Origin of the sequence: Alistipes sp. i18-0019-D1 (genome assembly GCF_042852885.1) — a bacterium.
In the GTDB taxonomy this organism is placed as follows: Bacteria; Bacteroidota; Bacteroidia; order Bacteroidales; family Rikenellaceae; genus Alistipes.
In genome coordinates, this window is the sequence record NZ_AP031424.1 from 1268773 (window position 1) to 1326443 (window position 57671).

At 48.5% G+C, this 57671-nt stretch carries 50 protein-coding genes and 1 pseudogene (1 of these 51 running past the window's edge); 42 read left to right on the forward strand and 9 right to left on the reverse strand.

The window, feature by feature from the left end; translation table 11 throughout:
- From ACGHP5_RS05155 to ACGHP5_RS05185, 7 genes and pseudogenes are all read right to left on the reverse strand, one after another.
- Nucleotides 1-1041, reverse strand: the 5' end (the start) of a protein-coding gene (locus tag ACGHP5_RS05155; protein WP_337755958.1) for an RHS repeat domain-containing protein. The gene continues 2340 nt to the left of window position 1, outside the view; 1041 of the gene's 3381 nt are visible here — the first part of the coding sequence; the start codon lies at nt 1039-1041; its stop codon lies off the left edge, out of view.
- Between the two features lie 114 nt (nt 1042-1155).
- Nucleotides 1156-2943 (reverse strand): DUF6443 domain-containing protein, encoded by a 1788-nt coding sequence (locus tag ACGHP5_RS05160; protein ID WP_390568179.1) that lies wholly within the window; start codon nt 2941-2943, stop codon nt 1156-1158.
- A gap of 5 nt (nt 2944-2948) precedes the next feature.
- Nucleotides 2949-5942: an RHS repeat domain-containing protein gene (locus ACGHP5_RS05165; protein ID WP_390568180.1), complete on the reverse strand. Its 2994-nt coding sequence runs from the start codon at nt 5940-5942 to the stop codon at nt 2949-2951.
- A gap of 1216 nt (nt 5943-7158) precedes the next feature.
- The gene (locus ACGHP5_RS05170; protein WP_337755962.1) at nt 7159-7617 is read right to left on the reverse strand and encodes a hypothetical protein; all 459 of its coding nucleotides are present in this window, start codon (nt 7615-7617) and stop codon (nt 7159-7161) included.
- 7 nt (nt 7618-7624) lie between these two features.
- Complete coding sequence (locus ACGHP5_RS05175; protein ID WP_390568181.1) at nt 7625-11989, reverse strand: RHS repeat-associated core domain-containing protein; 4365 nt, start codon at nt 11987-11989, stop codon at nt 7625-7627.
- A gap of 11 nt (nt 11990-12000) precedes the next feature.
- Nucleotides 12001-15042 (reverse strand): hypothetical protein, encoded by a 3042-nt coding sequence (locus ACGHP5_RS05180; RefSeq protein WP_390568182.1) that lies wholly within the window; start codon nt 15040-15042, stop codon nt 12001-12003.
- Between the two features lie 24 nt (nt 15043-15066).
- Nucleotides 15067-15204, reverse strand: a pseudogene (locus ACGHP5_RS05185) (type II secretion system F family protein); the annotation flags it as partial.
- Nucleotides 15205-16042: 838 nt separating this feature from the next.
- Between ACGHP5_RS05185 and ACGHP5_RS05190 the strand changes: the two are divergent.
- The 15 genes from ACGHP5_RS05190 (at nt 16043) to ACGHP5_RS05260 (ending at nt 29147) form a co-directional block, all read left to right on the forward strand.
- The gene (locus ACGHP5_RS05190) at nt 16043-16696 is read left to right on the forward strand and encodes a hypothetical protein (protein WP_337755965.1); all 654 of its coding nucleotides are present in this window, start codon (nt 16043-16045) and stop codon (nt 16694-16696) included.
- A gap of 141 nt (nt 16697-16837) precedes the next feature.
- Complete coding sequence (locus ACGHP5_RS05195) at nt 16838-17257, forward strand: type IV pilin protein (RefSeq protein WP_337755966.1); 420 nt, start codon at nt 16838-16840, stop codon at nt 17255-17257.
- A 98-nt stretch (nt 17258-17355) separates the two neighbouring features.
- On the forward strand, nt 17356-17730 hold the full coding sequence (locus ACGHP5_RS05200; protein ID WP_390568184.1) for a hypothetical protein: 375 nt from the start codon (nt 17356-17358) through the stop codon (nt 17728-17730).
- Entirely contained in the window at nt 17721-19139 is a 1419-nt protein-coding gene (locus ACGHP5_RS05205) for a GspE/PulE family protein (RefSeq protein ID WP_337755968.1), read from the forward strand. Before ACGHP5_RS05200 ends, ACGHP5_RS05205 begins: the two co-directional genes overlap by 10 nt.
- Before the next feature lie 3 nt (nt 19140-19142).
- Nucleotides 19143-21008 carry a type II secretion system protein GspD gene (locus tag ACGHP5_RS05210; protein WP_337755969.1) on the forward strand — a complete coding sequence of 622 codons (1866 nt, stop codon included), beginning with the start codon at nt 19143-19145 and terminating at the stop codon, nt 21006-21008.
- Nucleotides 21005-21955 (forward strand): hypothetical protein, encoded by a 951-nt coding sequence (locus ACGHP5_RS05215; protein WP_321590099.1) that lies wholly within the window; start codon nt 21005-21007, stop codon nt 21953-21955. The genes ACGHP5_RS05210 and ACGHP5_RS05215 overlap by 4 nt, the downstream gene beginning before the upstream one ends.
- Nucleotides 21952-22446, forward strand: a complete 495-nt coding sequence (locus tag ACGHP5_RS05220) for a hypothetical protein (protein WP_337755970.1) — start codon at nt 21952-21954, stop codon at nt 22444-22446. The genes ACGHP5_RS05215 and ACGHP5_RS05220 overlap by 4 nt, the downstream gene beginning before the upstream one ends.
- Nucleotides 22447-22450: 4 nt before the next feature.
- The gene (locus tag ACGHP5_RS05225) at nt 22451-22843 is read left to right on the forward strand and encodes a hypothetical protein (RefSeq protein WP_337755971.1); all 393 of its coding nucleotides are present in this window, start codon (nt 22451-22453) and stop codon (nt 22841-22843) included.
- Nucleotides 22843-23307 carry a hypothetical protein gene (locus ACGHP5_RS05230; RefSeq protein ID WP_337755972.1) on the forward strand — a complete coding sequence of 155 codons (465 nt, stop codon included), beginning with the start codon at nt 22843-22845 and terminating at the stop codon, nt 23305-23307. The genes ACGHP5_RS05225 and ACGHP5_RS05230 overlap by 1 nt, the downstream gene beginning before the upstream one ends.
- The gene (locus tag ACGHP5_RS05235; protein ID WP_321590100.1) at nt 23304-24512 is read left to right on the forward strand and encodes a hypothetical protein; all 1209 of its coding nucleotides are present in this window, start codon (nt 23304-23306) and stop codon (nt 24510-24512) included. Before ACGHP5_RS05230 ends, ACGHP5_RS05235 begins: the two co-directional genes overlap by 4 nt.
- On the forward strand, nt 24500-24847 hold the full coding sequence (locus ACGHP5_RS05240) for a hypothetical protein (RefSeq protein WP_337755973.1): 348 nt from the start codon (nt 24500-24502) through the stop codon (nt 24845-24847). The genes ACGHP5_RS05235 and ACGHP5_RS05240 overlap by 13 nt, the downstream gene beginning before the upstream one ends.
- Complete coding sequence (locus tag ACGHP5_RS05245) at nt 24835-25320, forward strand: hypothetical protein (protein WP_337755974.1); 486 nt, start codon at nt 24835-24837, stop codon at nt 25318-25320. Before ACGHP5_RS05240 ends, ACGHP5_RS05245 begins: the two co-directional genes overlap by 13 nt.
- On the forward strand, nt 25304-26353 hold the full coding sequence (locus ACGHP5_RS05250) for a type II secretion system F family protein (protein ID WP_337755975.1): 1050 nt from the start codon (nt 25304-25306) through the stop codon (nt 26351-26353). The genes ACGHP5_RS05245 and ACGHP5_RS05250 overlap by 17 nt, the downstream gene beginning before the upstream one ends.
- A 1302-nt stretch (nt 26354-27655) precedes the next feature.
- Nucleotides 27656-28345, forward strand: a complete 690-nt coding sequence (locus tag ACGHP5_RS05255) for a sialate O-acetylesterase (RefSeq protein WP_337755976.1) — start codon at nt 27656-27658, stop codon at nt 28343-28345.
- A gap of 235 nt (nt 28346-28580) precedes the next feature.
- Nucleotides 28581-29147, forward strand: a complete 567-nt coding sequence (locus tag ACGHP5_RS05260; protein ID WP_337755977.1) for a hypothetical protein — start codon at nt 28581-28583, stop codon at nt 29145-29147.
- A 425-nt stretch (nt 29148-29572) separates the two neighbouring features.
- Here ACGHP5_RS05260 and proS read toward each other — a convergent pair whose 3' ends face one another.
- On the reverse strand, nt 29573-31057 hold the full coding sequence (gene proS / locus ACGHP5_RS05265) for a proline--tRNA ligase (RefSeq protein ID WP_295904400.1): 1485 nt from the start codon (nt 31055-31057) through the stop codon (nt 29573-29575).
- 283 nt (nt 31058-31340) lie between these two features.
- Between proS and ACGHP5_RS05270 the strand changes: the two genes are divergently transcribed.
- The 3 genes from ACGHP5_RS05270 to ACGHP5_RS05280 all read left to right on the forward strand — a co-directional run bounded on the left by ACGHP5_RS05270 (nt 31341) and on the right by ACGHP5_RS05280 (nt 33506).
- On the forward strand, nt 31341-32618 hold the full coding sequence (locus tag ACGHP5_RS05270; protein ID WP_004293508.1) for a phage integrase SAM-like domain-containing protein: 1278 nt from the start codon (nt 31341-31343) through the stop codon (nt 32616-32618).
- A gap of 178 nt (nt 32619-32796) precedes the next feature.
- A complete protein-coding gene (locus ACGHP5_RS05275) occupies nt 32797-32973 on the forward strand; it encodes a histone H1 (protein WP_009316604.1) in 177 nt (58 codons plus the stop codon).
- 296 nt (nt 32974-33269) lie between these two features.
- The gene (locus tag ACGHP5_RS05280) at nt 33270-33506 is read left to right on the forward strand and encodes a hypothetical protein (protein WP_009316603.1); all 237 of its coding nucleotides are present in this window, start codon (nt 33270-33272) and stop codon (nt 33504-33506) included.
- A 23-nt stretch (nt 33507-33529) separates the two neighbouring features.
- Here the strand turns inward: ACGHP5_RS05280 and ACGHP5_RS05285 are convergent, their stop codons facing one another.
- The gene (locus tag ACGHP5_RS05285; RefSeq protein ID WP_008142902.1) at nt 33530-33811 is read right to left on the reverse strand and encodes an HU family DNA-binding protein; all 282 of its coding nucleotides are present in this window, start codon (nt 33809-33811) and stop codon (nt 33530-33532) included.
- Nucleotides 33812-33947: 136 nt separating this feature from the next.
- Between ACGHP5_RS05285 and ACGHP5_RS05290 the strand changes: the two genes are divergently transcribed.
- The 24 genes from ACGHP5_RS05290 to ltrA all read left to right on the forward strand — a co-directional run bounded on the left by ACGHP5_RS05290 (nt 33948) and on the right by ltrA (nt 57393).
- On the forward strand, nt 33948-34382 hold the full coding sequence (locus ACGHP5_RS05290) for a DUF5675 family protein (protein ID WP_009316602.1): 435 nt from the start codon (nt 33948-33950) through the stop codon (nt 34380-34382).
- A gap of 5 nt (nt 34383-34387) precedes the next feature.
- Complete coding sequence (locus ACGHP5_RS05295) at nt 34388-35977, forward strand: phage terminase large subunit (protein ID WP_004303996.1); 1590 nt, start codon at nt 34388-34390, stop codon at nt 35975-35977.
- A 15-nt stretch (nt 35978-35992) separates the two neighbouring features.
- Nucleotides 35993-37012: a hypothetical protein gene (locus ACGHP5_RS05300; protein ID WP_009316601.1), complete on the forward strand. Its 1020-nt coding sequence runs from the start codon at nt 35993-35995 to the stop codon at nt 37010-37012.
- A 399-nt stretch (nt 37013-37411) separates the two neighbouring features.
- The gene (locus ACGHP5_RS05305) at nt 37412-38326 is read left to right on the forward strand and encodes a transposase (RefSeq protein WP_390568185.1); all 915 of its coding nucleotides are present in this window, start codon (nt 37412-37414) and stop codon (nt 38324-38326) included.
- A gap of 811 nt (nt 38327-39137) precedes the next feature.
- On the forward strand, nt 39138-39587 hold the full coding sequence (locus ACGHP5_RS05310) for a hypothetical protein (protein WP_009316599.1): 450 nt from the start codon (nt 39138-39140) through the stop codon (nt 39585-39587).
- Nucleotides 39584-41143: an ankyrin repeat domain-containing protein gene (locus ACGHP5_RS05315; RefSeq protein WP_009316598.1), complete on the forward strand. Its 1560-nt coding sequence runs from the start codon at nt 39584-39586 to the stop codon at nt 41141-41143. The genes ACGHP5_RS05310 and ACGHP5_RS05315 overlap by 4 nt, the downstream gene beginning before the upstream one ends.
- A gap of 10 nt (nt 41144-41153) precedes the next feature.
- Nucleotides 41154-42125, forward strand: a complete 972-nt coding sequence (locus tag ACGHP5_RS05320) for an ankyrin repeat domain-containing protein (protein ID WP_009316597.1) — start codon at nt 41154-41156, stop codon at nt 42123-42125.
- 41 nt (nt 42126-42166) lie between these two features.
- Nucleotides 42167-43195 carry a DUF1266 domain-containing protein gene (locus ACGHP5_RS05325; RefSeq protein ID WP_009316596.1) on the forward strand — a complete coding sequence of 343 codons (1029 nt, stop codon included), beginning with the start codon at nt 42167-42169 and terminating at the stop codon, nt 43193-43195.
- A 46-nt stretch (nt 43196-43241) separates the two neighbouring features.
- Complete coding sequence (locus ACGHP5_RS05330) at nt 43242-43949, forward strand: hypothetical protein (protein ID WP_018665638.1); 708 nt, start codon at nt 43242-43244, stop codon at nt 43947-43949.
- Between the two features lie 14 nt (nt 43950-43963).
- Nucleotides 43964-44524 (forward strand): LemA family protein, encoded by a 561-nt coding sequence (locus ACGHP5_RS05335; protein ID WP_009316594.1) that lies wholly within the window; start codon nt 43964-43966, stop codon nt 44522-44524.
- Between the two features lie 3 nt (nt 44525-44527).
- Nucleotides 44528-45556 (forward strand): DUF3137 domain-containing protein, encoded by a 1029-nt coding sequence (locus ACGHP5_RS05340; protein WP_004328545.1) that lies wholly within the window; start codon nt 44528-44530, stop codon nt 45554-45556.
- Nucleotides 45557-45593: 37 nt separating this feature from the next.
- Nucleotides 45594-46247 carry a hypothetical protein gene (locus tag ACGHP5_RS05345; protein ID WP_004328544.1) on the forward strand — a complete coding sequence of 218 codons (654 nt, stop codon included), beginning with the start codon at nt 45594-45596 and terminating at the stop codon, nt 46245-46247.
- 35 nt (nt 46248-46282) lie between these two features.
- The gene (locus ACGHP5_RS05350) at nt 46283-46741 is read left to right on the forward strand and encodes a hypothetical protein (RefSeq protein WP_009316593.1); all 459 of its coding nucleotides are present in this window, start codon (nt 46283-46285) and stop codon (nt 46739-46741) included.
- Between the two features lie 11 nt (nt 46742-46752).
- Nucleotides 46753-47019 carry an immunity 17 family protein gene (locus ACGHP5_RS05355; RefSeq protein WP_004328542.1) on the forward strand — a complete coding sequence of 89 codons (267 nt, stop codon included), beginning with the start codon at nt 46753-46755 and terminating at the stop codon, nt 47017-47019.
- A gap of 50 nt (nt 47020-47069) precedes the next feature.
- Nucleotides 47070-47528 (forward strand): hypothetical protein, encoded by a 459-nt coding sequence (locus ACGHP5_RS05360; protein WP_244076158.1) that lies wholly within the window; start codon nt 47070-47072, stop codon nt 47526-47528.
- Between the two features lie 132 nt (nt 47529-47660).
- A complete protein-coding gene (locus tag ACGHP5_RS05365) occupies nt 47661-47993 on the forward strand; it encodes a hypothetical protein (protein WP_270652456.1) in 333 nt (110 codons plus the stop codon).
- Between the two features lie 145 nt (nt 47994-48138).
- Nucleotides 48139-48894: a DUF4261 domain-containing protein gene (locus ACGHP5_RS05370; protein ID WP_009316592.1), complete on the forward strand. Its 756-nt coding sequence runs from the start codon at nt 48139-48141 to the stop codon at nt 48892-48894.
- Nucleotides 48891-49715, forward strand: a complete 825-nt coding sequence (locus ACGHP5_RS05375) for a toxin-antitoxin system YwqK family antitoxin (protein WP_009316591.1) — start codon at nt 48891-48893, stop codon at nt 49713-49715. The genes ACGHP5_RS05370 and ACGHP5_RS05375 overlap by 4 nt, the downstream gene beginning before the upstream one ends.
- Nucleotides 49716-49727: 12 nt before the next feature.
- A complete protein-coding gene (locus ACGHP5_RS05380) occupies nt 49728-50846 on the forward strand; it encodes a site-specific integrase (RefSeq protein WP_009316590.1) in 1119 nt (372 codons plus the stop codon).
- Between the two features lie 116 nt (nt 50847-50962).
- Nucleotides 50963-52183 (forward strand): IS91 family transposase, encoded by a 1221-nt coding sequence (locus tag ACGHP5_RS05385; RefSeq protein WP_008620106.1) that lies wholly within the window; start codon nt 50963-50965, stop codon nt 52181-52183.
- Nucleotides 52184-52461: 278 nt separating this feature from the next.
- On the forward strand, nt 52462-53472 hold the full coding sequence (locus tag ACGHP5_RS05390) for a hypothetical protein (protein ID WP_009316587.1): 1011 nt from the start codon (nt 52462-52464) through the stop codon (nt 53470-53472).
- Between the two features lie 144 nt (nt 53473-53616).
- The gene (locus tag ACGHP5_RS05395) at nt 53617-54165 is read left to right on the forward strand and encodes a hypothetical protein (RefSeq protein ID WP_009316586.1); all 549 of its coding nucleotides are present in this window, start codon (nt 53617-53619) and stop codon (nt 54163-54165) included.
- Nucleotides 54166-54235: 70 nt separating this feature from the next.
- A complete protein-coding gene (locus tag ACGHP5_RS05400; RefSeq protein WP_009316585.1) occupies nt 54236-54826 on the forward strand; it encodes a DUF4948 family protein in 591 nt (196 codons plus the stop codon).
- 1076 nt (nt 54827-55902) lie between these two features.
- Nucleotides 55903-57393 (forward strand): group II intron reverse transcriptase/maturase, encoded by a 1491-nt coding sequence (gene ltrA, locus ACGHP5_RS05405; protein ID WP_115649163.1) that lies wholly within the window; start codon nt 55903-55905, stop codon nt 57391-57393.
- Nucleotides 57394-57671 lie beyond the last annotated feature (278 nt).

Consider the following 57671-nt stretch of genomic DNA (forward strand, 5'->3'; position numbering starts at 1 on the left):
TTCGTATGTTTTAAGGCTTCGCGTGCGATTGTCTCGGTCCTCTTCGGAGACCACATTCGCAACCGGCTTAAATGAGAGGTATTCCACGATCGGCGCTTTCATCAATATCATGGCCGTATTCGAATATACGGTTTTAGTCCCGGATGTGGCTTTGCGTCGATACAATGTCGTAGCAGTCAATACCGGCGGTTGATAAGTTGCCGATGTCGCACCTATAATATCGACCCAGCTCGAATCGTCCGATTTCGACTGCCATTGATAGGTGATCGGGCCTGAACCTCCCGATGCCGGAACCGAACTTGTAATAGTTGCCGGGATGTACCCGGAAATAACCGTCTGGTTACCCGAAATCCTGCCGGGGACGAAAAGCGGGCTCACATTAACAATAACCGGGGCGGTGTATGCTCGAGCACTATATGTAGCCGCACATACCCGGAACTCGGTCGTTTGCGACAACGAGCCCGGATAATACGAATATTGCGTCGCTCCGGGAATATCGGTCCAACTTCCGAAACCCACTTTTCGCTGCCATTGGACCGTGCGAATAGACGAGATATCGTTCGACGAATAAGTCAACCTCTGGGACGCCTGTTCGAAAAGTATATTTTGCGTAGAAGGAGAAACGCTGCCTACACTCAGTCCCGGCTGTTCCGTCCAAAAACTCGCTTCATAACGTTCATCGTACTCCAACTCAAAATAAAGCCGAAAATGGCAATTCAGTTTGTCCCCAAAATCACAGGCCGGTGCAATTTCAAGTTGCAGGTTATAGATATATCCGTTTGAATCACGACCTGAGAAAGAGCAACTCGTAGCGTTTATTTCTATGTAATCACCCTCCAAAACGGTTATGCGGGGAGGATTAATTTCCGGAGGAGAGAAGTGGTCAGAGCCGGTAAGTAAAAACGACGCTTTGAAATTTTGGCCGTCCTTTTTGACATATTCGGGGATCTCCATCATCTGTATCCCTTGCGCCCCCGCATCGAGGGTCGATAAAACGATGGTTGTAAACAAAGCAATGAACGTTAATATTATTTTTTTCATGATTGCGGATTTTAAATGTCACTCATATGGGATTGTATTTATTATAAAAGGTTACGAACTGCGTGGTATCTTTCAGGCCCCCCAACCGCGATGTGCAAGAAAAGCTGCCGCCTGTCAATGGGCCGAAGCCGGTTTCACAGCGATTATTTGATCAAAGCCCCAAATGGTTTCGTTGCTTATGGGCAGATTATTTCCCGTTACAATGTAGTCCTGGTCGTCTTTAAGGGTAAACGTATGCCCCTCTCTTATACTCCAACCACCATCATATAGTCCCCATAAGATCTCTTCCGTTGCGTTCATACAGTAATCAAACTCTATAATAACATTATCGCCGCTATCGTGAATAAGGCTTATCCACTTGTCCCCGTTAAGGTATATACTACGGACAGCACCAACTGGCCAAAAAATAGACGAATCCGTTTGAGTCACTCTAAATGTCCACCCGCGAATATTGGTTCCAACGGGGATTTGGTCCAGCGTGATAATCTCGGTTTCATCCTCGGAGATATATGCGTCGTATACGGTTTTCGTCAACACTATATCTTCCGAGAATCCGGAATCCAGCGGGTTGTACGCCTTAGTCACAGGAGCGGTATCGAACCGGCTTTGGAGTATCGATGGAGTTATAGTTCCCGGACTTACGAGTATGCTCTGACAGACAGGACGACCGAGAACATCATACTCGGTATAGGCCCACTGGTTCCGGTCCCGCATATTCCCATCCTGACTCATTACCAGTCGATCGCCCTTATCGTAGACCATATATACCGGATCGGCGCCGGGCAGCCGTTTTTCAAAGCAACGGTTGTGGCCATCATATCTGTAAACATAAGCCAATTCGTCGATTTCCGTGTCCGATACGGGACCGGATGCTGCGGCTTCACTTAGTTTGGGCGGCAGAACATAGCAAAGATTGCCGATATTGTCATATACATAATAAGTATCGTACATCGTGCTGTTATCTGTGCATTCAACAACCCGTTCGAGAATGACACGATCCTGAAAGTCGTTGTATGTGACGGCCGAACTACCGTCTTCATTTGTTACGGTATTCTTGAATAATGTATTGGCATTGTAAAATCCTTCCGTTTCCAGCACCTGCGAGTTGACTTTGAACCGCATCACTTCGGTTTCTGCATTCGTTTCATAGTCGAACGTGGATTTTTTCTCATCCGAACGAAAAACGTTTCCGACATTATAGGAAGCCTTTACTCGATTCAGCGGAGAAGCTTCGTACACATTTTCGGTATATGAATGGCCACCTGCATTATTGCCATAGTTGTCATTGTAATACTTGACCTGGTTCGATAAGGCAGCCGGGCGATATATACCGTAACCGTCGGTCACCGCATAGGGTAGATATTGCCGGTTTTCGCGTCTCATGGCATCGTAGTAGACCGGGGATACGATACTTTTCATCTCCGGAGACGCTCCGATGTGTACGCTTTGCGATGGATACCCCAGGCCATCATAGTAATTAATATCTGCAACACACAGCGAATCGTTCTCAGCCGTATAGGTCTGAGTCAGGATGTAATTGACATTGTTCGTAACATAAATTACGGATATCGTAACCGTATTCGAATAAGCAGTCTGAGTTCCCGCCGTGGCTTTGCGGCGAAAGAATGTATTTTTAGTCAACGAACGGGGATTGTAGGAAGCCGAGGATGCCCCTGATATAGGTATCCATTTCGAATTATCGATACTCGATTCCCATGCGTATGCGATCGGCGCCGAGCCGCCCGATGCCGCAACGGAACTCGTCAGCGTGGCTGGGGTCTCACCCAAGATGATGGTTTGATGCTGGGAGATAGAGCCGCCTTTAAGCGGGATTGTTTGTGCGAACAGCGAGGTACACACTCCCGGACATATTGTGAGCAATGTTATTATTATCTTTTTCATGACCGTCAATTATTACTTGTCATCTTATATTCGAACTTTTGCATCAGATTGCCATTTTTCCCTTTGTCATCTCTTATCTCGGACAGTCTGTTGAACGAATCATATCCGTACCGTGTTGTCCGACCGGAAGGATCGGCGATGCCGGTTCCTCCCACCAAGGACTTGTAGGTATAGACCGAAATGAGAGCATTGGGCAGTTTGCTGCGCAAGATCGCTCCATACGCCTGAAAGTCCGGAACTGGAGAGAACGAACTGCCATTGTAGTTATTGATAGCTGCAACGACAGAAGCACCCAAAGCATTCACAACCTGGGAATAGGTTGCATTCTTAATCTCGGCAACAGGATATTCGCCATTATAGGACCAAAGGTATGACGTGGGAATATTGTCCTTTTCTAAGAGTTGAAGTATATTTCCCCGGGAATCATACCGATTTATTGTATATTGTGTATAATAAGTCCCCGAACTCGTATCCAATTCGGAATAGACTTCCGGCAAATACACACCGAAACCAAACTGCCTGAATGAGGTTTTATTACCGGAAACGACGCTCCCGTTCTTTTTCCTGGTTATTTCGACAGGAATACCGATCATGTTGTTGTTGACCATTCCCGAAAGAGCACTCCCATAATCCGACGGATATTTTATATACGTCTCAATCGTATCGTCCTCATCTCCCCCGATCAGCGAGATTTTCTCGTATTTTTTCAACAGGTTCGTATCGTTGTAATCATACGCCGTTCTCAGGCTTATGCTTTTATCGCCTGGAAAGTACCGAGTTTCTATTTTTCTGTCTAATACCCATCTCTCTGAATAGAGATCATAAAACTTTGCGTCCCCTTTTTCAACCATAGGCAGCCTATAACACATCAATCCTTTAATTTTCTTTTGTTCCACTTGCTTATAGGAGAAGCTCGTTTTTTTTACCCGATTATTACTGCTGTCGAAATAAGTGATTTCTACGGGCAGCCCGTTAGTCATACTAGGTATGGATGGATAATTGCGGATAAGTTGCTCGATGTGGATAATTCGGTTAGCTGTGTTGTCAAAGCTATAAGCTATATAACCGTTATTAGTTCCATGTGTCATATTTTTTTCTTCGACATAAGAATAACCCACATACATCCCGGATGCGGCCCCCATAATGGGTGAGTATGAGTTAGAGTTCCCGTTTAAGAAGAGGCCTGCATAGGAGGGGTTAATAGGCTTCGGATTTAGAATGAAACTCAGATAGTAAACCGGGATTGTCATTAAGATCCCTGATGATACTCCATTTTTCTTATAAGTAAAAGTCCTTACAGAAGTAGTATCAGCAGTATTTGAAAGATCATATATATTCCTGATTCTTAGGCCGCCGCCAATCTTTACCAATGAGTCGAGCGAATCAAAAAAAGTATTACCGAACTCATTTAACTCGTATTCAAAATCGGTTCTACCCCCTGTCGGATACTGAATAGAAGTGAGTATGCCATATTGACTGCGATCTATGCTCGAATTTTTATTTACACCATTACATATGGATGATTGTTCATGTCCCTCGGAATCGTAATAATTAAAACGGACCGGCGGCGTGTAATGAAAACTTTGATTCCCAACCGGCTCGGGACCTTCGTTATAATATCCCCAATAATCCGTATGTTTCGAATTTTTTTGAGGTAATGGATTATTATTATAAGAAAAATTATAGTTTTGAGCCTTATAACCATCGTCCCGATAAAGAGATATACCATCTAATAATAATCGGCAGTTCAAAGCATTCAGCTCCTTATCCGCCAATGTTATAGCCGTTATGATATTACCCATATAGGAATGATTGAATCTTGCTCTGACAACATAATTATTTGACTTATTTTTCACAGTCAACCAATCCACTTTCTTTGCTTTTTTCCCATTCTCTGTGTGATCAACATCTTCCCTATTAGCATAATCTATATTTACAACTCCACCATTGAAAGATATTTTCTTTAAAAGCAATTGATCGTTCTCCGTATAACTCAAATTATAATATTTGTAAGCGTTCTTAGGTCCATCTCCAATACTGCCCCATGCCGCAAACATATAGCTGACATCCTCATTCACACTGATAGTGCTGTATATTTTTTCCTTTTCATATTCGAATTTTATCGTATCTCGTTTCGCCGTAATAATCTTATCCAGGTACCAGGCTGTTGTAACTTCGTACTCTTTTTCTTCTCTTGGCGAAAAATCTTGATAGTAACGAATCAAATGCCTCTCTTCCGGAGGAGCCTTTAATGTAGATACAAATGTCCTTGTATTTTCGCGCAGGGCACTCGAAGAGCCAAAAAGATAGGTATTTCCATAAGCATCCGCAATCTCGAAGTTGGTAGCATATCCATATCCATCTTCATAGAACTTAGTACAGACGATTTTAAGCCAGGTATCTTTATTTGAAATTATGGCTTCGGCCTTAGAAGACGTATTTGTATCACTGTCTTTATAGCGTTCAAAGAAAAAGCTTCCGGACATATTGCCAAAATTATAACTGAACATATCTGGCTCAGAGTCTTTATTATTATTTAAATATTCGAGATATTGACTATCTCTAAAATCTACAACATCGTTGTTTTCATCACTTTCAGGGAAAGATTGATCAGAATAATAACCTCCATAAGCAAAGTCGTCCCAATGCTTTATCTCCCTGACAATACATCCCCCGGCATTTAATACCCATCCTAGACCGACGCTACTGGCTTCCTGCGCAACCTTGATACCTGAAGCGTGGTATGAAAGTGCTATCGGCAGTGTAAAATCTCCCGATTTGATTTCATAGATAGGAATACTTATATTCGGTACGCCTGTATAATGACCGACTGGGATATTCCCGTAAATTCCCAATGACGATGCGTTCGGCGATGGCGGGACGATTTTGTTTACCTGTTGTTTTATATACGGATCATCCTGCGGGTCATCTGCCTGCCCGTAACTTGCCGAAATCCAGAATACGCAGATAAAGATAAAAAAATAGGAAACACGTCTCATGAATGCAGAATTTAGGGTTAATATTTTTTATAAAAGTACAATTCACGAAGCTTTGTTCTTGTGATTTTTAATAAAAAACCGGATCTTACGCCCGTATATTTAATATATTAGGAATCAGCTATTTACAGATCAAAAATCTTATCAAGGCCTTACGATAAATGTAACCAAAAGAAAGCCAGGCAGTTGAGGGCCAAGATAAAATTAGCTTATTAGGGCCAGCTAAACATGATTTCAGTATAAACGAAGGAAAATAGCTCGCTAAAAACAGTTGAAAGCACTCATTAGAAATGGAGCGAATATCCGCCATTACCATATACGTCCAAACATAAAAAAGGCGACAATCAGTCGCCTTAAAAAGATTAAAAATGAACTAAAAATAGAGGAGCCGTTACGGACGTGTAAATTTGCCGTTTTGGTATTCATAAAACTCGTGTATTTGCGGTTCCGACCAGTCATCTATATCAAACGGACGTCTTAAGAAAGATCGCTCTTTTCCCGTATAATAATACAGTTTATCGACAAAATGGGCTGCAGACTTATCCCGGAACATTATGCAGTAATAGCCATTGCATCGGAAATAGCCGATAACACTATCATCGTCTATAAAATACGTGTCATAGAACTCGGGATCGTCCAAATAAGAATACACAGACAAAGACTCGCTGTACGGATAATAGACTTTTCTGAAGTATAAATAATTGTGGTGTCGTAATACAACGCTTTCTTGTTCTGGTTGATAAAACGATCGACTAAACCGAATACCTCCGGAGAGACTTCGCACTCTTTTAATTTCCTGTATTCATAAGCCGGATTCCCAATTCGCCGTTCTTGAGGATAGCAAATGGTTTCGCACATACAGTATTGAATCCCTATAATCAAAAGTACCGACGGCAGAAATAACTTAATAGTTTTTATTGATATTGGTAATAATTTAAGATATTATCCCTAAATAGCTGCAGAGGATCATACATCACCGGAAGTCCAAGATTTCCAGCATATCGTCCGATAGTAAATATATCCAAATAACTTGACCATATCTAAATCCTCCGTATTTAGATATTTTATGTTATTTTTAAATGACATTTATATACTTGAATGCCTTTACTGACCTTAAAGAATTTCGTTGGGATAAAATTATTGCGTCGCAACCATCGATCTTCCCACATTTGAAAATAAGAATCCTGCTGATTTTCAACAGGATTCTAACCTCACGGTATCACTTATAGAAATCAAATGCTTCTTTCAATGCTTCAGCAAATTCATCACGGGACGCTTCCAACGGGCGTTTTATCGTATATTTATAAGCGCCACGTTCCTCTTTTTTTGCAGAGAAAACATCTATACAGAATTCATTATCTGTCAAATAAATCGTTAAAACTGCTGATGATGCTTTCTGTAACCCCGGCGAACCTGACCATAATTTAACCTCCGCTTTAAATCGGGCTTTCAGATCCTGCGTCGCATCGCCATAGGTCACACTCCGACAGTATTGCATCAGATCCAACGTTTCATGAATCAACGTCATACAATCCGTAGAGGCCGCATCGAATTTCTTCGCCGGTAATCCAAGAATATAAAAACCTCGTTCTATCGTATTATTCGGGAACAACCAATACAAATTATTTTTTGCATCTCGATATAAGGATACGGATTTTTGAACATAATTATCAGCCATAATATAATTATTTTATGAAATTAATCGTCATGGTAATATTATTTTGCAAAGCATATTTCATAGCCCGCTGAATTTGCTCCCATTGAACGGCGCTACCACTTCCGAACGGCAATGCCAAATCCAACTGTTTCCCAAGAATATTGCTACTTTGAATATTAATATTCTTCCATTTAGCACCGTTAAACCGGGCTAAATCATCTATATACCCTTTGAGTGTATTAAACACCTTACCAGTCTTTTGGTATGTCGGAGCATTCAAGTCCAGACTTTTGATACTTGTCGCAATACCTTTTTCAAACTTATCAATAACCGGGAAATTATTACCCCAGCCGCTCAATCGCTTTTCTATCGCCCAACCTCGTTCTAAAGGATGCAATTTCCACACACCTGATGAAGTCGAAGTCGCCAACCTCCGGACCGAATGCATAGTTCTTTGAGGAGCCTCGCCTACACCCATTGCGATTCCAAGAATTGCGCCCACATTATCCGGAGAAAAAATGCTCATCATAGCCTTGCCCTTTTCCTGTCGGGCCTGGTAAGCGGCATAATTGTCCCTGATTTCACCTACCGTAGCATCATCCGAACCTAAATAGTGATAACCAACGGACGACAAATCCTGATCACCGGGGATATTGACAATATCACCACTTCGGCCCGCAACGTAAAAGCCAATCAATCTCCCCTCATAATCAATATGATTCACGGGATTCCCCGCACAATAAGCATACGGGCTGACCGAATAATACTTCTCTGCCAGCGGATCGACAGCCAGCCAGCGGCCATAACGGGGCTGGTAGAAACGGGCGCCGTAATCATACATATTTATAGCGTCCTGGGCCTGCCACTCCTTGCCGTTGAACAGGTAATTGTTATCCGATACAGGATGCCCGGCATCGGCCCACAACATACCGTAGGGATAATAATCATACGTCGCATCAGGTTCCGATCCGCTTATGACGACGCGTGTACTCCCCAGATGATCCTGCAGGAAATACAACGGTACGGCCTGCCAGGACCCTTCGCCGGTTACGGCCCGAAAACGGCCCGAACCGAAAGGTGCGCTGTCAAAGTTGCGGGAACCTCCATTGTTCCGATATACCAAAGAACCTATGTAATCGTAGCCGGCATCGTAATTACCGATCAAAGCGCACTTGGTACCGTCGGCCAGATAAGTATAATAATCGACGGCTCCCTCGCTTTCGGTTTGGGTCGCGGTACGGGATACTAAATTAAGGAAATTATAGCTCAGTTCCAAATTATTGTATTCGTCCCGGATCAAATTGCCGCGCTCGTCAAAGCTCAACGCATAGCGGACATCGTCGTGCGCATGGTCCGTCAGGTAGTTAGGGCAATTCCCTTCGGCAAAGGAAATATCATCCACCGAATCGCTGTAAACATTGTAACGCCGAACGGCCTTGACGTTCCCATCCGGATAATAATCGAAATATTCGCTGTATTCATCTTGCCGGGGAATATCCGAGTTTCTATCGTACAGATTCGCACTCAGCAACCGATCCTGTCCGTCATATTGGAAAACATAGGCATGGCTCGATTTGGCCTTGTGTTGCCATTGAATCCCCGCGATGTTCCCGGAAAAGAGACGCGATGTAGGGAGCAGTCCCACTGTGTCATAATAGATCAGCTGCTGATCGAAATATTCGCTCTGACGGCGGGTCTGCCATCCCTGCATATTATAATCATACGTTTCGGTAACAGCGCGGTCGTCGATATAATAAGTTTTCCGACTCAACCGGCCGAGATCGTCGTATTCACAAGTTACCAACGAACTGGCCCCGTTGCGCATCTCCGCGGACTCCTGGGTTATCCGATTCCGGGAATCATACACGTAGGATATTCGGATTCCGTCGTCGAACTCGTCTGCTTTAGTATGCTGCTCGTCCGAAACCAGCGTATTACCCACAAAATCGTATTTATAACTCGTGCGCAAAATACTCCCCAGATGGGTTTTCTCGACCCGTTGAATGACACGGCCCCTATAATCGTAATAATAGGCCCGCTCGACATATTCTGGGAATTCAGCCAAGAGCATGCTGTCCTGTACGATCAGTTGCTTCTCATACGTTTTGAACCCCCGGATCTTTTCACTCACATCACTTTGCGAAACAACCCCTTCAACAGGCTGAAATGCAAGTTCGCCATCTCGCGTCGTCCCGTATTCATAGGAAGAGATCAGTGTCCCTCCAAAATTCAGAATGGGATGTTCTCCCGGAGCACAGCGCGATAGCGAGTCGTTCATCGAAAAATAACTGTACCAGATGCTGGGCTTGGCATAAACGTTCGCTATTCTGCCGAAATCATCGTATTCATATTTGAAATGCGTGCCGCGAGTTCCCCTGTAGATAATCCGGTCTTCATCGTCGTAAAAAACTATTTCATCCCGACCTCCGGGTAATCTCCGTTCCGCAACTCGCCCCAAACTGTCATATTCATACAAAAAACCGGTACTAACCGACGAAAGCCGATCGAGATGGTTGTACGTATAATGAACATCGCGGACGATATTTCCCTCCGTATCTATATCCTGCTGCAGGCGGATCCGATCCGTTATATCCCTAAATTCGACCGTCAGATTGCCATCTTCATTTTTTACGGTGTGCTTCAACAAGGCTCCCGCGGCATAAAATTCATTGGCATCATCGCGCACTTCGAAATCAGCGTTGAACCTATACGAATGCTCCTTATATTTCATGTGATTGCGAAATACCCGTCCAGCGTTCATTGACCGGAGAATCCGGGTGCGCGAGGAAGCCTCGAAGTCATTCGCTACATACGCATACTCTCCCTCTTCCGGACCATACAACCAGTCGTAAAACCCGCGCTGCGCCTCTTCGGGATTATCCCCCATCCTGACGCCTTCGGCCTCGTCCGCATAGGGCAGACAGACATGCACATCGGGATTCAGCATATTATCATAATAAATCGGCGTTATTATATTTTTGCGCCCGTCACCCGACGCATGTCCGAGAACGGTTTGGAGCGGATAACCGAGACCGTTATAATACGTAGCATCGAGTGTATAATCCTGATCGGCCGATGTAAACGTATAATTCCGCACATAATTTTCCGGCTCTTGTGGATCTTCATCATCAAAGTCAGGCAATATAACAGGCATTTGCGCCTTGCCCAACATCTCCAATTCAGCCATATTTTCCATATCTTCGTAATAGGCCAGAACCGTATACACCCCCATCGTATCCACTCCTTCGAAACGCAGGGGACTGCCCGTTCCCGACATACTACGAATTCTCGCACCTTGGTCATCACGCAAATAATACATGACCATCGGTTGCGATCCGCTGAGGTGCACCGTCAAGGCCGTACGGCCGGTATTCGTTTGGGACGAAACCCGATACGGGCGCAGAACGCCGCCTGCGGGCTGAACGAACTTAATCGTCCTCTCCACATTCCCGCTTTTATACACGAATTGTGTGTCTCCGACACGCGGGACGTTCGATATGTTAGGTCCGCATACGATCTGGTAATACAGTCGCTTATGGTCATTACTATATCCCACGATCGTAAATCCGAGATATTCACTCCATAAATTCGTAAACTCTCCGGAAAGCATTCCCAGATAAAACTCGGTTACTTCGATGGGGATTTCATCTTTCGCTTCAAGCGTTCCGGAATACACCCCACCGTCGGCTGGAAGTTCGATATCGCCGGAATAGCCGGAATTGAAAAAATCCGGAGAGAAGATGACGGCCTCATAGGCATGGACTACACCCTCACACCAGGAAGCTCCGTTTCCAACGACATACGTACCCGGGCAATCGACAAGCGAGAAATAAAAAGTCGATTTCGAGGCAATTTTAGTCTCAATTTCCACCATTTCAGCGCCTTCGCACCTGTAAAGTGTATACCAGGCACCGATTTCCGCATCGCTGACAAGGATGTCGAACCGTTGTCCCGGGAACATGTTCTCGCAATTACTACCCGAAATCGTTCCTTGAAGCGTTTCGCCGCCTTGCAGTACGACGATTCCGTCGCGATCCTCGGCTCCCCGGAAAGATATTTCCCGCCGAAATTCCTCGACCGTTATAGCGCCGATTTCAAGTTGCGCCTCGTAATTCGCATAATCGGACGATCCTCCGGCCTTTCGGACCTGCGAACAGACGATTCCGGACGACAATACATTACCATTGATAATAAATTGCAGATCGCTGCCGATCTGATAATCTTTTTCCCAGGTCACCTCGAAAGACATGATCACTGTGCCACCGGCTTGGGATACGAAAGATGGCGACACGTCCAGAATGTGGGCAATGTCTCCGAACGAGAACGAGAGATTTCCCGCAAATACGGTAAAATGCAGGAACAGAAACAGGAATAAACTTATGATCTTTTTCATGACTGTCGGCTTTACTGGTTCTTGATATGATATTTGAATGCTTTTACCAACCGCAACTTATCATCCGCAATACAACTCAGTTTCCCGTCATGATCGTATTCGTAATAAGTACAACGTTCGGCTGGGTCCCGAATACACGTCACCCCGACATTCGGTATATAGTCATAGGCGGTCATCTCCATATCATTGCGCTGATAAATGACATATTGAAGGGAACTCGGAAGTTCCGCATTGAAAACGTAGCCTTGATGACTGGAAAGCAGAATTTTTTCGAATTCATAGAGGGAACAATTCTCGATTTTCGCTACCGGATACAAACCGTTGTATCCCCATACGATGCAGGTAGGTCTGTCCGCCCGGTTTCGTATCTCCACCGGATAATTTTTGTGGTTATATCGGTAAGACGCAGCCGTAATCAGCAAGTGATCGAAATCGAATCCGCAAAATGTACCTAAACCATTTCCTGCCGGCGGAATTTTGGCTTTCTTCACACTGCTGACACAAATCATGTTGCCGTTTCTCTGAAATTCATAATAGGTTCCGTCCGTCAACTCGTATCCAATTCGGCTAGGATCCGTCGCTCCGAAAAATGCAGTAAGTGTTTTAACCGGAAACCGGATGACGTTCAATTCCTTCATATACCGATGGACCGAATCGGAATCCGAAACGATGTCATCGAGGTAGAGACGTTCTGAAATCCTCGAAGTTTTAAGCCCATAATCGGTCGTACAAACCCCGGTTTGCTGATTCAGCCGATTGTAACTATATTTTTTATGAATCATCAGCGAATCTTGACCTTCGAAATAAGTGCATGACCACTCATCTGCCAAGCAATTGTCCAGATAGTTTTTCGAAACGTACAGTTTGCTGATCGCATTTTTTACGCTGGTGCAATAGGGCGGCGTCGGTCCCTGCACCCGGTATTTATACCGTTCCACCGACCAGGGACTGAACTGGTCTTTCACATAACTTTCCTTCCGGAGCAACTTGCCTCTTAAAGCATGCCGCGAATCCGGTTCAAGGTAAGCGGCATGCACACAGGAATTATAATACGTATCCGCCTCTACGGCTCGCATTTCCGTTTCTTCGTTCGGGAACAAATCCCGGCATTCGGCATCCAAATAGCTGCTGAAATGATATTTCGTAACAGCTCCGTTGCCCATCGTTTCAACAACATCGGGATAGCAGATATAAGACCGGTCCTGCGTATGTGCATAAAAACCGTAGGAAGCACGTACTGCATATATAATGAAAGTCCTCTTACCTCCGGAATAAGCCTCATTCATCACGATCTGGAAATACTGCGGATAGCGCAATATGAGTCCGGAACTTAGTCCTTTGTTTTCATAGGTATATACCCGGCAGGTCGAATCCGACACAGAGGGATAATCGACGATCTTACGGATTCTGACCCCACCTGCCGGCAATGAAGTTCCGGTAGGTTTCAGATACGGCAGATTGTTGCTGCTCAAATCTCGCGTTAGGCAAACGGAATAGTCGTGCTGCTCATATTCGAATCGGGTCCAGCCTCCTGCCGGATACCTGACTTTTCGTAAAGTGCCCATGATGGATCCCGAAAAATTCGGTTCGCGTACGTCGTTGGTTACGGTTTGAACCAAATTGTCATCGAGAGATATTTGCGGCAAAAAATCATCGACATCATATCTCCCACCACCATTGTAATATCCCCAATGATCGACGGAAGTAGTCCCCTGATAGGGGAACTCCCCATCTTCATTGTTATAATCCATCGAATAATCGCCCTCCCCGGATATATATACATTCTTCAGTATCAGAACGGGATTGCTATTCAGGTTTTGAGGATGTTTATAGGAGAACAAAATCTTCCTCAACGGCCTGTTCCGAATCACATCCCGGATCTCAATGCTATCCAGTTTTTGCATAGGCCACAATAACTCTTTGGACGAAGACGCGTTGGACCGCATATATCCCTCCGTCTGTAATCTGGTGCTGTACCTGTTCTTAATCACCAGTCCGGCATCTTCGACAACGATGGAATCGAGAACAGCATAGTTGTTCTGATAAATATTATGCGATGCAACCCGAAAGGTATTCAACTCGGTTTCAAGTTCCGGAAGAAAGGGAGAATCATCACTTTTTTGAAAATGGCAAGTTCCCTGGGAAACCGACGGTTTAACGCATGCCGCACTGGAGAATAGGCGATATGTAAACCGGACCTTCCGGCCATTCGGAGCCTCGATCGACACCAGAGACCAAGTCACGGAGGTACCTGATGACGAAGGCACATCGTCACCGCTACCCCAAGACCTTTTAGTAATCCAACAGTCATCCTGACCTGCCATTCGGTCAAAATGGTACTTGAATCCGTCTCCAGTCACGATTGTGAAGCGAAACTCACCCATGCCGAACAATTCGGCATCTACTCTGTATTCGCCGGCAGGTTGTGCCGTACCATAGACAAATGCCTGAATGCTCTGCGATTTCTCTTCGAGAATCCGGGCAAGGATGAACTTTCCGGAATGGCCGTTGAATTTGAAAGAGAAAACATCGGGTTCGGTTTCGACCTTTTTCGCATCCATTCCTCCCCCACCAGGGATATAATAATAGAAAGTTCCCGTTTCCTGATCAAAATTGTGAGGGTTACGCCCGAATGGATTTCCGGTCAATGAATCCAAGGCATATTCCTGTGAGCCGGATAAGTTGGAATCGCTCCCATCGGGAACTTGCCTTACCTCACGGGAGATATAGCCTCCGGCATTCAGCGTCCATCCCATTCCGGTCGTTCCGGTCGTCGCATTAGGCATGAATCCGGACGTTGTGTAATCGAGCGATAAAGGAATCTCGAAATCCGGATCTGTGTAACTATACAACGGAATGCTGAAGTGAAGCGTCCCGGTATACAGATCGGGAGCGGTATTTCCACCGTATTTCAAAAAGTTCCATGCATCAGGGGCGACCGGAATTATTTCGCGGCCATCCCATGCCTGGGCATAACACGGCATTGCTGTAATCAGCAATCTGAACGCACAGAATGCTGTTATAATACGTAAAATAGACAATAAGGTTTTCATTTTGCAGGTTTTGAAGATTAAGATTCAGGCACCCATTATCCCACCGAGTCGGAACATGGGCATGTACATGGAGATGAGAATCACGGCGACCAGCAGTCCGACGAGCATGATCAGGGCGGGTTCAAGCATTGCGCCCATGCGCTTGATGCGGTATTCGAGCTCTTCGGAGAGCGACTCGCCCTAGCGGCGGAGTATCTCGGGAAGGCGGTTGGTTTCTTCGCCGACACGGATCAGAACTGTCTGTTTCCAATCATAAAATCTTCGCCACGCTTGTCGAAAATAAGTTACGATACTTTGGTTGCGGTAAGTTTTAGTCAACATTCAAATGTCCATTATTATACCTCCTTCCTATTTAGAGTTGTACACAAGGTACCTGCTGCTTTCATCTGAGAAATTGAAGGAACTGATTCGACTCCCAAAACAGGGCCTCGAACAGCGATAATTATCAAAAACAATCAGTAGAAAGCCCGATGCAAACAGGATAATCCGGCAACCAAGTTTGTACGAATTCAAAGGTTGACGGGTATCTCAAAGGTAAATAACAAATGATAAGATGCGAAGAAAATCAGCCGGAATTCAATGCTTACAATCGCAGATGTAATATGTTGATTATTAGTATATAATATTGAGAAATGTGTATGCGAAATCTTACATCAGAGCAACCATACCGGAGCGGTATTTCGAAGCTCTATTTTTTATTCTAAATCCCGAGAGTTAACATATTTGGGTTTGAACGTCAGAAATGGATATATTTTCGTATATTTGTTATATTAATTGATATTATGTAATAGGTATTAGAAAATATTGAAATATAGCCTAACAGCGTTTATTCCTCTCTCTTAAATTCTCCAGATTTATCAAGATGTAAAAGGATAAACAAGGGTAGTTCGTGCAAATAAAACAGCACGAACTTAACTTGTCTTTTACATAGGTTTTTGGAGATTCCTGAGAGAGGACTTGTTATAGTTCGTGCTTTATTTAGGTACTTAAAAGTAACTATATGAAGCATTTATTCTTTTTCTGCGGTACATGTTCCGCATTTGTCCTATTGCGTTGGTGTCCGGTACTGCGCAATAATCCGTATTGTAGCGGCAAATTATTTGCCAATCCATTCTACTCTTTTTTACCGGACCCGGAATTGGAAAGCTCCCCTTCGAAGCTCATTACAGTCTTGATTCTTGCAGGCGGTACTATCGTTGTTTTAATCCTGCTGATCGTATTTCTGTACTACTCAATTTACCGTATTCGTCGTCGTGTCCGTTTTATGGAACGAAGAATAGACAAACAGATTCGGTTGATTCGGAGCCTGTTGGATTTGGGTTATGTATACAACGAGTCTCCACAAGTATTCTTTGAGAAATTCAAAGATAGGATTAATATCCGACAATTAAAATCCGACGATTTGATAGATATCTCAGATAAGAAATATTCACATTTAAAAGAAGATGAACGATTCTTATGCACATTTCTCGATCAAGGATTTACACATCGTGAATTATGTACTATCTACAATATGAAGACGGTCGGGAATCTTTATGTTAAGTACCATCGTATTCAGGCTAAACTCAAACAAGGAATAAATAAGGCGGTCGGTTTTAAACATCGTAAAAATAGAGGTAAAAAACGGATAATTGATCACAATAATCCGACGTAAGCTTCTGTCTATATATTCTCTTTTAGTTTGCATTGATAATCAGATCATTGTGATATTTTTGTAAGTATTGGATTTTGGCCGGTTTGCGTTCTATCTTGCAGATTGTTGCCTAATTTTGCTATATTAATGTATTCCCCGATTATGAGCAAATCCCCATCTCTTGTTTTCTCTCGTCTCCGAGCCTTTTCTTTGCCAGAATTACTGGTTGTGCTGGTTATTATCGGTATTCTAGTTCTGATCGCGTTGCCGAACCTGATGCCCTTGATTTCGCGGGCGAAAGCCACCGAGGCCCAGCAGCAACTGACCTATCTGCATACGCTCCAGAAGAGTAATTTCTATACCTATTCGCGCTATACGCCCTCGCTGGACGAGTTGGGTTTCGAGCAGTCGAAGCTGGTCACGGACGGCGGTCAGGCCAATTACCTGATCGAGATCGTCGAGGCTTCGGAGCACGGTTTCCGAGCCACGGCCACCGCCGTTGTGGATTTCGATGGCGACGGGACGTATAATGTCTGGGAGATTAACCAGGACAAGGAATTGAAAGAAACCGTCAAAGACTGACCGCTATGCCTCCCCTTTGGCCTTATTTGCTGTTGCTGGTTCCGGCAGCACCGCTCGTATACACCGATTTCCGAATGCGGTGCGTATCGGTTTGGTCATTGGCAGTTCTCTGCGGTGAGGCTGTCGCAGTCGGATGGACCTCTTTTGGATTTCGGCCGATGTTGTTGCATGCAGGTGTCAATGCGGGCATTCTTGTGATCTTCAGCGCGGCCATGCTGGGATACCAACTGCTTCGCCATCGGCCGGTCCGAACGTTTTTTGAGCAGAGTTTCGGACTGGGGGATATCGTCATGATGATTGCGGTCGTTCCGTTGTTCGTTCCCGGTTCCTATGTGCGTTTCCTGCTTGTCTCCTGCCTCGCGGCCTTGGCCTGGTGGATGGTGAAACGCACCGAAACAATCCCTTTCGCGGGAATAATGGCTTTTGTACTTGGTGTTTATGTGTTATGTAAAACTTTCGGATTATGGAACTGACGCACACAATCCCTACCGAGGTCATCCAGCTTCTGAGCGCCTCCGAAGCCGGCGAGTATCAACTTGTCCCGGTTCGCAGGCAGGGTGCGGATGTCTGCTGCTATGGGGCCGCAGACCGGGATTACGGCGACGCCTGCGCGGAACTGGAGGTGCTTTACGGCTGGCATGTCACGGTCGAGCCGGTCGCCAATGAGGACCTGCAGCGGTTGCTGCTGCAATACTACCGCCCGGATACGGCCTCCAAAGCCCCGGCCACCGGCCGCTTGACGGATATTTCGTCGGGCCAGGGCTTCCTGATGTCGCTCGTCGGCGAGGCGTTCCGCGACTATGCCAGCGACATCCATATCGAACCTTATGAGGAGCGTTGCCGCATCCGGTTGCGCATCGACGGTAAACTCACAGAACGCTACGTCGTCGAGCGGACGCAGTATGCGCCGCTCGTGAACCAGATCAAGATACTCGCAAACCTCGACATTTCCGAAAAACGGTTGCCGCAGGACGGGCGCATCCTCTACGACCGCGACGGAAACAAATTCGACGTGCGTGTTTCGACCCTACCGACGATCTACGGCGAAAAGGTGGTGCTGCGCCTCTTGACCCGCCATGTGGAACTGCTGGAACTGAAAAACCTGGGCTTTTCCGAACGCCAGTACGACGATTACTGCCGTTCGATCGCACGGCCGTTCGGCATGGTGCTGATCTGCGGACCGACAGGCTCGGGCAAGAGCACGACGCTCTACGCCACGCTGCGGCGGCTGAACCGCACGTCGGACAACATACTGACGATCGAAGACCCCATCGAGTATACGCTCGAAGGGGTCAACCAGACGCAGCTGAAGGAGGAGATCGGGCTGACGTTCGGCAGTGCGCTGCGCACGTTCCTGCGGCAGGACCCGGACATCATCATGCTGGGCGAGATTCGCGACGGCGATACGGCGCAGATGGCCGTGCGATCGTCGCTGACGGGCCACCTGCTGTTCTCGACGATCCACACCAATACGGCATGGGGCGCCGTGGCGCGCCTGTCGGACATGGGCGTGCATCCCTATCTGGTGGCCAATACGCTGGTGATGACCGTCGCGCAGCGCTTGGTGCGCCTGCTGTGCTCGCATTGCAAACGGGAGGTCGCGGCAACGGACGAGGTGCGGCGGCTGGTTCCGGATGCCGAAGCCCACTTCGAAGCCGTGGGGTGCGAGCGGTGCTTCTATACGGGTTACAGCGGTCGCCGCGCCGTGTATGAGGTGATCCCGATGGACGACGAACTTTCGGCTGCGGCACGCAGCGGTGTTGCGGACATCGCCCCGTTGCTTGCCGCACGCGGCATCCCTTCGCTCAAAGACGCCGTCGTGGGGCTTTTCCTGCGCGGCGAAACCTCCCTCGACGAATTGATTCCCCTGTTGAACTATTAGCCTATGAAATACCTGTGCCTGCTGTTCCTGCTGTTTCCCGCTTATTGTGCCGCCCAGAGCGACTCGGCCCGCTTTGTGGCCATCGACCGCACGCTGGAGGCGCTTGTGGAGCGCGATTCGACCTTCGCCCGCACGGTAGACGTTACGGCGGGGCGCCTGCCTCTTGGGGAGCTCTTGCGCAACATTGCGCGTGCGAGCAGCGTCAACCTGAGCGTGAGGAGCGTCGAGAACGTACCGGTGTCGTGCAATTTCACCCGGGCGCGTGTCGACGACCTGGTGCGCTTCCTCTGCCGGGAGTACCGGCTCGACGTGGAGACCACGGGCAATATCCTCTCGGTCTTTCCAACCGCATCTGTTCCGCAGCCGCAGCCCGACCCGGATATCTTCTACAATGCCGCCGACACGACGCTGTTCTATGACCTGCGGGGCGAGCGGCTGATTGACGTGGCGAAGAAGATCACAACCTTTTCGGGACGGAATATCATCGTTCCGCAGCCTTTGTACGATTATAAGGTCTCGGGCTATGTGCGGGCAATGCCTTTCGACGGGGCCCTGCATACGCTGGCTTCGGTCAACGGCCTTGTGGCCGAGAAGGACGCTTCGCAGGTCTGGACCCTCTACCGGGAGCAGGCTTCGCAGCCCGAAGGCGGTTCGCCGGGGCCGTCCTATACGCGGCGGCGCCAGTTCTCGCAAAACGAACTGCAGGCCGATTCGCTGGGGCGCATCACGGCGCATATCGCCCGGGGGAGCGTGCAGGACGTTATCCTGGACCTCTGCGAACAACTGGGCCTGAACTATTACTTCAAGTCCCCGGTGAGCCTTACCACGGGCATCTGGGTTGACGATACGGATTTCGAGACGCTGCTGGCCGTGCTGCTCAAAGGCTCGCCGTATTCCTACTACTGCGAACGGGGTATCTACGTCTTCGGGGCGTCGCAGAGCGACGGGCTCTCCTCGGCGACGATCGTTCCGCTGGCTTTCCGGGCTGTTTCAAAGGTCGAGGAGATCATCCCCGCGGCGCTGAAACAGGGCGTCGAACTGAAGACCTTCCCGGACCTGAACAGCCTGATCCTTTCGGGCGACCGGAGGGACGTGGCGCGGGTCGAGACGTTCCTCAAATCGGTGGACAAGTCCGTGCCGCTTGTGACGATGGAAATCATTATCGCCGACATTACGAAAAGCAATATCCGGGAGATCGGTATCGGCGGCGGTGTCGGGAAATCACCCGTGCGAACCTCCGGGACGCTGGGGCCGGGTGTGGATATGACTTACAGCGCGGAAGCGGTGAACAACCTGCTGCAACGCATGCAGGGGACGGTAAACCTGGGACGTGTGACGCCGAATTTCTACCTGAGCCTGCAAGCTTTGGAGGAGAACGGTACGGTGCGCCTGCAATCCACGCCCAAGCTCTCGACGCTCAACGGCCACGAAGCGACGCTCACCAGCGGTGAGACGCAGTATTACAAGGAGGTGCAGAACAACTATTACGGCACGCAGAACCCCATTTCGTCAGAGTCCTACCAGTGGAAATCGGTCGATGCGAACCTTTCGATCAAGGTGACGCCCTATGTTTCGACCGATAGGCAGATTACGCTCGAAATCGAGTTCGAGCAGACCGAGTTCACGGGCCGCGAACAAGAGAATGCCCCTCCGGGAACCGCCACGCGGAGCTTCAAATCGATTGTCAAGGTGCAGAATGAAGAAATGGTGCTCCTCGGCGGCCTCGACCGCAACTCGATGGAGAAATCGTCGCGGGGCATTCCGTTCCTGGCCCGCGTCCCGGTTATCAAGTGGTTCTTCGGCAAGGAGAAGCGCAACAAGGTCGAGCGCACACTCAACGTGTTCATCAAACCCACGGTCATAGAATGAAACTGATCCCTTATATCCTGAACCGTATTTCCTTCGTCCGGGCGGAGCTTGCCGCGGACGGAAGCTGCCGTACGGAGGTTTTCGTGTGGCGTCCGGATGGTGTGACTCCGGCCGAACGGAGCGCGGCGAAGAACACACTGGCGGCGGTGGTCGTATCCGGCCACGGGATCATCACGAAACCGGATGATTCGCAGATCACAGCGCGTATCAAGGCCGATCCGGAGACATTCCTATGGAGTTCCGTGGGTGGGGCGACCTCCTTTGTCCGCCAGGAGCATCTGGGTCCACTGACCGAAGAACTCGCCGCAGAGTGCATTGTTCCGGTGCGTATTTTCTGTGCCGACGCGGGTGCGGATTTCGGCGAAACGGCCGGTGAGTTTGCCCGGCAATTCTATGCGGAACTGCGCTGGCGAACGTTTGTACGCCCGACGGCTGAATCCTCGGCTGCGGCGCAGGCCCTGGTGCGGCGGGCGGCGCTTCCGGTGCTGGGGGTGTTCCTGTGCGTGCTCGCGGCCAATGCCATGCTTTCCCTGGACCTGAACGCCCGGCGGCAGATGTTGCAGGAGGAGATCGCGGCCCGGGAACGTACGGCCTCGAACGCCGCCTCGGCGGGAGCCCGGCAGCGGGAACTGCTGGCTGAGTTTTCGACGCGTCGGGCAGTGCCGTGGGCCGTGGTGTGTGACTGTATCGCCGGGGCGGTTCCCGAACGGGTCGTGCTGACGCAGCTGGCGGTCGAGCCGCTCACCAAACGCTTCGAAGCGGGGAAACCGTTGCAACGGCTCGATGACCGGGTCGTCGTCTGCGGAACGGCTCCTGCGGCGGCCGACATCTCGGTATTCGTGCAGCGACTTCCTGCGGCGGCCTGCTGGCGCGAGGTGCGGCTCACCCATGTGGAAAAGGAACGCGACGGCGACCGGCTGGCGTTCCGCATCGAGACCGCCTTATGACACTGCCGTACAAATACCGGGGAATCGTGCTGCTGGCCGGGCTGGCCGTGGTGCTGCCGTGGATGGCGTGGCACTTCGCCCTGCACGACACCTTTACGGCGTGGAGCGACTGCCGGCGGCTGGCCGCACAGCTGGAAACCCTCGCCCTGATGGCGGCGCAGCCTGCGGCGCCCCATGCCGGAGACCGCGAACTGATCCTATCGGGCGGACTGCTCGACACGGTGCGGCGCGCCGCCGCGCAACATGCCGTGCAGGTCGCGGGCTATGAACCGCTCGTCACGGCGGAACGCGACGGCGTGGCGGTGCATACCGCGCAGCTGACCCTGACGGGCGGCTATGGGCCGCTGCTACAGGTCGTCGATGCGCTCGAACGCACGCTCCCCGCCTGCCGTCTGCGTTCGCTCGACTGGCAGGCCGCGCCGGAACGCCGGACGCGTCGGATGCAACTGACGCTGACCCTCTATATCCAGCAAATCGTACTTAAAAAATAACGCCATGAATAAACTGCTGCCCGTTTTATTTGCCCTGCTGGCCGTCGGCTGCGAGGTGCTCGAAGAGGATATTTCCGGCAAGGAGGTGCGGATTACCGCTCCTGCGGACCGGACGACGCTCGCTCCCGGAAGGGTGGAGTTCCGCTGGGCAGCCATGCAATATGCCGCCGGCTACGAATTTACGGTGGTCGCGCCTTCGTTCGGGGCCGCGGAACGCATCGTCGCCGATACGGTGATCTATGCCGATTCGCTCTCCCATAGCTATGGATGCCGCGTGGACCTCACGGCCGGGGAGTACGAATGGTCGGTTACGGGCTTCAACGGCGGTTACAGGACCCGCACCGAAGTCCGGAGCCTGACCGTCGCAGTCCCGGAAACCCCTGAAGACCCTGAGTGATGAAGTCGCGCTGGACGACATATTTGTTGCTGGCGGCCGTTGCGGCGGTCTGGGGCATCGTGGCGTGGAAGATCTTCGCTCCTGCCGACGACCGCGCCCCGGCAGCCCGCCCGAAGCCCGTGCAGCCTGCTGCCGCACGACCTGCGGCCGATACCCTGCGACTCGACTACCCGGACCCGTTCCTGAAGGGCGCGCCGCGCCATGTGACGGCCCCGCGCCCTGCCGTGCGGAACCTCCCGGCGCCGAAAGCCGCCCCTGTAAAACGGGAGCGGGTGAAGATCGCCCACCTGGGAACGGTGACCTCCGCCGGGCAGCCGCTTCATATCCTGACCCTTGGCGATCAGCAGTATGAACTCCGGCGCGGGGATTCGGCCGGAGGGTTCGTGCTCGCGAACTTCGACGCTGATTCGCTCTACCTGTGTAAAGACGGTGTGACATACGGCGTAAAACGGTGTGCGCTATGAAACCTCCGGGCACATACCTGCGCGGGAACGTGCTGCCTACGGTGGTCGTGGTGTCGGTGGTGATGCTGACGACACTGCTGGGGCTGGTGATGCTCTGGGAACAGGAGTCGCTGCTCTTCGCCCGCAGCCGGCGGCTGAGGCAGGCGCGTGCTGATGTCGAATCGGCCTATGCCCTCTGGCGACTGCATCCGGATAATGATGCCCTGACCGCTTCAGATGGTTTCCGGCTCTGCGACTCCCTGCCGCAGTCGCGGGTCTTCGTCGGGGCGGAACCGTGGGGATTGTACGAAGCTGTGCGGGTCCGGACAGCCGATTCACTTATCACAACCTGTCGTCTGTACGGCGCGGAACCCGACGCTTCGAACACGCTCTTCTATGCCGACAACCGCTCGGCGGTGACGCTTGCCGGGCAAACCCTCCTGCAGGGAGCGCTGCGCCTGCCGCAGAATGGAGTGGTCTACGGACGCGTAGGTTCCGATTTCTACCGGGGTCCCCAACTCCTGCGCACGGCCATCCTGCGCTCCGAATCCAGGCTTCCGGAGCCCGATGCGGAGGTCCTGCGTCGTGTGGCCGCGCTTTTTACCCCGCTCGGGCGATCGTCGGATGCACTTCCCGACAGCCTCTCCTGCTCTTTCCGGTGCGATTCCGCTGCCGTTTTCCGCCTCGGCAATGCCGAGGTGGGCGATTGTGCGCTCCGCGGTCGCGTCGTGCTCTATGCCGACTGCCTGCGCATCGACTCTACGTGCCACATGGAGCATCTGCTCGTCGTGGCGCGTAAGATTACCGTGGGCAGCGGCGCGCGCATCGCCGCGCAACTGTTTGCCTGCGATACGCTCGTCGTCGAACCCCGCGCCGTGCTGGAATACCCCTCGGGAATCTATGCACAGCAATATGCCGAGGTGGGTGACCGGGCCGAGGTGAACGGTTATGCCGTTGTCTGCGATACGGTCCGCCGCAAAAAGATTACGGCCAACTACCGCCAGTCGCGTACGGCGCGCCTGAGGGGTCTCGTGTGGGTCAACGGCGTGGCCCAGGTGCAGGGCATCGTCGCGGGGCGGGCTTTCCTGCGGCAGTCGGTCTACTTCTCGCCTCAAGGCTACTATAAGGATATGCTCTATGATGTGACATTGCTCAAAAATCCCGTGACGGCCCAGCCCCTCTGGCTGGCGGCTGCGCGGAGAAAGGAGGCGGCATGCGTCGACTGAAAGGAGCCTCGCTGTTGGAAGCCATCGTGGCTGCCGTACTGTTCCTGACGGTCTTTGCCGTGGTGATGGAGCTGCTGCCGCGTCTGACGGTGCGCGATGACGACGCGCTGCTGGTGGCCGAGGCCGACTACCGCGTCGGGCGGGCTTTCGACAAATACGCCACCGGCATGTGGCCCTGCGGCGACTATGCCGAGGCGTACGACTGGGGTACAGTTATGGTTTGGGTCGAAGCTTACCGCGGGTTTTCGGACCTGCAGGTCGTGACCGTCTCGGCGCGCATCGACGGCAGCCGCAAACGAATTGCCCTTAAACAGCTGGTCGAATGCCGGGACTGAACCACACGCTGCGTGCTTCGACGCTGGTCGAAACGCTGGTGATGATGCTTGTGGCGGGCATCGTCTTCTTCGCCGTGATGGACGGCCTGACGCTTTTTACCCGCCTGCAGGCCCGGCGTGCAGAGGCGTTGCTGGAAAACGGACGCCGTCGCGACGGATATTTCCGGCTGGAGTCGCTGGCGGCCTCTGCCGACAGCATTCGTACCGGACGCGAAGGAGTGGCGGTTTACTACGGCAGTCGGGAGTCGGCTCTGGCGTTATGCGATTCGGCGCTGGTCTACCGCTCCGGGGAGTTCCGGGATACGCTGCTGACGGGCGTGGCCGGGCTGCGGCTCTCCGGGAGTGCCCCCGATACCTTGGAGGTCGCCCTTGCGGAGGGGTTCACGCTCCGCTTCCCGGTAGAACTTCCGCCCCGGGAGCAATACCGAAGATCGCTGGAAGAGATCGAAGAAGGCTATGACTACGAAAAGTAAGATAACGGATGCGCGACGGGAGGTATTCTACGCCGAACTGCACGCACTGCTGACTGCGGGACTGGATTTTTCACATGCCTTTGCGCTGCTGATCGAGGGCGAGCGGGATGTGCGGATGAAAGGGCTCCTGAAGGGCCTTTACGACGGGGTGGTGGGCGGTTCGGCCCTTTGGCAGGCCATGGAGCGCAGCGGGGCGTTCCGACCCCTGGACTGCGGGGTGGTGCGCATCGGCGAACAGACGGGCCGCCTCGCCGAGACGCTCGACTTCCTGCGCGACTACTATCGCAAGCGGACCGCACAACGGCGGATGGTCTCCTCGGCGGTGAGCTACCCGCTGGTGATCCTCTGTACGGCCGTGATGGTCGTGGCCTTCATGCTGGCGGTGATCGTGCCGATGTTCGAGCAGGTCTATGCCCGCATGGGCGGCGAACTCCCGGCTCTGACGCGGTGGATCATTTCGCTCTCGAAATCGTTCCCCGCCTATGCCGCCGTAATCGCGGTTGTGGGCATCACGGCCTACGCGCTTCTCTATACGAACCGAAACCAAAAGGAAGTACAACGATGGACCTCAGAATTTTTGCTGCGTCTGCCCGTGGCGGGCGCTATTATCCGCAAAAACCACCAGGCACAGTTCTGCAAACTGCTCTGCCTGCTCTGCACGTCCGGGGTTCCGCTGCTCACGGGTGTTGGAATGCTGGCCGACGTGATCGGATTCTATCCCTACCGGCAGTCATTTACTTCGATCTGCCGTGGTTTGGAACAGGGGGAACTCTTCTCGGCGTGCGTGGCGCGCTTTCCGGGGCTGTACGACCGCAAACTCACCGCCCTGATCCGCGTCGGCGAGGAGACCAACCGCCTTGCAGAGATGCTCCGCCGCCAGGGCGAATCGCTCACCGACGAACTCGAATACGGGATCAAACGCATGGGCTCGCTTCTGGAACCCGCCCTGATCCTCCTGGTCGGTCTCTTGGTCGCCATAATCCTCATCTCCATGTACATGCCCATGTTCCGACTCGGAGGAATAATGGGGTAAAGTAATCCTGATGTTCACCTCTTAAAATGCAAAACTATGGAAAATGTTTTGATACGGGCGCCTGTCCTCTGAAATGCAATCTTTTCGGAAACTACAACTATCTAACTCTAAACCTTCATCAAATGAAAAACTTTTACTCTTTTTTGGCAGCGTTGTCAACTGCATTGCTGGTATACACAGAGCCAATTCAGGCTCAGAAGCAGCAACAGGACACGCTTCGGAATACCCGGTTATCATCCAATGACGACCCATCTTCTGAAGAACCGGCCCCACCTTGCGACTTCTTACCAGGCAATAGAATAGCCAAATTACCAACAATAAATCTGTCGGTGAAACTTCCGGCGATTTACTATAGATAGACTTATATGTTTGTTTCGGCAACAAAATGGAATAGATTTGATGTGTTATCGAACAACTACTATATGATTGCTTATTCGGATCAAATTTTGAACAGTCTTAGTTAGTATGCATCGTTAGTAAAGAGATTTAGTTCTACGTGCGAAGAATAATTTAAGGGCCAATTCGATCATTTCTACTGATTTTGAGCAGCATTTTGTTTTTCGCCTGAATCGAGCTAAAAATGAAACCCCAGACCTTCCAAATACATCAACAAAGCCTACCGCTTTATGTCTTCAGACTTGGCTGTCGACTTGAGTTTAACGTTGTAATTGGACCCGCAGACAATGCCGTTTGCCTTGAAGAAAGTCATTTTCTCTCGGTCAGAACTTCCACACTTTTTTGCATACCTCAAACTTTGAGGCAAATTACGAAATCTATTGTTAATTACTAAATCCAAGAATAGTACACATATCGAGTGCTTTATGAGGTAATACCGCTATATTGGATAAACCGGGCAATTATGAAAGCTTTTGGAACCAAGTGCAATATATTCAGCGCACACGACGAAGCTGGCCGAAATTCGCGTAAAGTTGGTTCTGTAGGAGCGTGCCTAAGTTGTGCTAAAATAGCTTTACAAAAAACGAGTAATTAATAACCTAAGACATAAAATCATGATAGAGAAAAAAGTATTTAACGAGAAACAGTTATAATATTGCAGCGGGCAGCGCCTCGCCATCGAAAGCCGTATTGTCTATTTTTCAAAGCTTTCGCAAAAATTTTCCGCCGCAGATTTTTGTTATCGCCAGAGAACAGCAAGGTTGGGGCTGGGGCCGGGGCCGCTCCCGAGTCACGACCATTTTTTAAGCTATATATGGATACAAACCGAAAACCGACTAACGGGAATGACTGGAAACTAAAAATCGAATATCACGAATAGGAAATCGCTGCTGATCGGTCTCGAATATGACTGGCCGGGGGTACATGATCCCGCAGGATACGGCCGTCATGGAACGGGTATGGCTGTTAGACGAGTCGGGAACTCCCGTTCCGGCCAGTAATCCGCTCAATAAATATTCGACAGTCCGTAAAGGATTGGAAATGCAGCAGATTTCACCCGGGACAATGTTCGGGGAAACTGTGGCAAAAAAGACGGGCAGAAAGATATTGCAGGTGGTGAATGTGCTCGGAGGATCGAATATTAGGTCCTGGATGAAAGACTCGCCTGCCATCAAAGATAAATGCAGTATTGGATACGATACGCTGCAACTCTATTCGGAAGCGGTACGCAGGGCTCAGCAAGCTATGAAGTACGGGACGCTGAGAGGTATTCTTTGGCATCAGGGAGAATCGAACTTCGGAAATCCCCAGGAATATCGTATTTATCTGAAGCGCCTTGCTGCTGATCTGCGCAAGGATCTGAATGGTCGGAAAATCCCGTTCATCGCCGGTGAATTGGGCTATTGGCAACCTTCTCATCAAAGGTTCAACGAAATGATCCGGACGATCGGAACATTCATTCCCAACAGCGATTATGTGAGTGCCCGGGATGCGGGATATCTGATTGACAGGGAAGACCCGCATTTTAGCCGGGAAAGTCAATTCCTCTTGGGAAAACGATACGCTGAAAAGATTCTGGAAACAGGAATAAAATAGATTCGATTGTGTTTCACCACGTGACATTCAAATATAAAAATTTCTCGTATGTCTTTGTGCTGTTTCCGGAACTACTTACTCTCGGTTTAACATTTTTGTGCAAGAAGCTAAAATGAACCGTTCCTTTCTCGTTACCTATTTTTATACAAATGTAACAACTTGATAAATAGAGTTGTTACATCTTTGTACCCACACTCTTCCGAAAGGAATCAGAAAACTTGAAAAAAGCAACTTTATGACCATGTTGCACATGCAGGTCAACAAGGAACTTTCCGAACCGGAGTGTGAACATCTCAATGCCGTATATAATCGGTTTATCAATCAGATTCAGCATGTTTCGAAACAGGAGAACCAATCGAAACTGGATTCTCTGCATATGCTCGCACGTATCCGGGAACGTCTGATCCGCCTGCTCGAATTCTGCGATAATCGGCGATCCATACAATACGCCTTGGTCAAATCCACCTTGTCACTGATCGAATTCGAGAAGAAACTGATTTACTTACAACTGAAATACCCCGGAATCAAGGATATTCAATCCAAACACCGGCATTTGCCCCTCAAAATCTCGAAAAAATATACGAATTCGGACCTGATGGAACTTATTGCCCCGTTATCGGCAGCCGGATTCTTCTGCCTTTATGACGGCGTTCCGGCATCGTTCATACAGATCGTCCGTGAATTCGAAATCATGTGCAATACCAGAATCAAAAGCCGCTGGTCCATTCTGAACCGCAAGAACAAACTCACGCATTTTTTCGATATCCTCCGGAACACACTTATAGAACTGAGCCAAAGATAACTTGTACCGGATTGAATTTATTTACTAAATCTTCAAAGCTATGCGCATTATTAATACAGTTAATCTACAACTGTCGGGCAATTTATATGCATCGACAGTTTGATTTGAGTCAGAATCATGTGATATAATATAACTATCGAAAAACAGTGTATTTGTCAGGATGAAGTTGCTGTGGATAGATTATTTAATTTGAAAAATCGGGACTTTTTATTAAATTTACATTTAACAAATAGGAGTTGTTTGACAGAATGGAAAGCAGATGCGAACAAATGCATACAACCGTTTCCTAACCATTACCTGCTATATCAAATAGAGTTATAACTTTTTAAGCTACAACTCTATCTGGATGTGAATGGAATGTACTTCGGTACTACCCATTTGCGCCACACGAGAGCAAGTGCAAAAATGCCCTATAAAATCGGAAATCAATAGCTGCGGGCGAACAGCACGCGGCGGTGCGACGGCTTCCCGGAGAAGACGCAGACGCCCTCCTCGTCGGGTGCATCGACCGGAATGCAGCGGATCGTGGCCTTCGTGGCCTCCTTGATCGCCACCTCGGTCTCCACCGTGCCGTCCCAGTGCGCGAGGAGGAAACCTCCCTTTTCGTCGAGCACCCGCTTGAACTCCTCCCACGTGTCGACCTTCGTAATCATCGACTCGCGGTAATCGAGCGCCTTTTTATAGATATTTTCCTGAATCTCGGTCATCAGCCCCTCGATGCGCTCCACGAGTCCCTCCTGCGAAACGGTCTGCTTCTCAAGCGTGTCGCGGCGCACCAGTTCGATCGTGCCGTTCTCCAGATCGCGTCCGCCCATGGCCAGCCGCACGGGCACGCCCTTGAGTTCGTACTCGGCGAACTTGAAGCCCGGGCGCACGTTGTCCCGGTCGTCGATCTTCACGCTGATGCCTTTGTCTCGCAACGCCGCGGCAATCGTCCCGAAGCGGGCACAGATCTCGGCGAGCTGCTCGGGGGTCTTGTAGATCGGGACCATCACCACCTGGATCGGGGCGAGTTTCGGCGGCAGGACCAGGCCGTTGTTATCCGAATGAGCCATGATCAGCGCGCCCATCAGACGGGTCGAGACGCCCCACGAGGTCGCCCACACATATTCCAACTTGCCCTCCTTGTTGACGTACTGCACGTCGAAGGCCTTGGCGAAGTTCTGCCCCAGGAAGTGCGACGTCCCGCTTTGCAGCGCCTTGCCGTCCTGCATCAGCGCCTCGATGGTGAGCGTGTCCTCGGCCCCCGCGAAGCGCTCGTTGGGCGACTTGTGTCCCACGACGACGGGCAGCGACATCCACTCCTCGGCGAATTTCTGGTAGACATGGATCATTTTCGTGGCCTCCTCGACGGCCTCTTCGCGCGTGGCGTGCGCCGTGTGGCCCTCCTGCCACAGGAACTCGGCCGTACGCAGGAACAGGCGCGTACGCATCTCCCAGCGCACGACGTTGGCCCACTGGTTGCAGAGGATCGGCAGGTCGCGGTAGGACTGAATCCAGTTCTTATAGGTGTTCCAGATGATCGTCTCCGACGTCGGGCGCACGATCAGCTCCTCCTCCAGTTTGGCGTCGGGATCGACCACGACGCCCTTCCCCTCGGGATCGTTCTTCAGACGGTAATGCGTCACCACGGCGCACTCCTTGGCAAATCCCTCGACGTGGTGGGCCTCCTTCGAGAAGAAGGATTTAGGGATGAAAAGCGGGAAATAGGCGTTCTGGTGTCCCGTATCCTTGAACATCTTGTCCAGCGCGGCCTGCATCTTCTCCCAGATGGCGTAGCCGTAGGGTTTGATGACCATACATCCGCGGACGGCGGAGTTCTCCGCAAGTCCCGCCTTCACGACCAGGTCGTTATACCACTGCGAGTAGTTCTCGTCGGACTTCGTGAGGTCCTTCAGTTCCTTTGCCATATCGTATCGGTTTTTACTTTTATTTCGGACTGCAAATATAGTAAAAAAATAAAGGCCCGTCGCAAAGGCACACCCTTTTTTCGGACACAACTTTTGTGATTAGGAAAAATAGTTGATTGATAACGAGTTAGTAAATGACACAAGTACGGATTTATCCGTATAAACATTATTTCGCTAAGGAAACTACTCTTTTCATGTAGGTTTCTATGTAGGTTAATTAATACCAATTGATTCCTACTAATGCGAATTAATAATAAGTCATTAACTAACTCGTTATCAGTCTATGTACACGATTAACATCAGGGGTAAGCAGAACCCGAAAGACACCAAGATGGTCAAGCTGGAGATAATTTTCTTCAAGACCGGTTACGCCCGTGTGCCGAAGGTTATAAACATCACAGGGCTATTAAAAGACTGGGATGTCAAGTCTCAGAGTTTCCGTGTAGGGAGTGCGGAGGCCACTACCAAGAACAAACTGCTTTTCGATTTGCGAACCAAATATCTGCATGTCGCCGATACCTGGGAGATGGAAGGCAGGAACTGGTCGCCCGTCCAGCTATCACATTGCTTCGATGAAATCAAGGCGGCCAAACCCGAGGTCAAAGTAAAGAGTGTCCAGCAGATGATCGATTATCTTGAAGAGACATTCAAAAACAAGAAACGCATCAAGAACGGTCAGATTGTCGACAGCACGACCAATGCTAAACGGTATGTCTATCTCAAGCGTGAACTGCAGGCGTTTACAAAGGAAAAATATGAAAAAGCCTTTTCCTCTTATTTCTTTACGGATATTACAGAAGAGTTTCTTCTTGACTTTGCGTTTTGGCTTAAAGAAAGAGGTATCAGAAATGGCAACAAGGCCGGACTTACACACAAACTAAGGTTGCTCCGTGCCGTATGCAGGCAGGCAGAAAAGAAAGAGATGTACGGGGTGAATATGGATAACTTCCTCTGTCTCGGTGATGATATTAATTGGCCGGAAACCACTTCAAGAGCAGTTCCGGAAACAGTCATAGCTAAAATCGCAAATGTTGACCGTACCTTGTTTACGAAAAAAGAGCAGTTGCATCTTGATTTGTTCCTGTTCAGCTACTATACCGGAGGTATGGCGAATGTCGATGTATGTAACCTGACATGGGATTTGGTCCAGGAAGACCGCATCGTCTATGAACGTATCAAGTTTCCCAAAACAGCCAAACCGGAATTACTCAGTAAAGCAAAAGCCATCATGAATAAATACCGTGGGCAAAGTTATGGAAATTATGTATTTCCTGTTTTTACTCATAAACACACGACCACTTCCAAGAAGACTACACGTGTCAAGCAAATTTCCACACGCCTTTCACAAACCTTGACGAAAGCATGCAAGATGCTGCGCATTAAAGAAAACATCACATGGTATTCCGCCCGTGGCTCTTTCATATCGAAGATGGTAGATGCCGGTAATAATCCGTATGTGGTTGCAGAGATGGCTGGTAACAGCCCATTGACCATCTATAAGCATTACTACAAGAATACAAAGCGGGAAGAAATCAAGCGGCAGATGGAAGAAATGTTCTGACCAGACATATCCATAAAGTTGTAAACACCTTGACAATTTCTCTGATGGATAAATCATACGGTGTAATGGCTGTTAAAAGTCATTGATTACCAATGTGATATTTGCAATATTGACAAAATCGCTCTTATTCTCGATTATTTTCATTACCTTTGTGGTCAATAACTTAAATAGAATTTATATGAAAGAATTGGTTTCAAAAATACAGGAAGTATATGCTACATTCTCCACGGATGCGGCACTTCAGATTGAAAAAGGCAACAAGGCCGCAGGGACCCGTGCCCGTAAGACCTCGTTGGAACTGGAAAAACTGATGAAAGAGTTTCGTAAGCTTTCCTTGGAAGAGTCTAAAAAATAACCTTTACACGTCCGGTCGTTATCACATAATGGCCGGTTCTTCTGCAGATGCGGCATAAAAACCATATTGGCAGAACGACATAATAAAATACGGAAAGCGTTAGCTTTTGTCATGCACCGAAATCTGGTAAATTTCACTTATCCGCAGGACAAACAGTTTTCGCCTATGCTTTTGCGTGGGCTTAACTTGTTTGCGGATAGGTTTACCAGAACCTCGGTGCTACGGGTTATGTCCCACGCTTTTTGGTCTTGGTACATTGAATGCTTGACGGGACTCAAGCCAAATACGGAGATATTATGAACGACATGAATCTGATGGATGAACTTTTGAAAATTCCTGCTGATGCAACTGCCGCCACCGTACAAGGCATAGAAATGCTGCTTATCGATGAAAACAAGGCGGGGGCTTTATTGGAGTCGGATCCTAATGACAACACCATCCACGAATGCCTTTTAAGCAACGGCCGTTTCCTGTTCCAATCGGACAATACCAACCTCGTTGCCCTGTATAAAGTAACAGGAGCATCTGAATAACGCTCCTGTTGCATATAATCACCTTATTTGTCTGATTTCATCCTTCCTGCAAAGGCTTTTGACGGTTTGAATGCCGGGATATTGTGGGCAGGCACTATTATCGTGGTATTCCTGCTTATGTTGCGTGCTGTCTTTTCCGCACGGTGTTTGATGATAAAAGAACCGAAGCCGCGAAGATAAACCTCCTCGCCGTTTATCATGGAAGACTTTACGCTATCCATGAATCCTTCGACAACTTGTAACACGACCTGCTTCTCCAGACCGGTCTGCGTTGCTATTTCCCTGACGATATCCGCTTTTGTCATATTAACTCTTGATTAAATACTGTCAATCCGTTCACAAAGATACATCATTTCCTGAAATATCCTCCTTTTACAAACACATATAATAAACATTAGCCGGCGTCCGTCTCTACTCTTTCGATACAAATAGTATCGAAGTATGAAGCTGACACTCAACCGCAAATTCAAAGGTCAGACCTATACCATAGGCGACCTGTCCATCGACGGCAAATTTTTCTGTAATACCATCGAAGATGCCGTGAGGGAACTTCCGGCAACCTGTCCGGATACTCCTCGCGGCCGTTCCTGTACCTGCAAGGAAAAGGTCTATTCCAAGACCGCCATTCCTGCCGGGACTTATAAAGTTACCCTTCAGTACAGCCCCAAGTACAAGAAAAAAATGCCATATCTGCACGATGTACCTCATTTCCTCGGCATCCTGATCCATTCAGGCAACACCGAGGGAGATTCCGCCGGTTGTATCATCGTGGGAAAGAATACGGTCAAGGGAAAAGTTTTGGAATCCCGTACTACATTCCAAAAACTGTATGCCATGCTCGAGTCCGAAAGGGACATAACCATTCAGATTATATAAATCGAATGGCGGTCAACAGGCTCAAACCACCCAGAAACCTGCGCATCGAGTTCAAACCGTCCCCACGGCAGTATGAACTCTGGAAACTGTTGCAACCGAACTATTGTCCCCATTGTGGCGGGGAGATCGAGCAAATCCTTATCGGTTATGACCAGCAAGGCAACCCTCAGTACAGGCCTCAATGCAGGCATTGCAAGTCGCAGAACCTGCCGCAGCTGATACTGGGAGGCGGAGCGGCCGGCGGCGGAAAATCGTATATCGGCAGCGTTTGGCTGGTGTCTTCATGTATTCGGTTCGAGAATATCCGTGCGGTGGTGGCCCGTAAGACACTCAAGTCGTTAAAGGAATCGACATGGAACACCATCAAGTCGATTCTGAAGGACTGGGGACTGAAAGAGGATACAAACTACAAGATAAACAACCTCGAAGGCACGCTCACATTCTGGAATGACTCGGTCATCATCATGAAGGAGATGGCGGATATCCCCAGCGACCCCAACTTCGAGCGTTTCGGCTCTTCGGAATATACCATCGCCATGGTGGATGAGGTGTCGGAAATCTCGGAACGGGCCGTCGAAGTACTGTTCTCCCGTCTCCGCTGGAGAACCCATGAGACATTCAAGACCCCGAGAATGCTGCTCACCACCAATCCGACGATTAACTGGGTGCGTTCCCGCTTCGTGCAGGACGAAAACGGAGACAAGGTCATCTGCCGCGAGGGTGAAGCGTATATACCTTTTTCCGTGTTTGACAACCCGAATATCGCTTTCCGTCAGGTGTACGAGGCGGCCCTGAACAAGATCCGGGACCAGGCGACAAAGGAACGCCTGCTCTATGGCAACTGGGATTTCGTGGAAGCCAACGATATGGCGATTTATAACAGTTTCGACGGCTCCCGGCATCTCGTTACCGGACTGAAAGAAAAAGCATACGATCCGACCAAGCCGCTCATCACGGTGTGGGACTTCAATGTTGCCCCCCAAATGTCGGTGCTCTCCGCACAAATAGACTATGAAAACAGGAAGGTCTATATACTGGAAGAGATACTCGGCAAGCCGGAGGAAAAGGAGAACAACACACCTGCGTTGGCACGGAAAGTACGCTTAAAACTTTACCGGGACAAGCATATTGGCGGAGTGGATGTGACCGGTGACCCTTCCGGGTTACAACGCTCCACCACCAACGAGGACGGCATCAACAACTATACCATCATCACGGACACTTTCGGCAGAGGAATCCTGCGACCGAAGGTAAAGCTGTTACGCAAGCAGCCTCCGCAGGCTACACGGTGCGAGTTCGTCAACGAGGTATTCGGGGGCTATGAAGGCTGGGAGATACAAATCGATATCAAATGTCGCAAACTTACCCAGGATCTGATTTACCAGCTTCGTAACGAGGACGGTACCAAGAGCAAACAGAAGACCACCGACCCGAAAACCGGTGTCAAATATGAACGGTATGGACACTTGTCCGACTGCCTTGACTACCTGCTCTGTTACTACCTGCGCGACAGCTGGTACAAGTTCAAGAGCGGAGGCGACGGGAACGGGTATGTGGTCTCCACATCGGTAATTCAGGAAGGATTTTCATACTAATAACGGAACAAGGATATGTACAGACGGTTTCTCAATAATGACGACTATCTTGGGATAATTACTCCGGAAGCACTAGCACAACTCACGCGGGGCAATGATGCACGATTCATCCAGGCGGAAGAATCGGCGGAGATGAGCATTGTGGAATATTTGTCAGAGAACTACGAGATTGAAAAGGAACTTGCAAAAGGAAAATATATCGCCGAATACGACCATCGAATTACCTATCCCGTGGGTGTGCATGTCTATTTCGAGGGACAAATCCATGAGGTGATACGCTCCGTCAGCGGCTATCGCAAGCCGGCAACGGCAATCTATTGGGAAGAGTGTTCCGATATCCACGTCGATGCGGGACAAGTTGTAAATTACTCCCAGTTCAACACCTATTATCCGGGTGATAAAGTAAACTACAACGGTGTTGTCTATATTTGCCTTGCCGAAAACGGGTACAAGTTCGATGATATCCGTATCCCGATGGTCGGCGGTTGGATCGAGACGGAAGTCACGTTATGGCAGCCTGTCGAGTATCCTCTGTGGTCAGTCGTTGAATATGAAGGGGCGTTCTATACTTTGATGACGCTTGACTGTTTCGATTGCAATCTTGACCCTATGGTGTCCGACTGTTGGGGAGCCATAGCCGATTACGATTCATCATACAATGCCTACGAATTGTCGGAACACGAATATGTAGTTTATGACGGACGGGTATTTTACCCGGAAACGGATGTGAACGCGGACACGCCGCAAGTCGGTCTAAACCTATCATTACACGATCCACGAAACTACAACCTCAAGAAGCATATGGTTCGATTGGCTATCTACGAGCTCACGAAACTCATTGCCCCGAATAATGTCAGTGTTGTCCGTATGCGCGATTACGAGGACAGCATGAAATGGCTTAATGATGCCGCCAAATTGCGACTTAATCCACAAATCCCCCGTAAAGTCGATGACACGAAAAAGCCGGTTACCGATTGGCAACTGGCTACTTTCCAAACAGATTATGACCCGTATCGAAACCCGTGGCTGACCTAAATAACAGTAAATACCGCTACCGGATTTGTTGTCGTAGTCTTTACCATGAACAAGAAACGAAATTACTGCTTGTTTGTTAGTTCCGTTTCCACAAGAGCCCCCCTGAACGGGTGGCAAGTTCCTTGTAATATGCCGCCAAAAGAAGATATAAATTTGGCCTTTTAGAATAATCCAATCTGCTATATTCCTTACTGCCTTTGCGGTATTTAATAATCTCAAGACATTGAATAATTATTTATTCCAATCAGCAGTTGAACTGCTGTGATTTATAAGTTTAACTGAGGTCATTTAAGCCTCGGAATTAGTTGTAAATATTTGAAAATCAAGGGATGAAAATACTTGCAAAATCCTTGGAAATCAGTAACTTAAAGTAAAAAATACCCCTATTTTTTACTTGTTATGATTCCCAAGGACAAAGAGTATAGACTAATAAAAATCTATATGTATATCTGCGATATGTACGAACAAAGCCTCAAATACCATTGCCAAAGATACAGCAATAATTCGAAACCGTTGTTCTCCGACGAGGAAATCCTCACGATTTATTTCTTTGTCGGTCATGAGCAGAAGTACACCCTCATCAAGGATATTCACAACTTCGCTAAAGAGTACTTGCGCGACTGGTTCCCGAACCTGGTGTCCTATCAGACATTCAATTACCGTCTCAACAGGATGGCCGGTGCTGTTAGGGAACTGTCCTCGCAGTTATTAAGGATGTTCAGGCCTTCTGACTGTCAGGATGATACCGTGATTGTTGACTCGATGCCGATAATCACATGCTGCGGAAGAAACCGTACAGGCAAGGTCGCCAGAGATATCGCAGACAAAGGATACTGTTCCACCAAGAACCTGTACTATCATGGACTAAAGCTTCACATGGTAGGATATCGCAGGAAAGGGCATCTTCCTCATCCGTGCCAGATAGCGCTCTCTCCTGCCTCCGAGAATGACCTGAAGGTCTTCCAGAGCGAATGCATGCCGGATCTTTTCAACAAGAAGATCTTCGCTGACAAGATATACCGAAGCAATGACTACTGGGAGCAGGAAAGACGCGATAAGGCCAATGAGTTCTACGCTCCCGTCAAGTCAATCAAAGGGGCTCCTGAAGAAGAGAAGCAGAGAAGTAAGGCCGCTGATGACATTTATTCTCAAGCCGTTTCATCTGTCAGGGAACCCATTGAAGCGCTATTCAGTTGGCTGAACGAAAAAACAAATATTCAAAGAGCTTCAAAGTGCCGCTCTTCTTGCGGACTGCTAATTCATACGATGGGAAAGGTAGCCATCGCATTTTTATACCTTATTTTCAACTACTGATTCAAATTATTTACTTGTTTTTGTGCCCGTTGGATTTAGGTTTGAATAAGGCATGAAGTCTTATCACGCACACCAACAATGTTTCATAATCAACATGAAAGTAGAGGCGTTCATCTTTCAGACTACATTGAAAGTGAATCCGATAGCGGCATGAAACGGTTCTCCCTACAGGACGGGCAGATGAGCAACTGCATGCTCTCTGCCCGTTTTCTATGGTACAAGGCAATTATAATAAAGCCATTTTTATTTTTCCCTGAAAAAAGTGTCGGTTATTTCATTGCAGAACAAAACATTTTTCTAATTTTGTATTTGAAGAAGTATTCACTCTAATAAACTGATATGTATGACAATGGATACATTGTAAAATGTCGCTCGATTTTAACAAATGATATTTGTTTGAGCGAAGCTTCGCATAAAGCGGACGTTTTTCTTGTGTGCATTAGTTACCTTACATATTCCCTTAAAAAGTGTATTAATAATTTGGCAGTGTGGAAAATTCGTGTAAACACACACACACACACACACACACACACAATTATCGCGCGTCAATATATAATAAAACATTTAATTTACAATGGATTACCGGAATCAATTATCCGGGGTTATCCTTGTCTTACGACAAAAGTTCCTATAAATACTCATCCTCTGCCATATTGTCTCAAAAAAGGCAGGATATTTTTATGGTCCGACGGTACTGGGGAGCGTTCTCTGCGCCCGAATATCGTCGGTTTTTTGTTTCCACCCATAACAGTCTGAAATCTCTTTTAGTGTTTAAGTATCTATGATTGGAATATATGGAAATAAACAAACCATGCCTGAATCCCAGAAAAAAGAACTTTTTTCCGCAGGTATTACCTATATGGTAAGTGGCGAATATGCCTTTGCCTTCTCCTGTTTCACGCAGGCAGGAAAGTCTGACCTGCCGACACTTTACAACAAGGCGTTATGCTACTACTACCTTTCTCTGTATAATGACTGCCGTTCCCTGCTGTTGGAAGCGGAGAGGCTGCTGCCACCGTTAACGGAACGTCTGCCGGAAAACCTGCCGGAAGCCGTCCTCCGCTGGGAATACGAAAAAAGCCCTGCCGGTTGTCCCATGCCGGAGGATGCTCCCGATAACCTCGCCGCCGTACAACTGTTGAGGCTGAAAGCGAAAGTGTCGGCCAGACTGCACCTGCACACGGAGGTGCGGACTATCCACGCCCGTTTGGGCAATAAATATCAACACATTGAAGAACTGATAAAAAACATACAACCATGAAATACAGTGACATATACAGACTTTATTCGACAAGTCAGCCGAAGGATGCAATTCATCAGGCGCTCCGGGAAGTGCCCGTCGATGACAGCGACGAACAGTACGAAGACCGTTCTCCGTTGCATCTTGCCTGCCAGTATGGAGACACGGAGGGGGTCAAGATACTTCTTGAACGTGATGCCGAACCCAACACGAAGGATGCAAACGGTTCCACCCCGATTCATATCCTCGGCAGAACCAGTGCCGGCTGTGCAGATGAAGACAAACTGAAAGAAATAGCCGTCATGCTCATAGAACAAGGAGCGAATATACCGCGTTCGGCCAAGAATACGACGGCCCTTATCGAGTGCATAAGGAACCGTCATTTCAAGATGGCGGAAGCGATCATAGATTCCGGAGCACGCGTCAACTCAACCGACCTTAACGGCGAGAACGTGCTTTTCGGTTTTTGTGCCGCTTCAGGCGACATCAGAAGGGATATCCGGTTCGCGAAAAAGGAACTGGACGAATCCGTACAATACCGTTACCCCGAAAACAAGATAGAGGAAATCAGGAGCAGGATTGCAAGGCTGGAGGATGATGGCGAAACCGCCTACCGACTTGCCAGAAGGCTTGTTGAAGAAGACAAGGCCGATCCGGAAGACAAGTCAAACAGTGGAAAGACAGCCTGGGATGCCGCCATAGAGAACAAGGCGATGAAGATCGCGGCCTTCCTTTCCGGAAGCGACCCCGATGTTGACGAACTTTCGGCCTTGCACGGCAACATGGACATATTCCAGGCTATGTACATGAAGGATATGGAGGCACTGGATGCCATTCTGCGTTCGGGTGCAGACCTGCAGACGGTGTGTGAGCACAAGGATATGTATGACTTTGAAAGCAAGTCGCCCCTCGCTTGTGCGTTCAGTTGGTTTGACAGCATACAGGATGCTCCGGCCATGATTCTGAACGGCGGAGCGAATCCGAATTACCGTTTCCCGAATGAAGAGACGGCTTTTTCGGTATGGGTGAGTAAGGACTATTTCTGCAAGGATACCGAGGTTTACAAGGGGCTGCTTGACCTGATGAAGGAAAAAGGCTGGAATCCCGAGCTTCCTGTTGATACGGAAGGCAACACGGCACTTGCCCTTTCCTGCCGCCATACCGGCTACAGGTTGGGTAAAACGGCATTCGGTTGGCTGCTCAAGGGAAAGGCCGACCCCAACGCCGCCAATCTTTCCGGCCAAACTCCCATGATGATTCTCTTCGGTGGTCATAAGGCGAACGAAAAATATGTGCCTTACGGCTGGTCAGCCGGTTCTGACGACCCCACGGAAATCCTCGAAAAGCTTCTCGAAGCCGGAGCTGACGTGAACAAGACGGACAACCGGGGAAACACCCTCCTGCATTATGTGGCGGCATGTTGTCGTGACAGCATGGCACAGAAAGCGATTGAACTCCTGCTGGACTTCAAGCTGCCTGACGTAAATGCCGTAAACAATGAAGGCAAAACGGCCATGGACGTGGCGGCAGACTACAACAATGACAATCTCGTAAGACTATTATTGAAATATTCTTAAACAAAGATATATGGACAACAACCAGACATTTCTCAATGCTTGCCGAAACGGGCAGAAAAGCATTGTCCAGATATTCCTGAAAAAGGGAGGAATTGACATCAACAAAAGGGATCAGGAAGGAAACACTGCTCTTTATTATGCCTGTCAGAAAGGTTACAGGGACATAGTGGCTCTGCTTCTTGACAACGATGCCGACGCGTCATGTATCAACAACCGTTCCGAAAGCCCGCTCCACGCGGCGGCACGGAGCGGCAACAAGGAAATCCTCGGGAAGCTGCTCCAGAAGGGGGCCGACATCAACGTGACGGACAATGAAGGACGAACCCCGCTAATATGCCTGCTTGACAACAAGCGTACAGATGCCGCCCTTTTCCTGATGGATCAGGGAGCCGATACGGAGGTCGCCGATGCCTCCGGCCACAAGGCCATCGACTATGCCACAGCCCACGGGCTGCGGGAAGTGGTCGCCCGACTCTCGTGCGGGAATGACCGGGATGCACGTGGCAACACCCCGCTTCATCAGGCCGTGTATAACGGACAGGGTGAAATTGTCCGCACGCTGCTCCTGTCAGACAAGTCCATGCTTGACTCGACGAATGACGGCGGAGAGACTCCGCTGATACTCGCCTGTATGCAGGGGAATCTTGTCATGGTCAACCTTCTTCTCGGGACCGGAGCCGATCCCGGCAAAGCTATGCTGAGCGGCAATGCCCCGATACATTACGCGGCCATTTCAGGTAACCGCTTTATAGGCGAGGCTCTGCTGAAGGCCAAAGCTGCGGTTGACGCACAGAATGACAACGGGGAAACCCCGCTTATTCTTGCAGCCAAGGAGGGCCACAACGATTTTGTGTCCGTCCTGCTTGAATTTCACGCGAATGTTAGCATCTCAGACAACCTCCAGCACACCGCCCTGTACTATGCAGGAGAGCGCGGCTTCAACGAAATCGTGGAAAAACTTCTTGAAAACGGAGCGGAATAAACAGGTAAGATATTCATTAACAAATTTAATATTAGAAAGATATGGCAGAAGAAACCAAGAAGACACCTCAGACACCCGAGGAAATCGCAAGAGAAGCACAGGCTCAGGCCATGAAAGCAGCACTGGAACAGGCGCAAGCCTTGTATGGCAACGTACCCGGATTTGAAGGCACCGACCTGATGAAGATGCATGAAAAGCTGATGCAGGACTCGGCCGAGATGTTCCCGGGAGTTGCGGAGGCACAGGCATACCAGGCAAAGATGATGGCAGAATCCGCCCAGGATCCCGAGGCGATAATGGAGACCTACAGCAAAAACATCGAGTTCGCAGGGAACATGATGCAGCAGGCAATGAATGCCGGATTCATGCCGGAAGGTTTACCGGATTTCTCGGACGGTTTTGACGTATATGCAGGTTGGGAAATCACCCGCAAGGGCGACAACAGCCTGACACCTGAACAGAACAGACTTCTGGCTTATGGGGCACCTCTGTTCCTATACAACGATGACAACGTGGACTCCCTTGAAAGTACAGCAGGCACGGACACCCTTAAGGAAATGCTTGAGGAATGGTGGGAAGTTACTGACAGGAAGAGTGCCCTGGAGACCATCTCATGGCTGCTGAACGAAGGCCAACATGCCGGTGCGGATCCGGCCTTGACTGAAATCCGCCAGCGTGGAATCGAGGCCATCACCGAGGAAGAAAAGGCGGACGAGGACAGCAAGATCGGCGATGCGTTCACGATAGCTGAATTTGTAATGGGAGTAAATGAAACGACGGAAGCGGACCTGCCCGAAACCGTGCTGGCATGGGACCTTGTACGTGCCGTGAACATGGCCCGTTGGGCTTTCATCTGCGGCTACATCAATGAAGACGAAATGTGGGAAGCCATCAGAACCACTGCCGGCATAGCCAAGGAATCCTTCAATTCGTGGGAAGAATACGGCAACAGCTTTGCCGTGGGACGCGGAATATGGAGAGGCGAAACAGATGACTACGAGACTGCGGATGAAGTCGTGGGAGCGCTTCTCAATAAAGAAGATTCCCCTTGGAAGGCAATCGAATGGTAGAATCCGAAAAAAATAGGATCAACAATATCTTAAAAGTTTTACGATTATGGCACTTTTCAAAAATGCAGCAACAGAATGGGAGAAAACCATGACAGAGAATGATCTTGACCAAATGGAAGCACAAGGTCTTGACGTAAGTAAATACAGGGAGAAACTGGCCGCACGGCGTGCAAAGGAGGCCGAAGAAGCCAAGCGAGACAGGGAACTGTACAAGAACCCGACACAGCTTGACAAGATGAAACCGTACATGCAGACGCCACGCAGTTCTGAGACCGAGTTCTTCAAGAAACTTGCAGGAAAGGCACCATGGCTGGGCAAAAGCAAGTGGTTGAGAAAATTCACGGAAGGATATATCGTTTACGCGGGGATTGTCAGTGCCCCGGCAGAGGCGTGGAAAGGCGTGAAGCACAAGGACGACTCTTTCCATGGTATTGGCATATACGCACTGGACAAGGGACACATGAACGATGTGGAATGGCTGAAGAGAGTGATGGAAAAGCTGCGCAACATGTGTGAAGGCAGGCAGCCGGTAGCTCCCGGATGTGAGGGCGTAGTCAGTCTTGCCAAGGAGGAGGACTGCTGGTCAACCGTGAAACTGAGTGGTGAAATCGTGGAAGGCGCCGATGTGGAAGTAAGGAAACTTGTCCTTTATTACAAGGAACTTCCCCAAGGCTATCTTCCTTCAGACGGCATCGTCCCCCACTTCTACTGGGAAGGGACAATCAGAGTCATACCGGCTGAATTGTATGTCTAAATCCATCTGAAAATATGATTATAGCCGTTATATGTATTATCGTGGTACTGCTCATAATTATTTTATGGGCAGTATTCACTAACAACAGCCTTATTGCAAAGAAGAACCGGGTCAAGCAATGCAGAAGCGGTATCTGCGTGGTCCTCAAACAGAGGAATAACCTGATCCCCAATCTTGTCGCATCCGTAAAGGCATACATGGGGCACGAGAATGAGATTCTCACCCGCATTGCCGATTTGCGGTCAAGGGCTTCGAACGCTACAGAGTCCGAGCAGATAAAAAGCGGTACGGAAATGTCCTCGCTTCTGTCAAGACTGAATGTGGCGGTGGAAGACTACCCGGAGCTGAAGGCGAACCAGCAGTTCCTTCATCTTCAGGTCCAGATCGAGGACATGGAGAATGAGCTGCAGGCAATCCGGCGCACCTACAATGCCGCTGCTACCGATTATAACAATTACATTGAAATGTTTCCGTCGTCGATAATCGCATCCTGGCGCAAGCATGAGCAGCAGGAGTTGATAGAGTTCCCGGAAAGTGAGATCAAGGAAGTGAAAGTGGGAGAATTATTCAAGTAAAGCATGGAAGAAAGTCAGAATATAGATTTCAAGGGCATTTCCCTTCACATGAAGAAAGAGATGTCCCGTATCAGGATGCTCCGGATTGTGTTCCGCATCCTGACCTCCATTGTCTATCTGTGTACCGTCGTGTGGTTCGGTTTCTGTATCTTCGGCGGATTCCTCGTGGACCGTACTGACTATGAGACTTCCGTCACCACGGGAAAATACCTCATGATAGGCTTTGCCGTATTTTTTGTACTTCATTTCGCATTCATGAAATGTTTTGCCGCGCTGAACAAGAGGGAAACCTACACGATGGCCCACATCATCTACCTGCTGTTCCCGGGAGCAAGGTACAATCCTTCCGGTTCCATACAGCCGAAAGTCTTTGCGGACAGCCGCCTGTTCGGAACGGCATTGTCATCGGGCAATTCGGTAAGTTCGACCTGTTACGGCCGTCTTGACATTCCCGTCGGAAATGACATGATGACTGTCGTGGATGCCGGTGTGACTTCAGCCAATTCGAAAGATTTCTCGGCCTTCAACTTCCTTGAAGTGCCGTACCAGTATTTTATCCGTCCGATATTCGGAGTCAGGATAGAGAGCACGATGCACAGTTTCAGGGGCATGTTCGGGTGCTGCAAGCTGAACCGCACCTTCAGGGGCTACGTGATGCTGCTGCCCGACCATCTGGAAAACAAAATCGGCTACCTGGCGCAAACAATCCAGGGAATGAAGGAAAAGTACGGGGCAAAATTCGTACATTTGGAAGACCCGGAGTTCGAGAGGCATTTTGCCGTGTACGCGGATGACGAGGTGGAAGCCCGCATGGTGCTCACCCCGGCGATGATGCGGAAGCTGACCGCCCTGCGGAAATCCTTCAGCCGTGACCTGATGCTCTCCTTCAACGGGAACATGTTCTACTACGCATCCGACACTCCGGACGGTTTCTTACGTCCCGGCAGGAAGTCGCTGGATGACGAACATCTGCTGGAACAACTGTACAGGGAGGTGAACTTCTGTCTCACTGTAGAAAATGGAATCAAATAATCAACAATAATCGAAAACGAATAAAAAGAATTACAACATGAGCGAACTTAAAAATCTGTCAGCCATTCTTGAAGGAGGTGCTGTTCCGGCCGGTTATAACGGGAAAGCAATCGGCAAATTGTCTAAGACATACCTCAAACTGGAAAACCGCAAAGTAGTAAACCTCTATCCCATCAGAACCGTGATGCACGAAGACAGCCGCTATTGCCTGTATGCCTGCCCGTTGAAAGGGACTGAAATTGACGAGGCCACCCTTCAGAGCATCAAGGCTGAAGTGGATACGCTGGAAATCGGTGAAATCCGTTATGATTCCGTACAGTCCTGTGGCTATGACTATTACATAGTAGATCCTGATACAGGCCGTCATATACTGACAGGACAACGGGATATGGATTCGGTAATGGAAATAAGCGATCATTATGACGGCGTCATCCTGTTCAGCAAATCGGTATTCTCGCCAAGAAAGGCCAATCAGCTTGATTGTGCCTATGCCTTGATCGGCATTGAAAAACAGCCCAACGAGTTCAAGATAGAGGCTATTCCTAATAGCGCGATAGGCCAAGCACCTACGATACTGGAATTTGAAGCTCCGCAGGAATCGCCTGCTGTCGAAAAATACAGGTCGGCCATGACGGTCCTGTCCATAATCATCACCGCGGCTCTGCTTATCTGGTACTTTTTCATAAAATAATATCACCGAACGAATAACTTCACTAATATCCGAATATGGCTACATTCAATTATTCTTCCAAATCGTCCATCAAGGACAATCTGACTGAAATCCTTGTCGGTGCCGGACTGATAATAGTACCGGTAGTTTATCCTTTCGGTATAAAAGTCGGTACACTTCGCATCCTCGGACCGTTACCAACAGCCATCATCCTTGCCCTTGTCGGACTGTACATGCTGTTCAGAGCCTGGCGGAAGATACATAAGGCCCGCAAGTTGGCTGCCAAAAGCTGTATCATCACGGTTGACGGCGATAAGGTGACATACCCGGTCATCGTGAAAGGAAATGTTGAGATGCGTTCTTTTACATTGTCGGAAATATCCAGTTCAAACTACAATTACGACAATGGTATTCTGACAATCACCCTCGCCAACGGCTCAACGGCCAAATTTGACGTTGATTTCTTTGACGGACTGCCACAGCTTAAAGAATTTGCGGCGCTCTTGAAAAAATAAACCGGTGAGATATGGAATGGTTGGATAAAATAAAGGATTTTCCGAATCTGATACAGCAGGAACCCCGCTACGGCTATCTGGTCGTGGCGGGCCTGCTTCTGATATGGCTTGTCGGTGTCATCTGTGGCTGGAAGTGGACGTATTCCCGTCCGGGTAGTACAGGAGGTAACTTCTGGATGAATCTGCTCGGTCCGAAAACTTTCCGGTTCTGGCTGGGAGTGATTCTTGCCGTCGGGATAGGACTGTCTCTGTACCTGTTCTCTATTTCCGGCAAATAGCTGAGTGCTCTTTCCCGGATGCCACCTGTAAACTTAAAAAGTGATTGAGTATGAAAACAATTCCAATTATAACCTTCTTCCTGTGCACGGTGATGTATGCCCATGCACAGCTTAACATCGTTCCCAAGAACGATGGACTGAAAGAGTACACGGTGACAAATGCCCACCCCTATGACAGCCTGACGAACGTGGAGAAGCGGAGTTTCACTTCCCTTCCGGGACAGACCCTGTACATGCATGGGGTAAAAAATGACAGGAACGGCTACTGGGATGCTTTCTACACGGTCAATTTCCTTACCGGGGATGACCGAACGGTGTACAAGGCGGTCAACATCAGTACCACCCCTTCTAAAGAGGTAGTGGGGAAATATTACGAGGTAGTGAAGGTCTGGACAAAGACAGACTACCTGTCGGCTGGATGCTGCCTGCTGCTCCGTGAAAAAGAAAGCGGTGATGAGATGTATTACAACCCATTCAGGTATCCGCTGAGCATGACCTGTATAGGGTAGTATTATGAGAAACTGAAACGCTTTGTCGGACAGACATTCCTGTCACTTGCCAAGGCCGTCGAGACCGAGGACGGTCAGGTAATCACCCCGGCTGAAGGTGCGGAGTACCGTTGTGTGGACATCGGCCTGAAGATGAACAGTGACGGGGCGTTTCTGCTGATGGAAGGTGCTGACGGTGTCCGTGTGGAAGCATTTCCTATAGGCGGTGACGAGGTGTACGAGTTTGTAAGCACGGCACGTATCGGCCAGCTGGAAAAACGGTACGGCGAGAAATACGGGAAGCTGATTGCCTTCCGCAAGGTCGATACCGGCATGACGAGGGAAATGGTCATCGCCGCGTGGGGCGAACCATACCACAAATCGGAAGTCAAGAAGGAAGGCAGGACTCTGGAGACATTGCGCTTTTCCGACAACCGCTATGTTGAACTGCTTGACGGGGAAGTACAGTATGTGCGCATCTATTGAACGGAGCGCAACCTTTATCTGTAAAGTCACAGGCAGGGCCTGCATTTATCGTATATTAACAGATGAAAGTACCAAGGAATCAGGGTAAAATACCTATCTTGCGCAAGAATCTTCAATAATTGACGACTCAAAAAGAAAGAACTATATGGAAAAGGATAATATCAAAGGATGCTTTGTCTCGTCCGTGTTGCTTTCACAAAATCAATGGGACAAGAAACAGTTCATCCATGACTTCGAGGAAGACTGGGGAATCGTCCTTACCGATGACGACGACAACGGGGACGTACTTGTCGGAATGTTCAGCGGCATGACATTGGCAATAGCCATCATGCCCGGTCCCGTACCCAACGGAGAAGCGGAACACTATGCACAGGGCAACTACCTGTGGAAAGATGCAACAGAAGTGGCACGACAACACGAGGCTCATATCCTCGTATCCGTGACCGGAGACCAATCCAACCTGCTGGAGAGAGCCAAACTGTTCACCAGAGCCACGTCTTCCTGCCTGAAACAGTCCTACGCTACAGCGGTATATACCGACGGTATGGTGTTCCAACCCGAATTTTACAGGGATATGGCCGCACTCCTGCAAGAAGATGAACTGCCCGTCATGGACTGGGTATGGTTCGGCATCTACCGCACACAGAAAGGAATCCCCGGCATCTATACCTACGGACTGAGAAAATTCGGGAAAGAGGAAATCGAAGTGTATGCCCCTGCCGATCTGAGTGACATCCGTGATTTCCTAATGGACATCGTGCATTATATCCTGTCGGATGATGTCACCTTGCAGGACGGGGAAACCATAGGATGCTCCGAAGAACAGAAACTTGCCATCACGCTTAGCGAAGGCATCGCTTTGGACGGCATGACATTGAAACTTGAATATCCGGACGAATGAGAAAGGTAAAGGGAAACATAAGAAAAATGCTTGCGGCCATCGTTCTCACGCTGCTGTGTTGTTCTGCCTTCGCACAGCGGATCGTGGAATCCGGTGACTTGCGAACCACCACGGACGAACAGCATGGAACAGTCGTCCATTATCTGAAGGGCGGAAAACGTCCGCTATCGGGCAAATTCCGTATCTTGCGGGGGCAGGATGAGGAAATAGTGCATTTTTCCAAAGGGGTTATGCAGGGCGAGTACAGGCGTTTCCGCAACGGCAGCCTGCGGGAAAAGGGCAAGTATACCGACGGCAGACGGCATGGTCTGTTCGTTTCCTATCATCAGGACGGAAAGACACCGCAACGGGAAGCACCCATGCAGTACGGGAAGATAGACGGTACGGTAAGGACATGGTTCAGCGACGGGAAGCCGGACATGGTTCAGGAATATAGGCAGGGCAAGCGGAACGGCAAGGAACAACGCTTTGACCCGAAAAGCGGCAAGCAGATCTACGAGGCAAACTATACCGACGACCGGAAAGAGGGAAAACAATGGAAAATCAGCGAGGATACCACCGAGAGATGGGTCAGCAAAACCGTCAGCCACTATAAGAACGGCGAACTGGACGGCCCCTACGAATACACGGCCCACCTACATGGCAAGCTGTACGCCTACAAATCCGGCTCGTACAAGAACGGCTACAAGCACGGTTCGTGGAAAGAAATCGACCGGGACGATATCGCAGTCCAAGGCGAATACACCGAGGGACGCGAGACGGGACACTGGATACGATATGATATCATAAGCGGAGAAATCCTGAACGAGTGGGACCGGTAAAATTTAAAAAACATGGAAATATATACTCCAAAACCCAAAATCAAACTTTCTCCTGTGGTAAGAAACGGGAGAGAATTTGTCGAAGTGACTTTCGGTAATGACAATGACATCCGCTTGTCGCTGTCGAAGGAAGAAAACGTACTGCTTGTCGGTGGCAGAGCTTATCTGCCGGCAGAGAATTTCGTGCTTGCCGAGTTCTTCGACCGCTATGTGAAAATGGCGTTTATAGACTATTCCGCCATCAAGGAAACCGCACCCCGTAAAGAGGAAGACAAACGGCCGCCACTGCCGGAAGGTTATCTGGAAAAACTCCAGCAAGTGCGTTACAGTGACCATACCGTAAGGGTATATACCTCCTATTTCCGCGATTTCCAACAATATTTCGAGGGGCGTAAGATTGAAACGGTTACTCCCGACGAGATAAACGACTACCTGCTGTATCTCATCCATGAGAAAAACATATCCTCCTGCCAGCAAAACCAGCGTATCAACGCCATCAAGTTCTATTACGAGAAAGTTCTCGGTCAGGAACGGCGGTGTTACAAGGTGAACCGTGCCAAACGGGAGAAGACGCTGCCCGACGTGTTGAGCAAGGAGGAAATAAAGAAAATACTCGACGTGACAGTGACAGACCTGCGTTTCTTCTGTATGTTCTCCATACTCTACTCCGCAGGGTTGCGCATCAGCGAACTGCTGGAACTGAAACCCGGCGACATCAACGAACCCCGCTCCCTGATACGGGTGCGTCAGGGAAAGGGCAAGAAAGACCGCTACACCCTGCTGTCAAAACCGTTGATGAAAAAGCTGACGGAATATAACAGACTATACAAACCGAAAGTGTGGCTCTTTGAACACAGACCGGGCGAACCTTTCACCGAGAGTATCGTGTCGAAACGGTTGAAGGCTGCGGCTCGGGAAGCGGGAATCACGAAACGGATTTATCCGCACCTGCTGCGCCATTCGTTCGCCACCCACTTGCTGGAGCAAGGAACCGACATCAAAATTGTGAAAGAGCTTATGGGACATAACAACATCAAGACAACGGAAAGGTATGTCCACATAGCCGACACTTTCAAAAGCAATATCAAAAGCCCGTTGGACGATCTGTTGATGGAGGAAGACGAGGTCTGATACTTAAAGAAAATAACAACCAAATCGGCTGATAGTATAACGTTCAAGACAATAAACAACTAATAATCAAATGATTAGATATTAAAATGGAGTAAAAAAGGATTTGTGTGCGAGCTATGAAAGAAGTGCTAAACGACATATATACAGACGGTTGCAAAGAAAAGAAGTACCGCTTGTCCGATTTCTTCAATCGGTGGTGGGACGAATACGCACAGCACCCGGCGGAGTACATCACCCCCGAACAGTACAAGGCGGTGAACGCTATCCGTGTATGTCGCACAACCACTTTGGGGATAGATACATACGTTTGTCCCGATTGTGGGGAAGTACGGGAAATCAGCCATAGTTGCAAACACCGTTTTTGCCCGTCATGCGGCTGGCGTGACACGCTGAAATGGGCGGCACGCATGAAAGAAAAGATGCTGCGGGTGCCACACCGCCATGTGGTGATGACCTTGCCGCATATCCTGCTGGACTTGGTGAAGCGCAACAGGAAAGAAATGCTGAATATACTGATGCGTACTTCGGCTGAAACGCTGAAAGACTGGATGATGCACAAGTTCGGCTTGAAAACCGGGGTAATTGCCGTACTACATACCTACGGGGAAACGAAACAGCTCCATGTACATACGCACATGATTATGTCATGGGGCGGCATAGATAACGACGGTAAGATAGTCATCCCCGAACATGACTACGTGCATATCCCCTCTATCTGTAAGGTATTCCGCTACAAGTTTGAACACGCCCTGATAGAGTTGTTCGATGCGGGCAGGCTGGAGCATGACTTCCGTGACCGCATGGAGTTTATGGGCTTCATCAAAAAAGTGGCAAACAAAAAGGACTGGATAGTGCATTTGGAACCACCCATACAGATGCCGGAACAGGTGATACAATATGTGGGCAGATATTCCAAACGGGCGTGCCTGAGTGAATACAAGATTACGGCAATGGACGGCGAAAACATTTCATTCCGTTACCGTGATTACAAAAACTCACCCGACAGGAGGAACCCGGTTGAAAAGGAACTGACGCTGCATTACCGGGAGTTCTTCCCCCGGCTGCTGCAACACGTTCCACTGCGCTATTTCCGCATCGTGAGGTACTACGGCTTCTATTCCAATAAAGGCAGCCTGCCGGAAGAATACTTCGGGCAGGATGAAAGCGAGATAGAGGAAGCCGAGTTGCAACAGGCAGAAAGCGGATATGAAAACCCGTATTTCTGCGAGCGTTGCGGACGGACGAGAGTTTACAGCCACACTACGGTAACGGGTGGCGGCATGACATACACGGTAATACTGGAGCATTGCGACATACACCGGAAAAAAGCGGCATGACAGCAACATGGGATAGCTATGTCCTGCCGTGAACAAGAACAGTGAAATCCCATGAAAAGAAAGAAAGGAGAACTGAAAAATGAATGAAATACGGATAAGAGCAGTAATGAAACGAACGGGGTGCGGGCATGAACTTCACACCTCTTTCTGCCGGAAACAGCAGTCAAAAATTGAAGTTCTATATAGTATGTAATAAAGGAAATAAAAATTGTCTCGAACATGAGGATGAACCGCCCTAAACGGTCGGCTATCCTCTAAACATTATCAGTAAAAAGAATATGAAACATTTGAAGAAGAATTGCATCTATTTTATTGTGATTTTTACTATCGCTGTGGCGTGTGGCTTTGCGGGACTTGTAATCAAGGAAGTGAACAAAGGTACATTTTATGATCTGCCTACAGAAGAAGCTCTTAGCTTTTGTGTGCAGCTAGGACTGACAGCATTTACATCTCTGATTCCATACAGTTTGAGCGTTGCAACCTTCCTGGTCTTTTGGGCTATGGATAGAGAAAAGTGGACCGGTTTTTTCCGGACATTGGCAATCGGTCTGATTCTTGTCCTTCCTTTGTCGGCAATGACTTATTATTATGACTGGTTTGTGCGTCCACAGATGATGGTCATATCCGTCGGAAAAATAGTTGATATGAACCACAGCTATCCCCGGTCACTGGCGGACAAGTACGGTATAAGCATAGAACAGATATTGAACAAAAAGCCGATGTCTATGTCTAAAACAAAGCTGATAGCCCAGATTGATTCTCTTGAAACATCTTTTCAGGCTGATATTGACACATGCGGTCTGCTGCTCTCAATACTTCCGGATACCTTAGCATCAAAAGCCTATGACAGCTACCGATTGAGAGAAATCGGAGTTGTGTATCAAGATGCCGTTCATCCTGTTGCCAACGAAGACAGTCTGAGGTTGGTAGCACATACAGAATTGTACCAGCACGCAATCGGTGCATGGGAAACTTCAAACGAACTGCGACGTCATAGACTGGAATATTTTGGCAGGACTCTCAATACCGGGTATATATACATCGCTTATATCTTGTTTGCCTTCTTAGGTTATCTGCTCCGCTTCAAACCGATAAAGAAAATATTGGCTGTCTTTGCAATACTGATTGTAGCCGCCTGGATTTATCATGAAATAAATTCTATTGTTCAGGAATATGCAAAGAAACTAAATACGGAATCCCATCAAATTGTGGACGACACCTATAAAGAGATAGATGCGATAAGGGAAAGCAAACAGAGAGAAATGAAGACAGACACACAATTAGAATAATTGTTTTAACTACAATAAACTAAGAACCATTAGATTAAATAATGAAAAAGATATAATACTGATAACAACGCAGGATAACGGTAAGCCATTCCCTGCTGAACATTCAAAGCTTGAAGGAAAAGATTGAACAAAAAAAATAATGCCATGAAAAAAATCAATATTGGAGATTGGGTTACACAATATAGAACGGGTTATTGGAAAGTGAAAGAGTTGCATCCGAAGTACTCACCATTCGATTGTGACAGGTTGCACAAAGGCGAACCAATTGGTGTTGAAGCTGTGCTACAGAAAGCTTTCAACAATACATTCAAATTTAACATGGAAATGTCCACATGTGATTTGTCGCTGTGCCAACATGTAACCAAAGCTGTTATGAGAAAGATTGAAAAGTATTTCAAGGAACATCCTGATGATGAAATAAAATTTGAGACATCACAACTCCCTGTCCCGCCAAACGTTACTGCCATCCACTTGAATATAGATGATGCCCAACGCGATCACATTTCATCGCTATTAAACATTGAGTTACCTAATCTAACATATCCAAAGGTAAAAGAAATCTTGTCCGATAACGGTTTGACAGAGGTTTTGTGCGGAGCAGAAAACACGTTGCTCTTTCTCTACGGATATTCATGGGAACAGAATGAAAATTTTGACATGATTTATTCCAAATACGATTTTAAGAGAAAGTAAAACTCAATGGCAAAATAGCGAAAGCAATTTCTTAATTTACTTATTAAAGTAGTTATAAGACTGGAAGAACATGAGAATGTATTACGTAATCGGGGTTCTTATTACACTATTTCTTGCAAGCTGCGGAGAACCGCCTATGCCGCCAAGCGATGAGGAAATGATACGCCACTTTGCCACGCACGAGGCGGCGTTCCGTAAGGTGTACGAAATCATGTCAGAGAGTTCAGAAGGTAGTTTTCACTACCCGCCACTTTCTCCTGACGGGATCATTATACTTGATTCAATAGAGCAAAGTGATACATCCTATGAATCAAATGACGAACAAGACATCCCGGTATATGGGCTGTTAAAGCCAGACCGAATCCTACTCGACTCCCTGTTATCAGAGATTGGATGCGGTTTTATCCTTGTTGATCGCAGGGAATGGGAAACGGCAGATTCGGTATATGTGAGCCTTTTTATGCCGTACTACTCCCACAGTATCGTAGATGCAGGAACGTCCAAGAGTTTCGTTTACGATCCCGGATTGAGAAGCCGTCGGAATATCCGTATCACCGAACATGGCGACCTAAACGAGATCTACCGCAGGACGTACAACGACACCACGCTTTACAAGCCCATCAAGGAAGGTTGGTACATCGAGTTAGACCATTTACGATAACCTGAAATGATGAACAAAACAATATGAAATCAAGATTGGTATTAAGGATATTGTGGGGACTATGCTGTCTGCTATTGCTGTGGATGGTTGTCAGTGATTCTATACAATTCTCAAAGCATCCGGAACTTTACCCGATAGGTTGTGAAGGATTAGGTTGGAGCTATGAATCTTCCGAAAACTATATCTTTACAAGCCGGGTGGCGATTGGTTGGAGTGCCATCGGCTTTGTCGCATCTGCCTGCTATCGTTTCAAGTATAGCGGAAAAATACTGTTGGTACATTTTGTACTGACACTACTTCGATGTTGTTGGAATTGTATAGTCATTTATGGATAGGGGTTTGCTTTATTGTCCCTAACTAACGATTAAACGCCGGGAAACTTTCGGGCGAGACAGCTCCACCGACCTTAGGGAGAACGTCCAAACAAGCATCCCCAAAAAATGCTTTTGAGCATACCATAGAAAAAAGGAAGACCGAATGTTCTGAAGTTTCTTCCTTATGATATATATTTGTAATTGAGCGTGCGACAAGAAGTCGTACAAGTAATTGTTCAGCATGATGTCTGAACCTGTTGTTCCGTCAACAGTAGCCTAAAGAGGCATGCTTTACGAGTAATTGTTTGGTGTGAAGCCCTCTTGACAATATGGTTCTATGCAGAAATATCCAATGCATAGGCTGTTAGGCTGACCGATATGAGTAACGTATGTGAACCGCTGCACCATCGTAACAAATGAATAGCTTACGGATATTTACAAGCTATAGCCAAAAAGGCGGGCAGTCAGGTTAGTTCTCTGTTTAATAGGACTACACGGATGTAATACTGCCGGTGGACGGGCGGACTCTAAGTTGGTCGTCAGTTACTTGTATGGAACTTGGTAAGCCCGTATCTCTCCTGCCTATATATAACAGGTAAGCCAATCGCAAGAGAAGCCGAATGAGGTGCGGGTAAAGGATTGCGGAGAAAGCGAACGCTTCCGTGTAATGCGGAGGATAGAGGTTTGAACGTCACCTCATGCGAAAGCAGGCAGACTTCCGCAGGGTAATTCTTTGTGAAACGATTGTAGAACTTTAATGAAATGAAGAAACAGCAAAGGAGCGAGGCGAAAGCCGAGTGTGCATCTTCAGCCAAGGATAACACTACATGGAAAGACATTGACTTTCATAAGTGTGAATGCAAGGTTAGAAAGCTGCAAATCCGAATAGCAAAGGCTCATACAGGAAAGAGGTACAACAAGGTGAAAGCCTTGCAGTTCTTACTTGTCACTTCGTTCGAAGCCAAGGCATTGGCGGTAAGGAAAGTGACATCCAATAAAGGTAAACGCACGGCAGGGGTTGACCACATAAAGTGGGATACCGATGCCAGGAAAATAGAAGCTATACGTTCTTTGACACGGAGAGGATATAAAGCCCTCCCATTGAAAAGGGTTAACATACCTAAGACAAACGGCAAGACAAGACCGTTGGGAATACCGACCATGAAAGACAGAGCCATGCAGGCGCTGTACCTTATGGCCCTGGAACCCATAACGGAGAATGAAGCGGATGCAAACTCCTACGGATTCAGAAAGTTCAGAAGTACGGCAGATGCGATAGACGCACTCCACAGATGGCTAAGCAAGGATTGCTCTCCCGAATGGATATTGGAGGGAGACATAAAAGGCTGCTTCGACCATATCAGCCATGAATGGCTTCTCGATAACGTACGAATCGACAGGCAGATATTAAGGAAATGGCTTAAAAGTGGAGTTGTATTCAACAAGCTACTTCAACCGACTATTGAAGGTACACCGCAGGGTGGCATCATATCACCGACACTTGCAAATGCAACTCTTGACGGTATGGAAAGAATGCTCAAAGAGAAGTATAAGGCAAGTTGCGTGAATGGAAAGATGTACTGCCCCAAAGTCAATCTCGTAAGATATGCGGATGACTTCATTGTCACAGCTGACAGAAAGGAGACATTACTTGAAATAAAGGGAATGTTGACAGCCTTTTTAAAGGAAAGAGGACTTACACTATCCGAAGAGAAGACACTGATAACACATATCAGTGAGGGAGTTGATTTCTTAGGCTTCAATGTACGGAAGTACAACGGAACATTGTTAATAAAGCCGTCAAAGAAAAGTCAGAAACGTTTCACTGACAAACTGCATGAGGTTGTGCTGACCAAAGGTAAGGCACTATCACAGCAGGAGTTGATAGAGAAGCTAAATCCTATAATAAAGGGATGGGGTAACTACTACAGCCATGTGGTATCAAAGAAAGTGTTCTGCCGATACGACCATATCTTAATAAATCAACTGAAAAGATGGTCATATCGCAGACATACCAATAAGTCAAGGGAATGGATAAGGAAGAAGTATTTTATCCATGAAAGTGGCAGGAACTGGATTTTCGGTTTTGAATATGTATGTGGAGGAATAAAGGAGAAGTTCACATTAGATAAACTGACTGATATTCCAATCAAGCGACACATAAAGATAAAATGCGAAGCCAATCCGTTTGACCCATTATGGGACGAATACTTCGAAAGACGGAAACTCAAGAGTGCCCGTCAACGTGCGTGAAGAAAACCTTATCGGAGACAAGTCATCGCAAGATGATTATGAGCCGATTTAATTTTATGAGAATTAAATTTAGAATTATCGGAGCTGTATGCGGTGAAAGTCGCACGTACAGTTCTTAATGGGGAAAGCGGCAGTAATGCCGCCGACCTACATAACGAAATGAAAAGATTGCCATAAACAGCGATTGGCTGCCGAACATTATGTTTAGAATGAAGAAACAGGAATATAAAGAGCAAGAACGACATTATTATTTCTTCGACTATCTGTTTTGGTTGGGA

Excerpts from the sequence above, each read along its gene's own strand:
- ACGHP5_RS05160 (WP_390568179.1), bottom strand. The coding sequence starts at position 2,943 with ATGAAAAAGATAATAATAACATTGCTCACAATATGTCCGGGAGTGTGT.
- ACGHP5_RS05165 (WP_390568180.1), bottom strand. The coding sequence starts at position 5,942 with ATGAGACGTGTTTCCTATTTTTTTATCTTTATCTGCGTATTCTGGATT.
- ACGHP5_RS05170 (WP_337755962.1), bottom strand. The coding sequence starts at position 7,617 with ATGGCTGATAATTATGTTCAAAAATCCGTATCCTTATATCGAGATGCA.
- ACGHP5_RS05175 (WP_390568181.1), bottom strand. The coding sequence starts at position 11,989 with ATGAAAAAGATCATAAGTTTATTCCTGTTTCTGTTCCTGCATTTTACC.
- ACGHP5_RS05180 (WP_390568182.1), bottom strand. The coding sequence starts at position 15,042 with ATGAAAACCTTATTGTCTATTTTACGTATTATAACAGCATTCTGTGCG.
- ACGHP5_RS05190 (WP_337755965.1), top strand. The coding sequence starts at position 16,043 with ATGAAGCATTTATTCTTTTTCTGCGGTACATGTTCCGCATTTGTCCTA.
- ACGHP5_RS05195 (WP_337755966.1), top strand. The coding sequence starts at position 16,838 with ATGAGCAAATCCCCATCTCTTGTTTTCTCTCGTCTCCGAGCCTTTTCT.
- ACGHP5_RS05205 (WP_337755968.1), top strand. The coding sequence starts at position 17,721 with ATGGAACTGACGCACACAATCCCTACCGAGGTCATCCAGCTTCTGAGC.
- ACGHP5_RS05210 (WP_337755969.1), top strand. The coding sequence starts at position 19,143 with ATGAAATACCTGTGCCTGCTGTTCCTGCTGTTTCCCGCTTATTGTGCC.
- ACGHP5_RS05215 (WP_321590099.1), top strand. The coding sequence starts at position 21,005 with ATGAAACTGATCCCTTATATCCTGAACCGTATTTCCTTCGTCCGGGCG.
- ACGHP5_RS05220 (WP_337755970.1), top strand. The coding sequence starts at position 21,952 with ATGACACTGCCGTACAAATACCGGGGAATCGTGCTGCTGGCCGGGCTG.
- ACGHP5_RS05225 (WP_337755971.1), top strand. The coding sequence starts at position 22,451 with ATGAATAAACTGCTGCCCGTTTTATTTGCCCTGCTGGCCGTCGGCTGC.
- ACGHP5_RS05230 (WP_337755972.1), top strand. The coding sequence starts at position 22,843 with ATGAAGTCGCGCTGGACGACATATTTGTTGCTGGCGGCCGTTGCGGCG.
- ACGHP5_RS05235 (WP_321590100.1), top strand. The coding sequence starts at position 23,304 with ATGAAACCTCCGGGCACATACCTGCGCGGGAACGTGCTGCCTACGGTG.
- ACGHP5_RS05240 (WP_337755973.1), top strand. The coding sequence starts at position 24,500 with ATGCGTCGACTGAAAGGAGCCTCGCTGTTGGAAGCCATCGTGGCTGCC.
- ACGHP5_RS05245 (WP_337755974.1), top strand. The coding sequence starts at position 24,835 with ATGCCGGGACTGAACCACACGCTGCGTGCTTCGACGCTGGTCGAAACG.
- ACGHP5_RS05250 (WP_337755975.1), top strand. The coding sequence starts at position 25,304 with ATGACTACGAAAAGTAAGATAACGGATGCGCGACGGGAGGTATTCTAC.
- ACGHP5_RS05255 (WP_337755976.1), top strand. The coding sequence starts at position 27,656 with ATGACTGGCCGGGGGTACATGATCCCGCAGGATACGGCCGTCATGGAA.
- ACGHP5_RS05260 (WP_337755977.1), top strand. The coding sequence starts at position 28,581 with ATGACCATGTTGCACATGCAGGTCAACAAGGAACTTTCCGAACCGGAG.
- proS (WP_295904400.1), bottom strand. The coding sequence starts at position 31,057 with ATGGCAAAGGAACTGAAGGACCTCACGAAGTCCGACGAGAACTACTCG.
- ACGHP5_RS05270 (WP_004293508.1), top strand. The coding sequence starts at position 31,341 with ATGTACACGATTAACATCAGGGGTAAGCAGAACCCGAAAGACACCAAG.
- ACGHP5_RS05275 (WP_009316604.1), top strand. The coding sequence starts at position 32,797 with ATGAAAGAATTGGTTTCAAAAATACAGGAAGTATATGCTACATTCTCC.
- ACGHP5_RS05280 (WP_009316603.1), top strand. The coding sequence starts at position 33,270 with ATGAACGACATGAATCTGATGGATGAACTTTTGAAAATTCCTGCTGAT.
- ACGHP5_RS05285 (WP_008142902.1), bottom strand. The coding sequence starts at position 33,811 with ATGACAAAAGCGGATATCGTCAGGGAAATAGCAACGCAGACCGGTCTG.
- ACGHP5_RS05290 (WP_009316602.1), top strand. The coding sequence starts at position 33,948 with ATGAAGCTGACACTCAACCGCAAATTCAAAGGTCAGACCTATACCATA.
- ACGHP5_RS05295 (WP_004303996.1), top strand. The coding sequence starts at position 34,388 with ATGGCGGTCAACAGGCTCAAACCACCCAGAAACCTGCGCATCGAGTTC.
- ACGHP5_RS05300 (WP_009316601.1), top strand. The coding sequence starts at position 35,993 with ATGTACAGACGGTTTCTCAATAATGACGACTATCTTGGGATAATTACT.
- ACGHP5_RS05305 (WP_390568185.1), top strand. The coding sequence starts at position 37,412 with ATGATTCCCAAGGACAAAGAGTATAGACTAATAAAAATCTATATGTAT.
- ACGHP5_RS05310 (WP_009316599.1), top strand. The coding sequence starts at position 39,138 with ATGCCTGAATCCCAGAAAAAAGAACTTTTTTCCGCAGGTATTACCTAT.
- ACGHP5_RS05315 (WP_009316598.1), top strand. The coding sequence starts at position 39,584 with ATGAAATACAGTGACATATACAGACTTTATTCGACAAGTCAGCCGAAG.
- ACGHP5_RS05320 (WP_009316597.1), top strand. The coding sequence starts at position 41,154 with ATGGACAACAACCAGACATTTCTCAATGCTTGCCGAAACGGGCAGAAA.
- ACGHP5_RS05325 (WP_009316596.1), top strand. The coding sequence starts at position 42,167 with ATGGCAGAAGAAACCAAGAAGACACCTCAGACACCCGAGGAAATCGCA.
- ACGHP5_RS05330 (WP_018665638.1), top strand. The coding sequence starts at position 43,242 with ATGGCACTTTTCAAAAATGCAGCAACAGAATGGGAGAAAACCATGACA.
- ACGHP5_RS05335 (WP_009316594.1), top strand. The coding sequence starts at position 43,964 with ATGATTATAGCCGTTATATGTATTATCGTGGTACTGCTCATAATTATT.
- ACGHP5_RS05340 (WP_004328545.1), top strand. The coding sequence starts at position 44,528 with ATGGAAGAAAGTCAGAATATAGATTTCAAGGGCATTTCCCTTCACATG.
- ACGHP5_RS05345 (WP_004328544.1), top strand. The coding sequence starts at position 45,594 with ATGAGCGAACTTAAAAATCTGTCAGCCATTCTTGAAGGAGGTGCTGTT.
- ACGHP5_RS05350 (WP_009316593.1), top strand. The coding sequence starts at position 46,283 with ATGGCTACATTCAATTATTCTTCCAAATCGTCCATCAAGGACAATCTG.
- ACGHP5_RS05355 (WP_004328542.1), top strand. The coding sequence starts at position 46,753 with ATGGAATGGTTGGATAAAATAAAGGATTTTCCGAATCTGATACAGCAG.
- ACGHP5_RS05360 (WP_244076158.1), top strand. The coding sequence starts at position 47,070 with ATGAAAACAATTCCAATTATAACCTTCTTCCTGTGCACGGTGATGTAT.
- ACGHP5_RS05365 (WP_270652456.1), top strand. The coding sequence starts at position 47,661 with ATGAACAGTGACGGGGCGTTTCTGCTGATGGAAGGTGCTGACGGTGTC.
- ACGHP5_RS05370 (WP_009316592.1), top strand. The coding sequence starts at position 48,139 with ATGGAAAAGGATAATATCAAAGGATGCTTTGTCTCGTCCGTGTTGCTT.
- ACGHP5_RS05375 (WP_009316591.1), top strand. The coding sequence starts at position 48,891 with ATGAGAAAGGTAAAGGGAAACATAAGAAAAATGCTTGCGGCCATCGTT.
- ACGHP5_RS05380 (WP_009316590.1), top strand. The coding sequence starts at position 49,728 with ATGGAAATATATACTCCAAAACCCAAAATCAAACTTTCTCCTGTGGTA.
- ACGHP5_RS05385 (WP_008620106.1), top strand. The coding sequence starts at position 50,963 with ATGAAAGAAGTGCTAAACGACATATATACAGACGGTTGCAAAGAAAAG.
- ACGHP5_RS05390 (WP_009316587.1), top strand. The coding sequence starts at position 52,462 with ATGAAACATTTGAAGAAGAATTGCATCTATTTTATTGTGATTTTTACT.
- ACGHP5_RS05395 (WP_009316586.1), top strand. The coding sequence starts at position 53,617 with ATGAAAAAAATCAATATTGGAGATTGGGTTACACAATATAGAACGGGT.
- ACGHP5_RS05400 (WP_009316585.1), top strand. The coding sequence starts at position 54,236 with ATGAGAATGTATTACGTAATCGGGGTTCTTATTACACTATTTCTTGCA.
- ltrA (WP_115649163.1), top strand. The coding sequence starts at position 55,903 with ATGAAGAAACAGCAAAGGAGCGAGGCGAAAGCCGAGTGTGCATCTTCA.